We start from the raw sequence: 57,671 nt of genomic DNA on the forward strand, positions 1-57,671 counted from the left end.
CTGTCGGGAGCTGGTTGAGCGATCACTGTAGGCAAAGGCAAACTTAACCCTGGACCGAATCTGTGCAACCAGCTCTGTCACCTCCAGAAAACGCTCTGCTGTGACACAGGCTTCTACCCAGGACAAACCAAAATACCTGCAAAAAGCATCTACATTACGCCCACGTCCACGCTTTCCATCAAGAATCCGAGCAATCGTATCAGTGCTAATATCAATGTTTTGCTCGTTGAGAATTTCCTTACGAAGACCAGAGAGATAGCCGTTACTATGATTCTCAAAGTCAAAACGCGCAAGCTCTTTAAATTGTTTACGATACTCGGGAAGTAATGTGAGGAAAGATGGAGGACTTAGAGGAGATATAAAGGCTGTTTCAAGACAAGCTTCTTCTACTTTTACTCCAAAGAAGTTGCAAATTGCGGTTATGTTACGAGCCCTGGCACGTGAACCATTCAGGATTCTGGCAATTGTTTCCTTACTTGAATCATAAGCTTGCTCTTCTTTGAGGACTTTCCATAAGTCACTAACATATGAGTCTGGTTGGAAATGCGAAATAGCGCGTTGATGAAATTCTGTGCAATATTGGCGTTTAAGGGTTAGGTAAGCAGGTAAAACATACTCATTTTCATCATTGATGAAATCATCATCTGTAGAGTTTTCAGTTTCCTCAAACAGACCTTCTGGAAGCTCTGCTTCCTGAGCGATGTCCTGCCAAGATAGCCCTAAGGCTTCACAGATAAGAATAAATGTCTCTCTGCGAATAGACTCTCCTCTCCAAAAGCGTTTGAGAGTTGCTGGAGAAGTTTGGGCTGCATCACACCAGCTTTGAGCAGTTTTAGTCCAACCCCGCACTTTCCTGGCAGAATCTATGATATGAATTCCTTCTAGTGATGCTTGAAGACTAACGGCCATACGATGAGTAATGCAGAAAAAGCTTTCGGTTCACTTTTAGCTCACTTTAGCAAACGTAGTAAGTAATAATGAACTACAAGCTGATAATTTACATGTCATTATTCAAAATGAGAGTTTCCGCAAAAAACTTGATGCATGCTTGGGGCTAGCTCTGATAAGGGTTTGCCTCATTTATGTTGTTTTTAGCTCATTGACGCTTCAGATGAGTGCAGTTATCCTTAGCGTGAAACGGAAATTTACCAACTGAATAACTTTAGGAACTCATCAAGTTTTTTGCGGAGCTCGGGTGACTCCTATAGCTACTTCGGCCAATCTTCGTTTCAATGTGCCGTCTATGCTCTAAGGAGGAGCCATGGAAAATGGCAAGCTCACCCATGTGGTTGTGCTTGCAAATCACTCTAAGTCTAATCCATTACCCCCTGATTTGGACCCCTGGTTGATTCCAGGTGGAATTGCGGTTTCAGCCATTCTGGCTGTCGCATATCTAATTAGGTGGCTCGTGCGATTGGTAGAGGTCTGCAAGTCCGACGACTAGGTACTGCCAAGCCAAGCTAATATTTCCATGCTTGGCTTGGTGGGCTGCCATTTTACTCCTTCAATTTTCTATTCAGGCAATGATAACCAGCCAAAAATCTCTCGGGCTGATAAAGCTAACTCAAGGCCAGATATCGAGGGTAAAAGTTTTTGGTCTCGGTAGAGTTTAATGCGTGACTCTGACGAAATAGTCAAAACACTATCTGCTTCTGGATCCAAGAGCCACCCTAGCTCAGTCCCATGCTCAATACAATGAAGTAGTTTTTCCAAAGGCTTGGTCTGAGCTTGCTCTGGCGATAAGATTTCAATCGCCCAATCTGGATAAGTGTCAAATCGATTCGCAATACGGCCAGATGCCTTACGCGGAATTCGCTGCCAGCGAAATACAGAAACATCCGGCACAATCGCGGCCCCACCAAATACACAACGCAGTTCTGAAAATGCCTTAGCAATGCGCTGAGGTTCTCCTGCCCGATCAATTGCTTTGCACAATGCAACTTGCAGTAGACTATGTTCTCCCTGTGGCATTGGCTTTTGCAGTAGCTGATTGTTGAGAAATTCGCTGGCAGGTTGTGTTTCTGGGAGTGCCAGGAAAGAATCTAGTGTGAGAGTTGGGACGGGGCTTTGTACCATGATGGATTGTCCGATGCTTCTTCTATCCTAAGCGTTGGATTTTTGCTGTGTGCTTATAGTCTGTTAACCCACTAATAAATCTTCCTCGGGATAGTGAATGGTGCTAGGTCTAGGATCCCCTAACAGGGCAGACATGAGCAACAAGATCCCAACTCTGCCAATGTACATGGTGATAATAATGATGAGCTGGCCTAGGGTGGATAGTTCTGATGTGATACCTGTGGAAAGGCCAACTGTGGCAAAGGCTGAGACGGTTTCAAACAGAAGCGCGATAAACTCAATGCCTGGGTCCGTCAGGGAGAGCAGAATGGTTACCATCACCACCGTCATCCCTGAGGCAACGACGACACCAACTGCTTTAAGCACTCGTTTATCTGGAATTTCACGCTGGTAAGCCAATACTTCGTCTTCGCCTTTGAGGACCGTGCGGGTGCAGTTGAGCAAAATCCTGACTGTGGTGGTTTTGATGCCCCCACCGGTACTACCTGGGCTAGCACCGATAAACATGAGCGCGATCGCAATAAACAATGAACTGGTCTCCATCGCCCCAATATCAATGGAGTTAAACCCGGCAGTTCGCATAATCACCGACTGGAAGCTTGCCTCCAGGAGTTTCATATTTAATGGCTCAGTACCCAAGGTAGCGGGGTTGAAAAACTCCACAGCAAAAAAGGCTAAGGTTCCCAGGACGAGTAGAACAAAGGATGTGCTGGTGACCACCTTGAAGTGTAGAGAAAATACCTGGTGTTTGCGTTGGCGGCGGATGCGATCGCGAACCCAAATAAACATCTCCATAATCACCTGGTAACCAATGCCGCCCAGAATCACCAGAGCAGCAATCACCCCACTAATCCAAGGAGACCGAGCATATTGCACCAGACTATCGGCGAAGAGGCTAAACCCAGCATTGTTAAACGCACTGATGCTGTGAAAGAGCGATAGCCATAAACTGTGTCCCGTATCGTAATCATTAGCAAAGCGTGGCATCAGCAAAAACGCCCCACTCAGCTCAAAAATCATTGTCATCGCAATGATGGATTTAATCAGCGACGCAGCGGACGATAATTCAGCCGTGTCCAAGGATTGCTGAATGGCAAGACGGTCTTTTAGCCCCAAACGTTTGCCTAAGAGAAGGAGGAGCAATGTGGTCGCAGTCATATAACCCAGGCCCCCCAGCTGTATCAGCAGCAAAATTATTCCCTGGCCTAGGGGTGAAAAATATGACCCCGTATCCACCACAATTAAACCCGTGACACACACTGCTGATGTGGCTGTAAATAAGGCCACAATTGGGTTATTCCATTCGCCTGTTGCCGTGGACAAGGGCAGCATGAGCAATAACGTACCCACGGTAATGACCGTTAAAAACCCAACGCACACAGTCCTTGAAACGGTCATCGGTGTTCTACTCGCATAAGTCTGATCCCAGCATCGCTTCTACGGCTGTTAGAGGGATTCAGTGAATTGGCTCAATCTGCCATCATGACAGCCGGTATCGGTCAATTTTATGATGCTGCCTTCAATCACTGCGCATGAGTTATACCAAATCCGAAGTCCTCAATCCCGATTCAAAAATGGACAATCCTGTAGGGGCACTCCCTTGTGGATGCCCTGCGATATCAGGCGCTATCAGTCAGGATTTCGGATTACGTGCCATTAGACATCAAAAATCAGGGGACCATTCCCAAAGAACGACCCCCTGATTGCCTGTTTTCATGGTTTATCGAGATATTGCAGCCTCGATCGCAACCTTAGTTGGGACAATCAACCAGCCGTACAACAGCTGTTGCAGCATAGTTACGTAGAGCATCACTATTAGGGACAAAAGCACTGCCAGACTCATTTACAGGTGTAGCAATACCACAGTAGGCCGAGAGGCTAGAAATTACATCAGCGGCCCAGTGTCCTTCGGTATCTGAGAATGCAAATGCACCCTGCGTAGGTGTTAGAGCTGTCCCTTGGCCGAGAACCCGCTTGCGGTACTCAGCCGCTCGTCGAACCACAGCCATCATCTCAGCACGGGTGACTTCTTGCGCTGGGCGAAAATCACCTTCAGGATAGCCGCTGACAATACCGCTCTGGTTAGCAAACTGAATCTTAGCAGCACTCCAACGATTGCTCGCAACATCATTAAACGGAGCTGTGGTGACCTGGCTAGGTAGGGCAATAGAAATATTGTCCTGGGCATCAAGGGCTTCAATGACCATCGATACCAACTGCTCACGCGTTAGCGCTGTACGAGGCCGGAAGGTCCCATCCTGGAAACCAGCAATAAAGCCGATTTCTACAGCCCGGCTAATTTGGGTAGCGTAGACATCATTAGTGACATCTCGGAAAGTAATCGTAGGTGTACTAGGTGGAGGGGTCGGGTCGGTAACTACCGGTGGATTCTCAATAGTAGGCCCGCCATTTTGTTCTACTAAGGCGGCTAAGGTAGCGTCGTGGGTCAGGTATAGGTGCCCAAGGGTGCGGCCATCCAATGTACGACGGGTTAAACGCCAACCGGGGTTAAGGAAAACTTTGGTAAATCCATTTTCGGCTTGACCAAATGTACGACCCAGTCTCATCGGTGGGGAGTCGCGATATATGTTAGTTGGAAAACGGCTGGGGGTACCAACCAAGATATATTCGCCTTCTTCTTCTTGAATTTCTAGATTAAATCGACTGCCAGCATCACCGTCACCAGCGCGAATGGAGTAGCCATTACTATCCGTGCTACGTCCACAAATGCCCGAGAAGTCAAAGTTTAGTAATAGAGGTTCTATTTGTACTGGGTTTGAGCCTGACTCGCTCCAGCACTGTTGAGCATCACTCTTTTGTTCGATGATCATAAACTGGGGACGACCGAGCAGACCACCACCAGGAGCAGCTAACAGGACAAAGTCTTCTTGGGTAACTTCAACATTGCTAAAAGCTTGGGCATCTACGCGGGTAGTCGCGCCAAAAAACGTAAGGGTGGCTGCGGTAGCGGCAGCCATAGCTAAGCGTAGTCGTTTCATTATTTGTGCGTTGGTTTGAACTATGAAGCAGGACCTGATTTGAATATTGCCCGATGGGAACAGGCATGTGACGTTACAGTCATTTTTCTTGATGGAAGCTTGCAGCTAAGAAATCGGGAATCCGGATCTTTTTAACCCTACGGACTAACTCACGATTCAAGGCAGTTATTTTGGCTTTTTTTAGGGTTACTGCCAGAGGACTTGCCGCAATCATGGTGAATTTGACACGATAGGAATGCAATGATCCCAAATCACCCCTTGAGAGGATGTAACCGATGGTTCAAGGAATAACTCAGTGGTTATGGCAGTGCGTTACTAGTCCGGTCGCTTTACCAGTCGTCACAGCCTTTAGCCTATTAATGGTCCCAGTGCCTGCTGCTCAGGCCTTGGATGAAGGTGACCTCCAACGCTTGATTGAGACCAATGAATGTCCTGGTTGTGATCTGCAAGCAGCTGATTTGCGGCGTTTGGATCTTTCAGGTGCCAATCTAGAAGGTGCCAACTTGAAAAAGGCAAACTTTTTTTATGCGGTGTTGGATGGTGCGAACCTTTCGGGAGCAGACCTAAGCTCGACGAATTTATCCTATGTGAGTGCGCTGACTCTGATTAGTGACCTGACTAATAGCAGCGGTCAACCTATCGAGATCCCGGCTAAGTTTATCGGTGCGGATTTAACTGGGGCACTGCTTAACTACGGTGACTTTTCTGGCGCTGATATGACAGAGGCCAATTTTTTTGAGGCTTTTATTGATAAGACGCAGTTTGTTGGTTCCCAATTGCAGCGTACAAATTTTGCATCCACCTTTGTGCATGATATCGATCTAAGGGGAGCTAATCTCTGTGGCTCTACTTACTGGGGGGGAAATGATTACCGACGGTCTTGTGATGTGCCGGTGACGGATTTAAATGAATAGCAGGTCAGATATACTCGGCCTGCTACTCGTTAGTATTTAAACCTTGTCCACGTCCAGAATTGGAGTTTTACCGTGGGAGAAACGGCAGGTTTCAACTTGGACGTGGTTTATGATTTAACTTGCTTGAGCATCTCTACCAACACATGGTGAGCATCTTTAGCATCGACTAAGGGGCGTTCAAAGCTGATTCGTACGAGGGTACTTTGTCCGTTCACGGTGGCATCTAAATCCATACCAGTGGTATCAATGGCTTTCATGGTTGCACCTGTAGCCTCTGTCGTATTGCCAAATTTTTGGGCGTAGATCAAGACTGCGTCGGCGTGATCGTCATTCATATGTTTGCAGATGCGATCGCTAACGGTCGCTGTGATTGCGTCAGCCATAGAATTTTCCTACAAAATTTCGTACACTACTGTTCTACAACATCTGTCAGGTTGGTTAGCAAAATAGCTATCCCTAAAAGTTTGAGTTTGCAATGCTAATCTTGCTAATAACCGCCAAATGTATCTATCGGTTGCAAGAGATCATAGACTGCAGTGTGCACAATTTATCCATGTGCCATGGGTCTAAATCTGTTTCTTTTTGCTCAGTCAGTTGATATTATCTTCCACTCCTCCAACCGGTGAGCATCCCTGGCCAACGGGGCATATTTTTCAGAGTCCTGGGGCCCATCTGACCTATCGTGTCATCGGCCCCTGTTGTCGATTATTTGATCGCGAGCAACTACCTTGGCCCTGCTGTCGTCTACAGTGGCGGGGCAAAGAGCCGAGCTGGCGGCGTATTGGTCGGCGGTTTATTGTAGATCTGTCCACCAAACGCCATCCATCCTACTGTGTTGAAATTGTCGGCCAAGGTTACCGGGCTCAGCCAATTGTGATTACACTGTATTCGTTGGATTTCTCTCGTGAAATGCAGGCATGGTGGCATACGAAGCGCTGCTATTTGGATAATACCGCTCCTGCAGATGAGGCTGATGTACTCAGAGGATACTCTGAGTACTGCTGACGCAATTGGGCGGCTCCAGAAATCTTGCGATAGGATTGTGAATGTTCCTTAGAAATTCATATCCACGGACACCCTATGAGTGTTGAGGTTTGTTTTTTGCCTGATAATGTTCTGGTTTCAGCGACTCCAGGAGAGCCAATTTTGCAAGTTGCTGAGCGAGCGGGCGTCAGTATCCCCACTGGGTGCTTAATGGGTTCATGCCATGCGTGCGAGGTCGATGTTGAGGGACAAGAAGAGCCTATTTGTGCTTGTATTTCTGCAGTTCCAGTTACACAGTCACCCTATGTAGTGAACCTCCATGTTGATCCGACCTGGTAGTGCTTAGATGATAGGGGTTGCAAGACGCCATCGATAATTAGGAAAAGGGCATCTTTCTGTCAGAAAGATGCCCTTTTCCTAAAAGTTTGTATAGAGAAGATGGGCGCTAATTGAGAGTTTCACTAGTTGGGAGAGCTTCTGGCGATTGTTCCAAAATAACGGCCTCGTATGGAATAACTCCAACTTTCTCACTTCCTAGGCATTGAGCTGCCGCTTGAGATAAATCCAGGGAACGCTTGCCAATATAAGGCCCCCGGTCGTTAATACGCACGACAACGGAGCGATTATTGTTCAAATTACGGACCTGCAGCACCGTATCAAACGGTAGCGATTTGTGAGCTGCCGTTAGGGTATTTTGATTAAACGTTTCTCCATTAGCGGTGAGACGACCATGAAAATAAGGGCCGTACCAAGAAGCGATGCCATTTAACTGTTGCTCAGAAGGTTGCAAACCTTTGAGCATCACTTGCACATCCCCAGCATCGAGTGGGCTTGCTCCCAAATCCTGACGCAGTTGATCACTCCAGGTAATAGCTGCCCACTCACTACTGAGAGCTGATGAAGCTTCAGCGGCATTATTAACTCCGCTGGAAACGTGTACCAGTACATCACTATTCAAACGAATAGCGGGCTGTTCTCCTCCTAATACTGGTGTAATGGCATTAGGATCTAGCTGATTGGGAGCGATCATCTTTTGCAGGGTGAGCATGACATGCTCAGTGCCTTTGATACTGCTCAATTCGCCAATGACATTACCCTGGCGCAAGACTTGAAAATTTGTGACTCTTGGCAGGCTACCTTGGGTAGTATCGAGACATTGACTTAGTTCATTACGCAGAACTGCTGGAGGTGCTTTTTCTGGCTCTGCTGCGACCGGCTTAGACTGAATGCTGGCGACCGTCTCCCGACTCTTAATACGGTCTGCCTTAGTGATGTCTATGCTAGCTAAGGGAACAGTTACAGAAGATTTAGGGACTGCTGCTGAACGATCAATATTTTTTGATTGTGATGAAGTTTGAGGATTTGGGATTGTAGCTTCTAATGAAAGGTTGAAGACTTGATCCAAAAACTCTGCTGCATCAGCTAGATTAAGGGGCTCTAACTGGTTAAATGAATCTTTTAGCGGTAGGTCTATGGTCTCATCACCAATAGCCTGTGGATTTTTGCCTAAGGTCTTCGTCGACTGAGGTATTACTGCTGCTGCATTTAATAAGGCTGAAGAAATCTGTGGTGTAGCTAGAGCAGCTATTTTATTAAATTGGCTCACACTATGAATAATTGTGGGAGCTGAAGATACGGTTACTTCTAGAACCGGTACATCAAACATAAATGAGTTTACAGATGAACACTTTGATTAAAAAAAAACAGCTTCAACTCAAACATGAAATTTTGATTTCAAGATTTGTTATTGATTGCTGCTGCCAGAAAAAAATAACGCTGGTGTCTGGCTCAAATGGTGTATCTAAAATCACAGTTTTCTAAGTATACAGTCTGTTCTAAGCATTAATACGTTCTGTCATCAGCTCCGTAACGATGTGTCGATTTAGACTAATTGGAGCCAGGGCGTCAAAAAATATGTCCCACAAGCCATTGCTTTCCAATTGGAGGCAAGGATTTTACTTTATCTAATAAGAAAAAGTAATAATTAAATTAGCGTAAATAGTGGATTGCTATACCTCATATGTATGCAGTTTTGCTGCTTGTTTCTAAAGCTTTATGGTTCAGGATGAGCTGAAAGAACGGTTGATCGGACATCTTCAAGAGTTGATACGTGAGCGAGATCCTTACATCGCGACTCAGGGGTATTACTATGTGCAGCATTACATACGTACCCAACTGGAACGTTGGGGGCCTGTGACGACGATGGCTTTCCATGAGCGAGGACGTGAGCACTGCAATCTTTGTCTAAATTTACCGGGTCAACAGTCCCTGGCACCTTGGGTAATTGGTGCCCACTATGACGCGGTGCCTGGCTCGCCTGGTGCAGATGATAATGCGACAGGTTTGGCTGTTTTGCTAGAGTTGGCTCGCCTGTTTTCTGAGCAGTTGCCAAGGCGGCCTGTACATTTAGTTGCCTTTGACTTAGAAGAGTATGGTTTAGTGGGCAGTCGTACCTATGTAAAGTTACTCCAGGGTCAACCTGTGCATCTGATGTTGTCGCTGGAGATGCTGGGATACTGTGCCAGGGAGTCATCTCAGCTGCCTAGCCAAAGCTATCCCTTGGCTGGTATGGATTACATTTATCCTAGGATGGGAGATTTTATTGCTCTGATCGGTAATTGGCGAACAACTCCAACTATGTGGCGATTTTCTCGTTGTTTGCGTAAGGTCGGTGTTGACTGTGCCTGGTTACCCATAGTCAATCGAGGACTACCCTTGCCGACTACTCGTCGGAGCGACCATGCTCCGTTTTGGGATGCAGGCTATAACGCAATTATGGTGACGGATACGGCTGACTTGCGAAACCCCCACTACCATGGTCCAACAGATACCCTCGATACCCTGGATTTAGATTTTTTGACTAAGGTTTGTATTGGGTTATGGGAAGCAATTGACCAACTGTAGGTTTTGGAGACTTATAAAAGTCTTAGTTGCTGGTTCTGCTTTTCATCGATCGCTGTGGTGTCTGGATTGATTTCCTGGTCAGGGTTGATATCATCACCGCTGAGTAAAGCTTGTGCAGCTAGGAGCATGTCGGCGCTAAGTTCCGCTAATTCATCACGATTGGCTAAGTAGGTTTTTAGCGCATTGATGGGGTCTCGGGCATTGTCGGATGTGAGTGTAGGTAGGCGAGGGCGTATCAACTGACTGACAAGCTCAGGATGGATGCTGTAACTATGGGCTTTAGCGAGAGCCTGATGTATAGCAGCATGGTCAATCTGTTCAATTTGGTCTGGCCTGAGTTTATAGATTAAGCGCACTACAGCATCAGTCATGTTGGCTTTGGCCAGGTCTTGTTCTAGCTGTGTTTGAGGTGCATCGGATCTAGAGATATCCACCTCAATGGTTTTGAAGGCACGAACGGGTAAGGGGCAAAAAACTACCGATGTATGGCCAGATTGTACGTCTGCTAGAACAAACCCTTTCTCTTCCTTTTCTTCGCTAAAATCCACCCGTTCGATGCTGCCGGGATAGACTACTGGCGGTTCCTGGCAGAGGACCTGATGCTTATGAACGTGACCCAAGGCAACATAATCAAAACAGGGACGGGCCAGCAATGCCATTGGTACGGTAAAGCCTTTGCCAACGGCCAAGAATTTCTCAGCGCCGTAGCGAGCTGTATCTGTCATGAGATGGGCCAGCAAAATACTCGGAATATCAGGCTGTAGCTGGCGAATTTCTCCTTCGAGAGCGACGCGCAGACGATCTAGCATTAGTTCATTGACTGCACTTAGGGATAATCCTTCGGTTTCAGGACGGGTGAGTAATGTGGAGTGATTGAGCCAGGGTAAGGTGATGATTTGTACCGGCCCTGCCTGGGTTTCAATGTGGTGGGTGGTTAAATGGTCGCCAACGATGATGTCAGGAACTCCTAAGGTGCGATAGATGCATAGACTCGCTCCGCCCATACCTTGGGAGTGCTGGTCATGATTTCCCACGAGCAGCACTGTGGGGATGTGAGCCTCGACTAATCGCTGAAATTGTTGCGCAAAGGCCTGCTGCACCATTGGTGGCGGAGTAGCATCAGGAAATGCATCCCCGCCAAACAGCACGAGATCGACCGGTTCGCTGAGGGCGCGATCGATACAGTGAGTCAGGGTGGTGACAAAGTCTTCTAGTCGGGTATTTAAACCTGTTGATGGGTTGATATGACCATGGCTAAAGCCACTACCCATGTGGATATCTGAGAGATGGAGCAGCTTTACCATGATAATTGGGGGATGTGCTGGATGTATGGACGGACAAGTCAGCGCGATCGCTATCCAGTATGTTTGTCCTAGCTCAGTGCGTCAAGGTTTATCCCTGATGGGAAGTGTAGTAGCTATCGATATGTTCAAACACCCTGTGAATATGGTCGGTAGTCGTAAATGGATTAAGTAAGACAGCTTTGAGCCATCGTTGTCCTCGGTATATCGGTAGCGATAAGAAGGTATTGCCCTTTTCCAAGAGCCATGTCTGCAATCCATGATTCCAGCTATCCCATTGATCTAAGGGAAGTGCCGTAGGCTGTGCTCGAAAACACACCAGGTTCATTTGTGGTTCACTGGCTAAGGCGAGAAAAGATCGGGCTTTTACAGCATTGGTAAAAGTTGTGGTCAGGGCATAGTTGTGATCGATGATGGCGCTATAGCCGTCTCGACCAATATGTTGCAGTGAGAGCCATAGCTTTAGAATGTCGGGATGACGAGTGCCTTGCACTGTGAACTCGCCAAGATTAGGCCAGCCGTCATGATCGTGCATGTAGGGTGCTAGGACCCTGAAGTGATGCTGCAGTAAATCGAAGTTCCGGAACATCACTATGGCACAGGTTTTGGCTACATACAGCCATTTTTGTGGGTTAAAGGTGACTGAGTCGGCCAGTTCAATGCCTGAGAGTTGATGACGATAGCGTTCTGAAAGTATGATGGCCCCGCCATAGGCAGCATCCACATGAAACCAAAGCTGGTGAGTTTTGGCGATGTTGTACATGGCAACAATGGGGTCAATGCTTCCAGTAACGGTGGTTCCAGCAGTGGCAACAATGGCAAAGGGGTGCTGTCCAGCCGCTTTTGCTTGGGCTAGCTTGACTTGTAGATCGTCAATATCAATTTGGGAATTTGAGTTGGTTTTTACTGGGATAGCTGCTTTGGTGCCTAATCCCATTACCATGGCTGCTTTTTGAAAGGATGTATGGGCTACTTCTGAGACCAAGAAAACGGGTTTCTGCCCATGCATGATGCCATTCTCTAAGGAGTCAAACGCGATATTGCGGGCCACAATTAGGGCTTGCAGATTTGCCAAACTGCCGCCACTGACTAGGACACCATTGGCCTGTGCTCCCAGACCAAAGAGCTGGGCAATTTGCTGTAAAACGAGAGTTTCTAAGCGTGAAAAGACTGGCGACATTTCCACGCTCAACATGTTGTTGTTGAGGGCGGCTACTAACAAATCGCTTAGCACCGATAGGGTGGTTGGTATAGAGTCCATGTGCCCGATGTAGCCTGGATGGGCGGCATTCATGGAATGGATGATCTGAGCATGCGTTTCTTCTAAGAGCTGCTCTAGATCAATGGACTTTTGAGGTAGGTTACGAATCCGGTCTTTTAAGACCAAAGGCTCAGGCAGGGGAGAACGGTTCGTTGCCTGAGTCATGGTTTCGACTAGTAAGTCTATGACTTGGTGTAGGAGAGTTGCGATCGCATCCCGATTTTTACCATCAGGATGAATAAATGCCGTTGTCGGCAACGCCGAAAAATCCACCGTATCACCGTTTATTGAGAGTGCTTTACCAGGTTACTGGTCGGGACCTCCCTTGTGGTCACTCTGGCATAGAAGTTTTGAGACCTATCAATACACCCACCGTACCCGAGGTTTTCCCGGTCGCATGCCTAAATGGACAAACCCTCTTTTGGCTCCATAGCCGATGCTGTAAGGATAGGTCTGGTCGCACCAATACTCCACCTCATAGACGCTAATGTTTTTGATGTAAAAATCCACTGCACCTGTATCAGGGGCATCATATAGATGCTCGGAGCGACGAGCTCCACCGACTTTGGCATTGACTTCAGGCGGTCGATAGCCAGAGGTGATCACCAGTGGATTTCCACCAAAGTAATCACGGCATCTTTCTAGGAAGAGGCAGATTTCATAAGCTGTTTTGCACTGATAATCATTGCGAAAACGGCGCTCCTCATCGTATAGCGCGAATTCACCGTAGGTGATGTGGGGGGTAATCAGCGTGTCAAAGTGCATATCTGGAGTAAGCTTGTCTCCCACCGGGTTACTGCCAGCAACGTCTCGCACAATGCGATCGAGACGTTCTTCCGGTTTGCGATCGCCCGCTTCCCCAGCCTCATCATGATCATCATCCCAATTAGGAGAGGAGGATGTCGCTCGTTTACAGAAAAGAGCTGCTTCGGCCAGGCGACGACGGCGTAAGCCTTCCTCTACGGATGTGCCAGGATTGCGGTACTTGACAAACTGGGCCGCTATCCAGCGGTGATCATTCCACAGGTCAGGCGAGTCACATACTCGGGTAATGGACTCAAAATTATAGCTTCGATAAAAGCCCGATCCCAGATTATAGGCAAAGCTGTAGAGAGCCCCGCGCTGGTTACTATTCATACGCTGCCAGGTGGGAATTTTCTCTAGGGCTCCACGGCAAGACTCATCCACGTGATCAATCAAATACTCTTCTGCCTGTCTTTGATTAATGATGTCCCCTTGTTTAACTTGGACACCGTTGGGATAGCGTGTTGTGCCATAGCCGATCGTGGGTACGTCCCAGCCCCTTAAAGGATCAGCATAGGCTTTGGCTCGGCCATCGGGGAGGGCTTGAGCGTAGCCTTCAAACTCTTTAATCAGATCAATGCCTGCACGGGGGATTGAGCCCAATAGTAGATCATTGGGGCGCTCAGGCTTTGGTGTTTGAGGCTTTTCAGGTTGAGGCCGGAAGTTACTCTGAACAGCAATCACACCAAGCTGATCAATCCAGCGCCCACTTTGGCCATAGAAACCGATGACTTGATAGTTAGGGGGGACTTGCAGATCAATAATCTCGCTTGCCTGCTTGCCAAAGAGAATGCTGCGACCTTGACTAGTGATCAGTTCTATGGAGCCAACATAACGCTTACCAGTGAGACGGACATTGGCAATATATTCATTGGTATTGAGAACAAATGACTCTAACGTTGAGCCTTCGCCACCGTGGGTAGGCAGTTCACGATTGGCCCATTTCATTTGCACTTGGTCGACGTAACGGCCTACCCGCACCAGCACTTCAACTGGTTTAGCTTGTTGTGCCAGGATCTGGTCACTTGCTTGAGGGGGCCAATTAATATCTGAAAATGGTTTGCCACTGCCGCCACCTGCGGATGAGCTGCGCCAGAGCTTTCCTACCGAGTTAGTTGAGGATTCCATAAGCATGCGCCTGTGCTAAGTAGATGTTAGTCCTGGTTTGGCAAGGTGCTTGTGGACTAAATCATCTATGGGCTTGTTTGCTTTGACATCAATCCTGGAGTTGTCAATTTCGGAATACCTATAGATTTGTTCATAGGTAGGGGCGTGATCATATAAAGACTCTACCTATGGATGCCACATTCCGTTTTGACACTACCGCGCCAGCGACCAGCACGCTCATCTTCTCCGACTTGGACCTGGGTCGTTAGGGGTTGGTCGCCAATGCTGGTATAGCCTTGGTCATGTAGTGGATTGTAAAAAACACCATGGGTAAAGGTGTAACGCCAAATATCCTTATGGGTCCAATTGGCGAGGGGATTGATTTTAATGCGTCCATCAGTGGCACGTTCCAAAATTGGCATATGCTGCCGGTTGGTGGACTGATCGCGTCGCCGTCCGGTAATCCATGCTTGGATATTGAGCTCATTCAAGGCTCGCTCCATTGGTTGAACTTTAGTCAACTCATGAAAGCGGACAACATCCTTTTCCCAGAGTCGGTCTCCGTAATTGCCAATAAAGTGCTCACGGTTAGGAGCGGCTTGATATACGTGTAAATCGAGGTTGTAAAGGCCCTTAGCTTTTTGAGCTGTTTCCAAGGTCTCTGGAAATAAATGTAGGGTATCTAGAAAGATTACCGGTACTCTGGCCTGGAGCTCGTGGTAGAGCATGTGAGTCAAAGCTCCCATACTAAAAGAAGTCATTTGAGCCAGGTTCGGAATGGTGGCAACAGCCCATGCCAAAATTTCTTGAGGTGTGGCGGATTCAAAGCGACGGTTCATCTCCGAAAGGTCTAGCTGATCGGGGTCAAATTTAACTTGGTTGACCAGCGGACGTGTAGTGTACGATTGCGCTTCTAGGCAAGAAACCATATCTGTGAATAAGGGGTTACCCCGTAAGGAATCACTGCAAATATCCTATCGCAATAATCCCGCATAACCCACCGGAGAAGTGTAGATTGATCCGAACCAATGGTCAGTGTTAACCGTAATCATCGAATTTACCCAATTAGCGTAGGACAATGACAATCATGAAAAAGCTCATATTTTACACAAAGCCTGGGTGTCATCTGTGTGAGGGGTTAGCAGAGAAACTGGCTCAATTGGAGTATCTACCCATTGACGTGGAATCTCGCGATATTACCGAAAATCCAGCCTGGTTTGCAGAATATCAGTATGAAATTCCGGTCCTTTGCCGTGTGGTTAACTATCCTGAAACTCCTGAATTGGAGAAGGAACAGCCGTTGCCTCGGCTATCTCCTCGGGTCCCGCTGCGTCAATTAGAGCAAATGTTACAGACATATCTGGGCCCTTTTGAGACAGATTAGCGGTCATTAGTTTTAGATCTATACGGGGCCCTTTGAGGCAGAATAGCGGCAGATTAAGGTTTTGAGAGGACTATATGAGGCTGCATGATTTACTGGCACAGTTACCACCTGATTTAATCGTGCCTGCTATTAAGCATCCGGCTCTGGATGAAACGGTTACTGGGTTATGTACTAATTCCAAACGTTGTCAGCCAGGAAACCTGTTTATTGGTATGCCTGGTACTCGGGTTGATGGCGGGGAATTTTGGCCGAATGCGATGGAGCGTGGTGCGATCGCAGCAATCATTTCCCCGAATGCCTTAAAAAATAAGCGAGCCCCGGATGATGACCCATTACTCATCTCTATTCAAGATATTGCCACTGCTTGTGGTGAAATTGCCGCTGCGTTTTACTCCTATCCTGGCAAGACACTAAATCTGGTGGGTGTAACCGGTACAAATGGTAAAACTACCACTACCCATATTATTGAGCACTTGCTAAACGCAGCCGATTTGCCCACCGGGTTGCTCGGCACTCTTTATACCCGCTGGCCTGGACATCAAGAAACTGCGGTGCATACCACTCCCTTTCCCGTAGATTTGCAACGAGAGTTGGCTAAGGTTGTCGGGGCAGGTTGCCAGCACGCCATCATGGAGGTTAGCTCCCATGCCCTGGCCCAAAAGCGGGTGTGGGGATGTCCCTTTGATGTGGCGGTGTTTACCAACCTAACCCAGGACCATCTGGACTATCACAAAGACCTGGATGAATACTTTGAAGCCAAGGCTCTGCTATTTGGCCCGGAGTATCTCAAAGGCCGCGCCATTATTAATAGTAAAGATCCCTATGGGCAAAAGCTGATCGAACGGTTAAGTCCTGCTCAGGTTTGGACTTATCACATTACGGATACTGCCGCTGATTTGCATACGACTGATGTTAGTTATAGTGCAACCGGGATGCGCGGTACTTTGAACACGCCTGTGGGGTCAGCGCCCTTTGTCTCTCCCTTGGTAGGTAAGTTTAACCTGGAGAATTTATTGGCAGCGTCTGGGACTGCTCTACATCAGGGTGTCTCTCTGGAGACTGTTATTTCTGCCCTGGCCGAATTTAGCGGTGTACCTGGTCGGATGGAGCGGGTGCAGGCAAGTCCCAGTCAGGATATCAGTGTGATTGTGGATTATGCCCATACACCAGATAGTTTGGAGAATGCACTGCGGGCGGCAAGGCCTTTTATTTCAGGGCAGATGATTTGCGTGTTTGGTTGTGGTGGCGATCGAGATCGCACCAAACGCCCTCAGATGGGACGGATTGCCTATGCACTGGCGGATCGAGTGGTGGTCACGTCGGATAATCCTCGCACGGAGGACCCTCAGAGGATTTTGGCCGACGTGGTCGCCGGGATTGAGGCTGATTTAGGTGAGGAGCAGGTGATTTGCGATCGCGCCGCTGCTATTCAACAAGCGATCCTCTCAGCTCAGCCAGGCGATGGTGTTCTCATTGCTGGTAAAGGTCATGAGGACTATCAAATTATAGGTACAGAAAAAATCCATTTTGATGACCGGGAACAGTCTCAGTTGGCTCTCCACGTCCGTCAATCAGCCTCATGAGCAGCTAATCATTGACGGCATATAACTCTGTTTGAGTAACTGGTTTTGGCTAGCTAGCCGTTGGCAAAATCCGTACTAGTACGGAAAGTTAAGTAAAAATACCCAGTTATCCCGTATGCGCCTTCACTAACCTAGAGACATCCTTATCGAATACGCCCTAGGCGCATTTTAGACTCACCATGGATGCTTCTACGGCTAGATCATCGATGTTGTCCCATCGGTTTGCCACATCGACAACGTGTGCATCTGAGCAAGATATCAATCCGCAGTTTCTCAAAACTGCGGCCCAAGAGCTCAATAATCCTATAACAACTATTAAGACAGCCCTCACGCTACTCAACGCATCGACGCTTAAACCAAAACAGCGTGAACGTTATCTGCGGATGATTGGTCAAGCGTGCGATCGCCAGAGCCATCTGATTAAGGATGTGTTTGAATTGCTAGAACTGCAGTTGACGCCTCAGCCTACAGTGCTGGAAAAGGTGCAGCTATTGGATTTAGTTCCTGGTGTAGTGAGTACCTACCAACCTATTGCTCAGGAGAACAACATGACCCTGGCTTATACGGTCTCTGCTCATCTGCCACCTGTTTTAGCAATCGAGGCGTATCTGAAGCAGGCGTTAGTTAGCTTGTTGAGCAATAGTATTCGGTGTGCTAATACCAATGGACGTATCGTTGTGACGGCCCATCATCGTGGTGATGGCAAAGTGGCCTTACTGATTCAGGACAGTGGCCGTCTTGGTTCGTCTTGCCTGCCTCAGGGCTTTCAATCGTTTGATCGCAGTGCTTCTGAGGGTAGTGGTCTAGGGCTAACCCTGGTGCAGCAGTTATTAAGCCACTGCGGTGGGTCCATTTCTGTTAGCCGCAGTCCTGGTGAAGGCACGACATTGACGATTTTGTTAGCGATCGCTCTTGAATAAGCAACTTTGATGCTGAATCAGGGCGCTATGATAAACCCCATAGGGCAGGCACTATCCTTTCAAAGCCTTGCCCATGAGTGGTTGTGTTAGAAAGCGTTCGTATTCAAAACTTTCGATGTCTTCGAGATGTCACGCTGGAGCTGGGACCGTTTACGGTGTTTGTTGGTCCTAATGCTTCTGGGAAAAGTGCGATCGCAGATGCGCTAACGTTAGCTCAAGTATCTGCTACCGATAGATGGCGCGGAACCCCGAACAACCCACCCACTTGGGCAGTTAATGGCAAGGGGAGTTTTCAGGATCCGAAACAGGCTTTTGCTATAAGTGCAGACAGACGAAAATACACCTTTATTTTGTCCAATTTGCGTCAATCTCAGCAAGCTAACGAAGTGTGGACTCTTGATTCCATTGGCAGCCATCTTCCTAATTTGTTCGATACCTTATCAAGAGCTGATCAAGAGTCGTTTGTATCTGATTTCATACGCTTGGTCCCAATGTACTCAGATATCAAAGCACGGGCTTCGGGTGGTGCTAAACGTCTGCAGTTTGAAGATCGCTGGCAGTCAAATCTTTGGTACAACCCCGAGCAAGTTTCAGATGGCACGATGCTGATCGCTGCATTCGTTGCTCTAGGATTTCAGCGTAATGTTCCTACACTGGCGGTTATTGAAGATCCTGATCATGGGCTTCATCCCTATCTTCAAAGGCATATTGCAGAAATGTTGCGGAAACTGAGTAAGGGTGAGCTTGGTAGTAAGCCAATTCAAATTGTCTGCACTACACACTCCCAGTCTTTCCTGAATTGTCTAGAACCTGAGGAAGTTCGCTTCATTCGACGTAGCCGTGAAACTGGTGAGACCGAGGTCCAGAAAGCCCCTACAGATAACCCCAACTGGCAAAAAGTCTATGACCAATTTCAAACTTCCTTGGGCAGCATGTGGCTAACTGGTTCGCTTGGTGGAGTACCTGGAATTTAACCATGACAGCAGTTTGTATGGTGGTCCATGCTGAAGGACCAGGAGAGTTGGGAACAACAACTTGGGACTTATCGCCCACGGACTCATTACAACCGGATGACCTGGGTCCAGCTCACATTATTGTGCAACGCATTTTGACTGAAGGTGCTCAAATCCCTGCACTAGCAATCGATTTTGTCGAACCTCTGCGCACTAAAACCGGTGCACGGGCACATGGTAGTCAACTATTAAAGCCCAGTGCTCTCGATGAAATTCTCGCAGGATGGCTTCTGGCACTGCCATTAATTGTTTTGCTGGTGGATAGTGATGACAAACCACCGGTAGAACGAGAGTCAATATTGAAAGCAGCGCTTGAGAGAAATGCGTTGGCAGGAGCCGTTGGTGTTGCCGTTAAGGAGTTTGAATCTTGGCTGATAGCCGATGCTAAAGCTATTAACCAGATAATTGGAAATGTTCGCCATGATTTCCAAACACCTGAAAAGTTAGCTTGTGGCGAGGCTAAGCAAACTCTACAGAAATGGATTCAAGACATTGCCCATCCATCTCGACAACTGATGGATATTCGTCGAGAGTTGGCAACTGCCATGGACTTAGATGTGGTGACCAATCTTTGTCCTTCCTTCAAATCCTTCCGGCAGGCATTGTTAGGGCTGGATGCTCAGAATTTCAAAGCCAAATAATGCTTAGTCTATTCAGATTCATCTGGCACCAAGGTTTCGATCAATAGCTGGGCTTGCTGTTGTTTTGCTTGTAAAAAGGCGTCGCATTTTTTGAGTTCGGTGACAGCCTTTTCAAACTGCTCAAAAATATCAGCCAGGGGTAGCTCACCCGTTTCTAGATTGGTAATGATGGCCTCAACCTCGGTAACGCAGGTTTCATAGTTCCAGTTATCGGCAGACTTTTTAGCTCTAGGCATAGCGATTGAGACGTGCTGGACTAGGGATAGTTTTGCTGACCCTGGAGACTTCCGCAACTGGAAATTTGAGGGCGAGTTACAAAATCAGGTGTGGTTTTCAAAAAGTTAGGTCTGATTTTCAGAATAAGTTGCTATTGACCAGCAGAATACAGTTGTAGCGCGACGATTTTCGAGCCCCTCTTCGAAAACGCTAGTGGTTTCTTCACAACAGTTGGTTTCCCTGGTTATGCAACGATTCAACGATTGGTCTAATTCCTGTTTGAAATTCTGGGTATCTGCTGGATTAAGCATCGCAGCACTCGTGCCGACTGTGGGCCTGCCCGCCCTAGCTCAATCGGCATCTACACCTGTCCAAGTCGCTCAGGCGTATAGTTCTCTGACCCTATTGCGTAACATTCAGCACGGACGCAACGCTACTAGGATCGCCTTTAGCCCGAATGGTCAAATGCTTGCCAGCACAGGGGGCGATGCGATGCTGCGGGTATGGGATGTAAATGCAGCCTTACAGGGGGATGACAAACGGTGGATACGCCGTCTGATTGCTATCCCTGGTGCTGATCGCCACGTAACATCCTTGGCCTTTAGTCCAGACAATCGCTACCTGGTCACCGGTACCTTTAATGGTGGAGTGCGTGTATGGGATCTCCATGCCTGTGAACGAGATCGTCCTGTATGCAATTCTCAGCTGATCTTGGATCGAGATTATACAGGTGTTGCACCCGTGGTCAAATTTAGCCCCAGTGGTCGTTTATTAGCTGCTAGTAACTATGACGGTACGGTAACTCTATGGCACTGGAACAGGCGCGAAGTGATTGCCATTATGGAACCAGAAACCGGCTCCCATAATGGTGAGCGCCTGGATGGACGGTTTTCTTCGTTAACCTTTAGTCCAGATGAAGCTTATCTAGCCGCAGGCAGTCACGATGATTTCATTACGCTATGGAGTTTAGAGCCGGACGATGAGTATGAGCGTCTGGCCACAATTGATACAGGTAATGGTGTAGATAGTGTTGCCTTTAGTCCTGATGGGGAGCTTTTAGCAAGTGGCAATTTCCGGGGGGTGGAGATTCGTTCAATTCGTTCCAGGCGGGGGCGATTACAGATCAGCGAATACGCAGAACTCGAGGTTGGCAAGCGGATTAACACCCTGGCCTTTTTACCAGATGGGCAGTCTCTGTTTGCTGGCGACAATCAAGAACATGTGGGGCTATGGGATATTGAGGAGGAAGCAGCCCTCACGGTTATTCCGGTCGATCAGCAGCATAGGCGTCCAGTGCTGGAAGTCGCCATCTCACCTTTTGGAGATCTCCTAGCCAGTGCCAGTACTGACGGTGTGATCAAATTTTGGCGTCCCTGATGGGATCAGTCTTTTTCTGAAAAGCCACCAGATCAGGATGGCTCCTCCGAGATGCTGAGAACTTCAGCTTCTATCTGGCCCTGTCCGAGACGGATGGAGATGTGGTCACCAGGGGATAACGTTTTTGCTTGGATGACGACATCTCCCGATGTCTCTCTAACGAGGGCATAGCCTCGACGCAAAACAGAGTCAGGGTCTAAGGTTGCAAGTTTTTCTGTGAGTAGTTGATGTTGATGCTGTCTAGTTTGTAACTGCTGAGATATTGCTTGAATCAAACGTTGGGTGAGCCATTGCTGTGCTTGTTGTGCTTGTTTTAAATGGCTTTGGGGTTGGAGCTGTTGTAACCGCTGGTAAAGTTGCTGCAGCTTGCTTTGATGTTGCGAAAGCTGCATGCCAGTGACCTGGGTGAGTGCCTGTAGTAACTGTGCCTGGGCATAACGTAGATCGCTCAAGGCTGGGACGACCTTTTCTGCAGCAGCGGTAGGGGTATGGGCACAAAAGTCGGCGACGAGGTCTGCTAAAGATTCATCGCGTTCATGGCCGATGCCCGTGATAACAGGGATGGGGCAGGTTGCGATCGCGCGCACTACCCGCTCATCATCAAAACACACCAAATCCTCCACGGCTCCACCACCACGACCCAGCAGCAATACATCCGCCCGACCATCATCACCCACCCGCTTAATTGCTTTAACAATCGATCTAGGTGCTTGCTCCCCTTGCACAATGGCTGGAGAGAAGAGTACCTGTAAGCCAGGATGTCGTTGGGTCAAGGTCTGTTGAATGTCCCCCCAGGCAGCGGCTTGAGGCGAAGTAACCACTGCAACACAGGTTGGCAACGATGGCAATGGACGTTTGCGTTCTACATCAAACAAACCTTCGCTGGCCAAACGATTGCGCAACTGACGGTAGCGCATTGCCTGCAGACCTGCTCCAGCAGGCAAAACTTGCCATGTAGTTAGCTGGTAGCTGCCCCGTTTCGGATAAACTTTGAGCTGCCCCAGCACGACCACCTGTTCACCCACTTTTGGCATTACGCTGAGCTTTGGTAGTTGGCTACGCCAGACGACAGCATTTAAGGTAGCTGATCCGTCAGGCTCTTGGATCGAGAAAAAACACCCACTCCCATGCTGTCGAGCACTAGACACTTCGCCGATGATCCAGATGTTGCGCAGATTTTCATCACCCTCTAACAGTAGTTGAATGTATTCGGTGACACCGGCTACACTGACTGCCTTAAAGTCCGTTATATTCGTTGCTGTCATAGGTATTGCCAGATAATTTGCACAATTAAAGAGAATTTTAATAGTACATTTGTATGTTTTCTGGGTACAATCACAAACGTGGGCATGATGTGCTTATTCAGCGCGATTAAGTGACCCATACCGGCACGATTCGCCTGCACACTGTGGGCTGATTGTGAGCTTATAATTGCTGAACTCGGCCCAACTTATCTAAAAACTTAGGCAGCATGGCAAAAACATCCACCGAAAGTAACGAGCGCAAGAAAGCCTTGGATATGGTGCTCAATCAGATTGAGCGCAACTTTGGTAAAGGTACCATTATGCGCTTAGGGGATGCACAGCGCATGAAAGTTGAGACCATCCCCACGGGAGCTATGACGTTGGATTTGGCTTTGGGGGGTGGGTTGCCCAAGGGACGCATTATCGAAATCTATGGTCCCGAAAGTTCGGGTAAAACGACGCTGGCTTTGCACGCCATCGCTGAGGCTCAAAAGCAGGGTGGTGTAGCTGCCTTCGTAGATGCTGAACATGCGCTAGACCCAGTTTATGCAGGTGCTTTGGGAGTCAATATCGATGATTTACTTGTCTCTCAGCCTGATACGGGAGAAGCCGCTTTAGAAATCGTTGATCAGCTGGTCAGATCCTCTGCGATTGATATCGTCGTGATTGACTCTGTGGCTGCGCTAGTGCCACGAGCAGAAATTGAAGGGGAAATGGGTGATACCCATGTCGGTCTGCAAGCTAGGCTGATGAGTCAGGCCCTACGAAAAATTACGGGCAATATCGGTAAGTCTGGCTGTACCGTTATTTTTCTCAACCAGTTGCGTCTCAAGATTGGTGTGACCTACGGTAATCCTGAAACAACCACTGGAGGCAATGCTCTCAAGTTTTATGCATCGGTCCGTCTAGATATTCGTCGGATTCAAACGCTGAAAAAAGGTAATGATCAGTTTGGTATTCGAGCCAAAGTCAAAGTCGCCAAGAATAAAATTGCTCCCCCCTTCAAAATTGCCGAATTTGATATTATCTTTGGCGAAGGTATTTCCACACTGGGTTGTATCGTTGACCTTGCAGAAGAGCAGAGTATTCTGAGTCGTAAAGGTGCTTGGTATAGCTATAAGGGCGATAATATTAGCCAAGGGCGGGACAATGCGATTCGTTACCTGGTGGATAATCCAGATGTAACTGTTGAAATTGAACAGCAACTACGTCAGGCCTTACAGATTGGTGATGTAGTTGCTCCCGAAGCTGTCGATGATGCTTCTGATGAAAAACCCAAAGTCGATAAGAAAACTAAAGCAAAGTCCTAGGTCTGACCTTATAGTAGAACGCCTAGAAGGCTTAATCTTCTAGGCGTTCTACTATAAAATCTAGTTCGTTCTAGGGAATGAGATGTGGTTTGTCATTACCAAAGCAGTTCAACCTAAGCTACTTTAACTCTGTTTAAACCGTCTGAATACAAGCTTTTGTTATACTGCCGACGCATAAAGACTGAACTAATAATAGCTGTCGTCATTCCGGTAAAATCATAGGTGTTTGTGACGCTACGGGTGTGTCATCATGATACGTCTTGACTTTACTCAATCTGAGATCGATGCGCTGGATTATGAGCGTTATCATCATCCCCATCCTCAGGTACAACGGAAGATGGAAGTGGTCTATCTCAAAAGCCAGGGGTTGTCGCATCAGGAGATTCGTCGTCTGTGTCGACTTAAGAGTAAAACGACCTTGGTGAAGTACCTGCGTGATTACCAAGAGGGTGGCATTGAGGGCCTCAAAGCGCTTGGCTACAAAGGTCAACCGAGCAAACTCAATGAGCACATCCCGAGTCTGAAGGCACATTTTGAAGCGCATCCCCCGCGCACCGCAGCCGAAGCTCAAGCGGACATTGAACGCTTGACGACGATCAAACGAAGTCCGACTCAGATCAAGCTATTTCTCAAACGGATTGGGATGACCCCTCGCAAAGTTGGATATCTCCCTGGCAAAGCAGCGACTCCCGAGAAAATAGAGGAGCAGGAAGCGTTCCGGACAACCGAATTAGAACCTCGTTTAGCGGAGGCAGAAGCCGGCACCCGTGCCCTTTTTTTATGGATGCTGCCCATTTTGTCCATCGGGCTTATTTGGGGGTCATCTGGTGCTTTACTCGGATATTTATCGCCTCACCGTCAGGACGTAAGCGATTCAACGTTTTAGGGGCCGTGAATGCGATTACCAAGGAGGTCATCACCGTCACCAACCAGACCTATATCAATAGTGAGAGTATTTGTCAGATGTTGCTCAAGCTGTCGGCTCTCAACTTAGATGTACCCATCACCGTTGTCTTAGATAATGCGCGCTATCAGAAGTGTCGGGTGGTGACGGTATTAGCGGAGGCACTCAATATTGAATTGCTGTATTTGCCGTCCTATTCACCGCACCTAAACTTGATTGAGCGCTTATGGAGATTTGTGCGAAAGCAATGTCTGTACTCGAAGTATTACGATAATTTTGATGATTTCAAGGTCGCCATTGAAACCTGCATTGACCAGGCTAACACGACCCACAAAGATGCTCTTAAAACGTTGTTATCCTTGAATTTTCAGTCCTTCAAGAAAGTCCAGATATCAACCGTCTAGAGTATAGCAACTACTGTCTCTATGCGAATCCTTTAGTGGAGAGTGCGACCACCTTCTGTACTACTGTTGGAATCATCAGGAGTTTCTGTTGTGCTTCTTTCAATTCCACAGTGGAAGAAATGAAAGAGGGAGCTGCCAATACGAATACGATCTCCATCCCTTAGGGCATATACCCTTTGTAGTTTTTCACCATTAACGTACGTGCCATTAGTACTCTCTAGATCAGAAAGTATAAATCCCTGTTCTGGACTGTACTGTAAGGCTGCATGACAGCGCGATAATCGCTTATCTGGCATGGCAATATTAGACTGACGTGGATCACGTCCAATGGTCCATAGACCATCTTTAGAATAAAAGCTTTTAGATTTACCAGTGGCTAGGTTGCTGATGATATAGATTTGCTGCTCGCAAATCATGCTTTGAATATAGTTGACTATTGGTAATTGGTGATTGCTTTCAATGGCAAGCATGTCATCTAACAGCTTGCGATCATTTTCATATAATTTGGAAAAAGCTTGAAATAGACCCAGCTTCGATTCGATTTCTGCTTCGTCTTCAGCAGAGAACATCCTGCGATATTCAGCTAGGTTGTTTGGATAAGCCATAAAGTGTTCAAATAGAACGTTTGCTTTGAGCCCTGATGTTTGGGTGACGATGTAGATGCAAAAAACGGATCTCCAACTCTAGTATTCGTCAGGATTTTGGGAATATGGGGTACGCCATAGTATTTCTATGAAACCTTGAACTTGATCGGAGATATTGTGAAAAAACGGTTAATCTTCCGGACATTAAAGACCGCAATAGGTAGTACTTTTTGTTTTTAGGAAATAGTTTTTGATAAAACTTTGCGCGATTTGAAATTGCTATCTCATGCTAGGACCTATAGCTTTTCCTGAACGCTGAGCTAGCTTAAAAACTCTATTAGCTCACGATTGACGCTATTGGGAGCTTCCTGCTGAATCCAATGACCACAGTCAGGAATAGAACGTTTGATAATTATTTCATTAGATAGGCTTTGGGAGAATATGCCCGTTTTGGATACCAAATTATCATCTTCTCCCCACATTACTAAAGTGGGTGCTGCTAATGGTGAATTAGACAGCCGTGACGGACTGATCCAATTGACTATCCAATCATTCAAATTGAAGCAATGACGAGCATGTTGTAATAAGGCCGGTATCACACCTGGCTTTTGTAGTGCAGCCTGATATAAATCGGCATTTGCCTGGGTAAAAGAGCTTTTTCTAACAACTTGTTGCTGAAAGAGATATGTTAACAAGGAGGATAAATTCTCCTTGATCAGCCACTGGGGCAAGCCTGGGGTTTGCAATGCTAATAGGTGCCAGTTTCGCTGTACATGTTCCCAGCTTTGGGAAATGCCTTGTGTCAGGGCAGTATGCCAGCGCTGGGGAGTACTGAGTACGGCTAGCTTGTCTACTTTAGTTGGGAAACGACGCGCTAGGTTCCAAGCAATGGCACCGCCCCAATCATGACCAACAATATGGGCTTTGTCATAGCCCAATTGGTGAATCAGAGCAGAAATATCAGTACTGAGGGTATCCAAGTCGTAGCCATTATGCGGCTTATCAGAATCGTTGTAGCCTCGTAGGTCAGGTACCACTACCTTGAATTGTCGAGATAGATAAGGTAGCTGGTGACGCCAAGAGTACCAAAACTCGAATAGTCCATGGAGTAGGATTAATAGCTTGCCACTACCCTGGGTCACATAGTGTAGCTGTACCGAATTTGCTTGTATATACCTATGTTCCCAACTCAAAAATGCGTCTCCAAACAAAAGACAGTCTGACAAAAGAGCAAATGCGGCAAACTCCAGTCAGCACAAATCATCTGCTATTTTCATGGCATCACACAGTTACCTAAGTTGCCTGCGATAGTTGAGCTTCTTGCAACCTATGCTGAGCGATACGCAACCTGGTACTCAACAGGTTGAATCCGATACTTGACTAGATTGGCTAATTCCTGAAGCTGATTAATAGCTTCAGCCCCCTCTAGTTTCATCAGCTCTCGATCATCGCGCATTTCTGTCCATGTAATGCCGTAATCGGAAACCAAAAACCGAATCAAATGGTCATCGCCAAGGCTGACCATAAATGAAGCACTATTGAGCTGATCACCGCAAGTGTAACAGGACGCTAGATAACCTTGATTTTCAAGGACAATGGCTAGCGCTTTAAGGTTTAGGACCAAATCTTTTACGAATTGGCGGTGCTGCTCTGCAAGTCGAACAAACATTTGCGTTCTCCTTCCCACCGGTCACATTGTAAGGTTGAATCTTAAATCTTGCTTAATGTTTTTTATAAAGTATGTAATTAGTTCTTCTTAACCTTCAATCTCGATGGGGGTAATTCAGGTGGAAAATTATTGATCTTATCGATACGAACGTTTGCTAATTGAGATATGGGCGATGCGTTGGTTGGTAGTGAGAGGCGGTTCCCACATTAGAGGCGAGCTAACTTAGTAAATTAAGACCGTCTTAAATGAAAGATGCCTTATTTAAGTTACCCATCTAACTAATGAAGATGGCACTCCTATGGGAAATGGTCCCATTAGTCAATAAATTTGTAAAGAATTATTTTTGCCAACTCAGATTTCTTTATTATCTAAACTGATTTGTTTTAGCAATAGTCATTAAGCTATGACATTAGCCATACCATAGCTACCTTAAGCTTATCTGTCCAGACAAAAGGTCTTCTTTATAACGGTTTTACTAAAAAGTATGAATTGTCTTGGAGATAAATTTGAGTTTAGTGGCTCACTCAGCTAACGTCCACCATCCTAAAGCAGGACCGATAAATCTGACGGTGAACCATAAGGCAATCATCAAAACAATGCCAGCCCATGCTCCACGGGTACTCCACGTGACAAAGGCTGCGGATTGTTGTTTGGTGATGGGGAGCCAAGGCAAAATACGTTCGGGTTGACCGTAGTCTTTTCCGAGCTTTGACTGTCGTCGCTTAGCTTCTCCCATGGTGTTGTACTCAATGTCTTGCTGGTCTAGATTATAACGCTTGGTTTACTGGTGTTAGCCAACTGGGTTCTAGGTATGTGCTTTGGGCTATGGGGCTCAAGGTTTTGAGAATGGTACGGCCATAGCTGCGGTGGTTCACCCGATTGTCGAGGAGGGCTACTTTTCCCTGCTGTGCGCTGATGGGTGCGATCGCAAGCTGTAGCGTCTGCAACGCTGTAGGTAGTAAAAACAGTCGAAACCAGTCCTGATGCCTTCGTTTGTAATAGGACACTTGCCCGGCTACTAGAGGATTTTCCAGGGATGGGATCGGTAATGTAGTAATGATCAATAATCCTGGAGAGGGGCAACGGAGTCGATAATCTTGCCAAAATTCCCAGCCGGTGACTAAAATCCCATTTTCAGACAGCTCGTCGCGTTCAACTTGCACCCGTGAGCCATATTCAGCCGCTAAAATCGATCCGATTTGAGCTTTCAGCGGATTATCTCCAACTAAGATCACTGTTGGCTGGGTGCGAGTTTCTGGCAGTTGCAACAAGCTACGAATCTCTTGCAGAATTGCATTGGGAAACCGGCTGCTATTGGGCATAGGCAGTTGATCTGGGGTATAAAGCTCGATGCCATCTTGGTGGCGATCAGGGGTGAACTTCAGACAGGTAATATCGTCTAACCCCAAACGCTGGCGATAGCTCTCAGCCCGTTGTTCTTCATCTACAGCAGCCCCAATCAAAACCACTGGTTGTCGTTGCCAAATGGGGGGCATCATCTCCGCTAAGTTGACTGGAGCACATTGCAATGAAAGTTGGCCTAATTCACGGTTGAGCTGGAGCCATGTCATGCCATTGTCATGCTCTAACTGTTGTCGAAACTGTTTCCAGGCCAGTGGTAAGGCTTCTAAACCTAATGGTGTTTCCGATAGCTGCTCGTACAATTCGATGATGAGGGCCTGTTCTTCGTCATCAGCTAAGTAGCCACTATAGGGGTTCGCAGGGTGTTGAAAAGCGAGATGCGTCAGCTTGACTCGTAGATTGCGAATAATTGTTTGCTGATTCGGGTATGCCAACCCCAGTTGATGCCAATCCGCGTCGTCAAGTCTGTAGGTAAGCTGATTACGTACCCAGTCCACTAGAGGATCGATGCCATCGATCAACGTCACGATATTGTCAGGAAAGGCATGTGCCGACGGCTGGGATGGCTGTGTTGAGCTGAACTGAGCTGATAACCAAGCTCTGGGGGTTGTGATCAAGATTCCTTGAAAGGTTTCACTAGGCCAGCGTTCACCTACATGAATAGACTTGATGGTCGGTAGGGTTTGCAGAAGGGTCGGAATCTCGTCTTGTACCAATTGCTGATGAATGGCATGGGGCACCACCAAAACAATGGGGCCTGGCCATACTAAAGCAGGCATCAAATAGCTAAGTCGGTAATAGCCTCGATAGGCTGCAGTGCTGCCTATTTGGAGCAGAGCACTACGTCCCAACCGCAGGGCCCTGGCCACCAGCCGCGCCATGGTTAAGTGATGGGGCCATTGATTATGACCCTGCTGGCGTAGAAACTCTCGAAGTAGCTGGTGGACCTCTGCCTCAATCACGTTTGCGGTGACTCTCTATAAAACTAATGCTGCTGTAATGATTAACTTGGCTAGATGCTGTTATTGATTGAGAGGGATGGCTCTGACATGGAGACTATCGGTCAGAGCGTTTGAGATTAGAATCTCTCGGGGATCGGCAAGGCCGACTCAACAACTAGACATCACTAAGCTGTGTCTCATTGTGACATACTCCCTTGGGGTGTTTGGTTGATCGCTAACAGACTTGTTGCAGGTTGTCGGTCGCTATATCCGAATATTTCATGCCTATTCCATTGAGTCTCTCAACTATGTCAGTGCCGCCTATTTCTGCTTCCACTTCAAAGCCAGCATGTACCATTGGAATCGTTGGTTTAGGACTGATTGGAGGCTGTTTAGCGATAGATCTCAAGCAGCTAGGCTATCCTGTCTACGGTGTGGCACGACGGACGGCAACTGTGAGTGCGGCGATTGAGCAAGGAGTGGTGACTAGGGCTGGCTGCGATCTGACCCTAATGGCTGAGGCAGATGTAGTCTTTGTCTGCACACCGATGGCAACCATTGTGCCAACCGTGCAGAAATTAGCAAAGTGCTTACCAGAGTCGACTATTGTGACGGATGTCGGGTCTGTCAAAGGTGAGATTGTAGCAGCGGCAACGGCACTTTGGCCGAACTTTGTTGGGGGACATCCTATGGCAGGTAAAGCCGAGGCTGGTCTGGTTGCTGCCGAAGCGGGTCTATTTCAACAGCGTCCCTATGTGATCACCCCGCTGGAAACAACGCGGTCAGCGGCGGTGGATCGGGTGTTTGAGATCGCCACTCAACTTGGAGCCAAGGTTTATAAAGCGACACCTACGGCTCATGATCAGGCGGTAGCTGCTATTTCTCATTTACCCGTGATGGTGAGCTCTAGTCTGCTCCACACCTGTTTAGGTGAGTCTGACAGCCGTGTCAAAATCCTCGCTCAGCAGTTAGCCAGTAGTGGTTTCTGCGATACCAGTCGCGTAGGCGGTGGAAATCCTGAATTGGGTACCATGATGGCCCAGTACAACCGATTAGCCTTACTCCAGGCGCTACAGCAGTATCGGTACCAGTTGGATACCATGATTGACCTGATTGAGACAGAGCAATGGGACGCATTGTCACAAAGATTGAGCTTTGCTCAACAAGAGCGCCCAAAGTACCTTTGAGTGTTCAGCCTATGCAGATTGTTTGCCTTCTGTCTCAGCCATAATGACTGGCTCCTGATACAAAATTGCTGTGAAGGTGACTGTAGAACCGAGGCCTTCGCCCATACTAATAAACTGAACTTTGCCGCCCATGGCCTCGATTAGGCGCTGGGAGATAGCTAGTCCCAGACCGGTACCACCATATTGCCGAGTACGTTCACCATCTACTTGGCTAAAGGTTTGGAAGAGGCGATTTTGCTTTTCGAGGGAGACACCAATGCCTGTGTCTTCAACGCTAATTTTGATATGTCCAGGCCATACTCGTCCCCGGAAGCGTAAGCTTTGAGGCTTGACTTCAGCTCTGATGGTGACACCACCTTCAGGAGTGAATTTAATGGCGTTACCAATCAGGTTGAGTAGAACTTGTAAAATCCGTTGATAATTGCCATACAGCTTGATTTCATCAAGGGTTGCAGGCATCTTCATGTCAAAGTATAGCCCTCTCTGCTCGGCCTGGGGACGCGTGAAATTCTCGACATCACAAAATAGCTCCTGCAAGCTAATGGCAGTCAGATCAATCTCCATCTTGCCTGCTTCAATCTTGGCGATATCCAGCACATCGTTGATCAAATTAAGCAGGTGAAGGGCAGATTTATGGGCTTCTTCGATAAATTCTTCCTGCTCTTCTGGGTCATCGGCCATCCCATCCAACACTAATCGCAGGAACCCAATCATGCCATTGAGAGGGGTGCGCAGTTCATGGGACGTATTGGCTAGAAATTCACTCTTGAGCCGTGAAGCTTCCTCTGCGTAGCGTCTCGCTTCTTCTAGTTCGTCGTTTTTATCGATGAGCTTCTCATTCACCTTTTGGAGATCATCCGCTAGGGTGCGACTTGCCTCAAATAATTTAGCGTGGGCAATGGCAGTCCCTACTTGATCGGTCAGTTCATTAACCAGCTCGATTTCTAGGGGGTGCCATGGTCGCTCAGGTGGCATTTGTAAAAGCAGCACGCTATTAGGCTCGTCCCGATAACAGGTGGCTACTGTCAAAACAGTGTAAGGTCCAGAATCATTATCTTTTCGCTCAAAATCTGACAAGACGGGTTTGAGCGTGTTGATGGTGCAACGAAAATCTGCTTTCCTTTCTAATTCAAAGGTTTGGCCTAAGCATGGCTCTAGTTTAGGTTGGTGGAATTCCGCAACCACATTCAAGGTTTGCATGGCCACTGAGTAATCGCAGACCAAACACCGGTGCAGGTCTAAAAGGTTCCCTAAACCGTCGACAGTTTGTTGCCAGATTGTTTTTAGTTCTAGGGTTTTCCGGATATTAGAGGCGATGTTGGTGAGGACACCGTGATAGTTAGAGAGGTTTGCCCGTAGGCCGGCTTGAGCATCACAGGGTAGATCAGCCACGATACCCATGGTGCTCAAATGTTGTGGCATCTTGACCCCTCCAGCGATCGTGAGGATTGAGCCTTGTCCCTTGAGATGCTTTTGGCCAGGGGCATCGGGCCACTCAGTGGCACTGAGGCTAAAGTCTAGACCGACTGGATGAGGGCCACAGCGGACTACGCATTGAAATTGCTGAGGTTCACCATCGGTCAAGACTTGTTTTACCCGTTTGAGGTAGGGGACAGTGGCTACTGGGCCAAAGAGTTTATTAATGGATTCATGCAAATAGCGATCGCAATCTTCCTGAAGCGTATGAGGCCAATGAATAGCAACAATTCGACCACTGGCATCATGAATGACTTCGAGGGACGAATTATCAACTGTGGCTGGGACGACCATAGGTTCTGAGTCAGCTGTCACTTGCGATCGCATAATCCGGCAGAAATTATGAGCCCTATCTTTAACTGCTTACGAGTTTTCTCGGTATAGATCCGCAACATCTATACCAATATTGTTCCTTCGCAGTATGCAAAGACCTCTAGATTCTCTAAAACCATGCTGAATCATGAGGTTATCAAGGCTGTTGATTGTAGCTGTGTCGAACATGCCAACCTTGACCGTTGGTAGGACGCTACGGCTATCTTTCATCTTGTCACGGGATTAAGCCAATGGTCATCCCTTTCAATCAACCTTCTTCAGAATGGCATATCGAAAAAATGGTTGGTGCTTAAAATATAGACGCTTAAAGCTCCTATGCAGAGCCCGTAGCCTTACCCTGATAGTCTCAAGGATAAGCAAAGTATCGAATTGAAGCATTAAGATAAGCTAAGCGCTTTGATAATTTACCTTCCGTATATTTTCTTTCCATGACCGACGTACCCGTTTCCCGTATTCGCAATTTTTCGATTATTGCTCATATCGATCATGGCAAGTCTACGCTGGCAGACCGTTTGCTGCAGGAAACCAAAACCATCAGCGAGCGGGATATGAAGGCTCAGGTGCTCGATACGATGGACCTGGAGCGGGAGCGGGGTATCACTATTAAGCTACAGGCAGCTCGGATGAATTACCTGGCTGAGGATGGAGAGCAGTATGTGCTCAATCTGATTGATACTCCTGGACATGTCGATTTTTCCTATGAGGTATCCCGTGCCTTAGCTGCCTGTGAAGGGGCTTTATTAGTGGTGGATGCTTCCCAGGGGGTGGAGGCACAGACTCTGGCTAATGTGTATCTGGCGTTGGACAATGATCTAGAAATTATCCCGGTTCTGAATAAAGTGGATTTGCCTGGTGCCGAACCGGATCGGGTGAAGAAGGAAATTGAGGACATTGTTGGTCTGGACTGTAGTAATGCCATTCTGGCTTCTGCCAAAGAAGGTCTGGGCATTACTGAAATTCTGGAGTCTATTGTAGAGACTGTCCCTGAGCCTGAGGACAATACGGAGAAGCCGCTACGGGCGCTCATTTTTGATAGCTACTATGACAGCTACCGTGGGGTGATTGTTTATTTTCGGGTGTTGGATGGCACATTGAGCCGTCGCGATCGCATCCGTCTGATGGCCTCCGGTAAAGAATATGAAATCGACGAGTTGGGTGTACTCGCTCCCCATCAGATCGAAGTTGATGAACTCCATGCTGGTGAAGTGGGGTATATATCTGCTTCCATTAAAGCCGTGGCCGATGCCCGCGTTGGCGACACCATTACCCTGGTTAAAAAGAAAGCTGAAGAGCCCTTACCGGGTTACGTAGAAGCTAACCCCATGGTGTTCTGCGGACTCTTTCCCACCGACTCTGATCGCTACGAAGATCTGCGCGATGCTCTAGAGAAGTTAACTCTCAGTGATGCTGCCCTGCAGTACGAGCCTGAAACCTCCAGTGCCATGGGCTTTGGTTTCCGCTGTGGTTTCTTGGGACTATTGCACATGGAAATTGTGCAGGAGCGGCTGGAACGGGAATATAACCTGGATTTGATTACCACAGCGCCATCTGTGGTTTATCGAGTTACCACGATTGACGGCACGGTGCTGAATATTGACAACCCTTGCGAACTACCAGAGCCCCAAGAGCGGGAAAAAATTGAAGAACCCTACGTCAAGGTAGAGATTTTCACCCCTGAAGAGTTTGTTGGCACTCTGATGGACTTGTGTCAGACCCGTCGCGGCGACTTTAAGGATATGAAGTACCTGACGGAAGGCCGCACCACCCTGGTGTACGAAATTCCTCTGGCAGAGGTCGTAACCGATTTCTTTGACCAGATGAAATCCCGGTCTCGTGGCTATGCCAGTATGGAATATCAGCTGATCGATTATCGGGTGAACTATCTGGTGAAACTAGATGTGATGATCAATGGAGACAAGGTGGATCCGCTGGCGGCTATCGTCCATCGCGATCAGGCTTATTACGTGGGTAAGGCCTTGGCAGAAAAGCTGAAAGAGCTGATTCCCAGACACCAATTTAGAATTCCGATTCAGGCCGCCATCGGTAGTCGGATTATTGCTAGTGCAAGTATTCCAGCTTTGCGCAAGGATGTATTGTCCAAGTGCTACGGTGGTGATATTTCCCGTAAGAAGAAACTGTTGAAAAAGCAGGCTAAAGGTAAGAAGCGCTTGAAGGCAATCGGTACGGTGGATGTGCCCCAAGAGGCATTCATGGCGGTATTAAAACTGAATTAGCAGTTATGTCAATTGACCGTAAATCATCATCGCGTGAAGATTGGTATTCCTATCACGCGGTTGATCTTAAAACAGGCTACAAACCGTTGTACGGATTCACGGTCTGACTTAATGCGTTTTTTCATCACTTTGTAACGCTTGAGAAGTGCGCGATCGCTACCTTCATCAAACACAGCAAACATGCCCGAAAACGCATTGAACTGTTTGTACGGTAGCAATCGACTGAAGACGACATATCCCGGTTTGGCAGTTTTACTCAGATTGATATTGATTACGGATAAAGGTTGGTGATCAGAAGTATTGAGAAGATCATTAACCGTCAAACAATTCTGCTTAGGATGGACACTGCTTATTTTAAAGAGGGATGTATAAGAAGCCTTGGCTGCATCCAAATAGGAAATTTCTTCAGATTTTAAGTGAGTGTGATCACTCCGATATCGTTCCAACATAGTCTGACCGTTGGACAATATTTCGTGCAAATAAAAATCTATTAGAAAGTTGACTTCTTCCTCGTTTTCTAGAACAAGTCGTTTGCCTTGGCCGACACCCATGACTCGAATCATTCTGGGCAACTCTGTTTCTAAGCCATATTGCTCTGGTATTTTTTCACTGAGGCGTTTTCCGACACGCCGCATTTGTTTGTATTCTTTCAAAGACATTAGATTGAATGGTGCAAATGAACTAGCTATAAGGCTTCAACTCGGTTTAGTGTTTTGGTTAAACTTAAGATCATTTGGCGTCCATCCAATTTTTGCCCGCGTTGATTTCGACCTTTAAGGGCACCGATAGCTTCACGACGGATTCCATCGTTTGGGTGATTTTTTTCTCTAATTCTGGCCATTCATCGGGGGGAATTTCAAAAATTAGTTCGTCGTGGACCTGTAGCAATAGTCTGGCCTGATAGTCCTTGAGAACTTCATGGAGCTGAATCATCGCAATTTTGATAATGTCAGCACTGGAACCTTGAATGGGTGCATTGGCGGCTGCTCGTAACAGGCCTGCATCATAGCCACCTGGTTTGAGCTTCCCGAGTTCAATTTCATCTGGAGATCGACCCTTCAGTGGCCTCAAACTATTGCTAGAAAAGTTGAAATATCTGCGACGTCCGAGAATCGTCTCCACATATCCATGGGCGATGGCTTCACGCTGCATCTGTTGCAAGTACTCAAATACCCGCGAGTAGCGCTGGTTAAATTTATCGATAAATGACTTGGCTTCGGTGCGACTGACACCCATTTCTCGGGCAAAGCGCACGGCACCCATACCGTAGATAACGCCGAAGTTGATGATTTTACCCATGCGGCGTTCGTCTGAAGTGATTTCCTCTTTATCCAGTAGCAATTGGGCCGTAAGGCTATGGACATCTTGCCCGGTGCGATAGGCATCTACCAAGACCGACTCACCGCTGAGGTGAGTAAGAATCCTCAGCTCGATTTGGGAGTAGTCGGCAGCGGCTAGTAGCCAATCTTCCTGGGGTAAGAAGGCCTGACGAATTTGACGACTAAAGGCGGTGCGAACGGGGATATTTTGCAGATTTGGATTGGATGAGGATAGACGACCGGTGGCGGTGACAGCTTGGTTAAAGTCGGTGTGGACTCGGCCCGTATCGGCTCGCACCAGCTTGGGCAGGGCATCTACATAGGTGGATTTCAGCTTAGACAATGTGCGATGGCTGACGATACAGTCCACTACTGGATGATCGCCCTGAAGTTTTTCCAGCGTAGAGGCGTCGGTGGAGTAGCCGGTTTTGGTTTTGCGAGTTTTTTTCTTATTTAGGCCCAGTGTTTCAAACAGCAGAACGCTGAGCTGCTTAGGGGAGCTGAGGTTAAATTCTTCGCCTGCGTAGTCGTAGGCTTTGATTTGTAATTCGTACAGGTCGGTTTCGAGCTGTTCTGAGAATTGTTTAAGGTAGGGTTCGTCGATGCGGATGCCGGTGGCTTCCATGTCGGCCAGAACAACTTCGAGGGGGACTTCGATGTCGCGGAAGAGAGTTGCGATCGCATCCACCTGTTTTAATTCAGCCTGTAAAATCGGCACTAACCGATAGGTACTGTGTACATCCCCACCGCAGTAGACTGCCACCTGTTCGATAGCAATATCCGCAATAGTTTTGCCCTTTGGTACCAGGTCGCTGTAACTTTGGGCTGCCAGATTCAGGTGACGCAATGATAAATCTGTCAGATTGTGGCTATTTTCTGGATTCAGCACGTAGCTGGCCAGCATGGTGTCAAATACTACCCCTGTCAGCTCAATTCCCTGGCGCTTAAGCACTGCCCGGTCATACTTGGCATTTTGTAATGACTTTGGATAGTCAGCACTTTCCAAAATCGGTTTAAGTGCAGACAATACATCTGTCAGTGGTAACTGATCTCCTGCCAGGTGTCCCACCGGTATATAGGCCAGATCGGCTGGCCCTTCTCCCCAGCAACAACCAATACCAACCAATTCAGCATCCAGCGGATCAATCGCGGTCGTTTCCGTATCCCACGCCACAATGCCATCAGTTTGAGCTTCTAACTGCGTGACTAATGCTTGAAGCTGGGCCTCAGTCATAATGATCTGTGGCTGAATATCTACTTCTTTTACGTCACTGGCGGCATCCGTTTCTTCTGCCGTGAAAAAGTCGGTTTCCTCATCTTCAACCGATGTTGATACTTGCTTGGGTCTGGCGGTAACTTCACCACCAAATGCTGTCTGTAATTTGTTCAGACGATTAATAAAATGCTGAAATTCTAGATTTTTTAGCAGGGGGACAACTTTGCCTTCGTCAAACCCATCCAGTTTGCAATCAGCTAGTTCAACATCCAAATCAATATCAGTGACGATGGTGGCTAAATATTTAGATTTATCTGCGTCTTCTTTGCCGGTTTCCAGCTTCTTTTTCACCGCGCCCTTCATCTCAGGCACCGCGTCATAGACTCGTTCCAGGTTCTCGTGTTCCGTTAGGAGCTTAACGGCAGTTTTCTTACCAATGCCCCGCACCCCCGGAATATTATCTGAGGTATCCCCACAGAGGGCTTTATAGTCGATCACCTGATTAGGCTTAATGCCTAGTTTTTCTTCGACTTCCTTAATGCCATATTCCTTGGCCAGACCATTGGTGCGGCCAAAGGTACTGCCCAAATGGAGCACCTTAATGTGTTCGTTATCGTCAATTAGCTGAAATAGGTCCTGGTCACCGCTGAGGATTTTGACGGCATAACCTTCCTGTTCAGCTTTGGTAGCGAGGGTACCAATGACGTCATCTGCTTCAAATCCGGGGGCTGTGAGGATGGGTAGCTTAAAGCCTGCCAAAAGCTGCTTAAGATTTTCGACATCCTCAATGAAATCTTCGGGTGTTTCTGGGCGACCTTCTTTGTAGCTTTCTGCGGCTTCGTGGCGAAAGGTAGGCTGAGCGAGGTCAAAGGCAACAGCTGCGTAGTCGGGTTTTTCGACCACCATCATGTCGCTCATGGACTTGAGAAAGCCAAAACATACGCTGGTGGGAATACCTTTGGAAGTACGCAGTCCTCCATCACGACTTTTGGCGTGGGCGTAGTAGGAGCGAAACGCCAGGGAGTGACCGTCGATGATTAGCAGGGTGGGTCTGTCAGAACTCAAAACACATGTCGCCAATGCAGCTTTTTAATTAAAGCGTGTCCACGTCCAGAACTGCAGTTTTTTCGATGAAGAGCTTTAGGTTTCAAATTGAATGTGGTTTATGGGGTAGTTTGGTGGAATAAATTCGCAGGCCTCAAATAGTCATTAGATTCGTTACTGTGCCGACTCGTTAGATAGGCAAACGGAATTTGTGCTTCTGAGGGTGTTAATCCACCATGGGTTCCTCGTTGTTGGCCTTTATAGTGACCGTCAGGTCCGGCAAAGAAGACGGTGTTAGAGTCCTCAGGTAGGATGACGATTTGACCGACGACATTTAAGAATTCCTGGGAAGGGGACTCACCAAATAAGGTATCGGCCACATCTTGTATGAGCAGGACTTGGGCAACACCAGCTAATCGTTGTTTTAGCAATGTTAGAGCCTGATCAACATACTCTGGTTTTACCTGTAAAAACACGTCTCGGCTGGATCCACAGGGAAATAGGGGAGCACCGTCCTGGCTGTGGGCCAGCATCGGCATTAGCTCTGGAATTTCTTCGTCCAAATAGACAGTTGCTGCTGCATCGATGACGACCTGACCGTGGTCGGCGGTCAGTAAGATGGCAATATTCTGATGATCGTTGAGGTTAGAAAATAAGAGGTTTTCCAGGGTTGCAAAGACTTCTTTGACGCGATTCCAGACGATGTCTGAGGTGTAACCATGGTCATGACTAAGGCTATCAATGTCTGGGAGATAGAATTTTACGTATTGTTGGCGAGTTGCGGCGTTGAGGATGGCTTGTAAATCGTGTAGTCCTTTCTCTAACGAGCTGTAGCCACGGCGTTGAATCATGGGATTTACGGCCAGGGAGTAACAGCCATCGACGTACGCTTTGGGGAGATATTCGATTACATCAATGCCTTGATCTATCAGCCGTTGATGAAAGGTACTGGGAGGAAAAACATCCTCTGGCTGGATGTCGGCTTCGAGGAGCGTATGGGACTTTTTGGGGTGACGACCGCCTGCGTCTTCGCCTTTGGAAAAAATCAGGGGTGAAATGACTCGATTTAGAGAAGGCCATGCTTGCCGCCATTCGAAGACTTGGGATTGCTGGGGTAATAAGCCGGTATTCAGGCAGTGGACATGGGCGGCGGTGGTGGAGGGGAATAGGGTGCTGAGTTTGGAAACGACACCCTGATCGATAAAGCGGGAAATGCCTGGCAGGTTTTCCTGGGCTGCGCGGTTAAAGAGGTTCCAGCCGAAGGCGTCGATTAGAAAAAGAACAACGTGTTTGGGTTGAGGGTAACCGGTAGGTCCAAAGACGTCGTCTGGCAGCCCTGACTGTTGGGGGGTGTCGAGTAACTTACTGATGGTGCCAGGAATTTCGCTAAAGCAGTAGTGACCGTATAAGGGGCGCTGGAGGGTTCCTAGAAACGTGGCAGAGTTGACTGCTGCAATTGATTTTGTATTCAGCATTTACCCTATGCCTTGGCTGGCAAGTATGTATGATTTCTAGTGTAGAAATTATCTATATGAGTGGCGTGGCCTTATTCTATCCACCGTGGGGCAGCTTCAACTCTGCCATCGCTCTCTAGTCACAGTTGTTGGGTATATTAGGTTGAATACTATTCAGTTCTAAGATTAGACTCCGTAATTTGTCTGGTTACTGCTCCGTACTTCCGGGCTCCTCTGTACACATAGAGAATTGGGTAAGCATATAGCTCCATCGCTGCATAACTATGCCGTTGTCATTAGATTCACTTTGGGTGGTTGTGAGTGCCAGCTTGGTGTTTTTGATGCAGGCAGGGTTTCTCTGTATAGAGGCTGGCTCTACTCGCCGCAAAAATAGCATCAACGTAGCGATCAAGAATATTGCTGATGTCGGGTTATCGATCATCATGTTCTGGGCCTTTGGCTATGGCTTGATGTTTGGTGCTTCTGTTAATAATTGGTGGGGCTTCAGTCAGTTTTTTCCAGAGTTTGGTCAAGATACCTGGCCCATTATCTTCTTTCTATTTCAGGCAATGTTTTGCAGCACCGCTGTCACCATAGTCTCTGGTGCCGTGGCTGAGCGCATGACAATTAGGGGATATCTGCTGAGTACCTTGCTGATATCTGGCTTGATATATCCCTTATTTGGGCATTGGGCCTGGAATGGCTCAGCACAGTCGATAGCTACAGGGTGGTTAGAGCAAAGGGGCTTTGTTGATTTTGCGGGTTCTACAGTGGTGCATAGTTTAGGGGGATGGGTATCCCTGGCTGCTGTGGTTGTCATTGGCCCTCGTCTTGGGCGATTTTCCCGACCAAATTTTATTCAACAGGCTCCCAGCGCCGATTTGCCGTTAGCGTTTTTAGGAGCGTTGCTGCTGTGGTTTGGATGGTTTGGGTTCAATGGTGGCAGCACGTTTGCATTCAATGATCAGGTGCCAAGAATTTTGGTCAATACCTTATTGGCTGGAGCCGCAGGACTCACTGCTCCCCTGATATGGTCCCTGGGCATACAAAAACGCCAACTTCCCTTCAAGGCGGTGATGAATGGTTCTCTGGCTGGTTTAGTGTCGATTACTGCGAATTGCCATGCCGTGTCCATGAGGCATGCCGTGATCATTGGCGCTGTGGGTGGCATGGTGATGATGGTCATGGACTATGTGCTGGACCAATGCAGAATTGACGATGCTATTGGTGCGATGCCAGTACATCTAGGTCCAGGTATTTGGGGCACCCTGGCTGTTGCACTGTTTGCTGATTTAGAACGCTTAGGTACTGGGCTGAGTCGTTGGGGGCAATTAAGAGTACAGGTAGCAGGCATCTTATCCTGTGGATTGTGGGCATTTACTGTAGCGCTGTTGGTATTGTTGATGCTCAATCGCTATTTAGGATTACGAGTCTCGCGCAAGCATGAGTACTTGGGCTTGAATATGTCTGAGCACGGAGCCCGGAATGAGTTTCACGATCTTTTTGCCACTATGCAGCTTCATGCCAGAACAGGCAATTTGGAACGCCGAGTACAGGCTGGTGCATTGACAGAAGTTGGACAAATTAGTCGTTGGTATAACCAAGTTGTCGAGGCTTTGGAGCGTGCTACTGCGAAAACCCAAGCCATTATTACCACGGCGGTAGATGGCATTCTTACGGTTGATTCGAGCACCTTGGTTATTCAAAGTACGAATCCAGCTGTTGAGAAGATTTTTGGCTGTGGATGGTTGACGGTAGTGGGTCGTCCACTATCTAGCTTGATCAGGACAGATTTTTCCCTGTCTCACGAGCAGGCGTTTCAGTCGCTTCAAACTTTTGTGAGCCAGGGAGCTCAAACCGGTCAAGTGTACGATGCTATTGGCTTACATAAGGCAGGTCGTCACTTTCCAGTGGAGATTACGGTCACGGTATCTCGTATTCGATCCGAAGAATTTTTGACCATTATGGTGAGGGATATTAGCGATCGCAAACAATCGGAATCAGCCCTGATTGCATCTGAACTGGAGGCTCGTCAAACCGCAGAGCAGCTGAAACGAGCCATGGAGGAGCTGCAGCGAGCTCAGGCGCAACTGTTGCAAAGTGAAAAAATGGCTGGGTTAGGACAGTTAGTGGCTGGCATTGCCCATGAAATTAATAACCCGGTCGGTTTTATCTATGGCAACCTCGAACATGCAATGCAATATGTCGAGGATCTGTTGTTAGTGCTTGGCCATTATCAAGCAGAGGCAATACAACTTTCCTCCAAGGCACAGGCAGACATTGCCAATGCGGATTTAGAGTATGTCAGAGAAGATTTTCCAAAACTAATCAGTTCGATGCAGACAGGCACGGACCGTATTCGAGATATTGTGCAGTCCTTACGAAACTTTGCTCGCTATGACGAATCGGATTTTAAGTCCGTTGATTTGCACGAAGGCTTAGATAATACCTTGCTGTTATTGAGCCACCGTCTTAAGGCTCAGGCCAAACGACCAGCGATTCAAGTGAAGAAGGAATACGGTACGTTACCCAAAATTCAATGCTATGCGGGTGCATTAAACCAAGTATTCTTCAATATCTTGACTAATGCGATTGATATTTTACGTGTTCATTCAGCCGGAGAAATTCTGCTAAAAACCGAGACTCAGACGAATTGGATTGTGGTGACGATTGCTGACAATGGCGCAGGGATTCCCAAGGCGTTGCAACAGCAAATTTTTGATCCGTTTTTTACGACTAAGGCAGTGGGTAAAGGTACGGGTATGGGGTTAGCGATTAGCCATCAGATTGTTGTGGATAAGCATGCAGGCAAGCTTGAATGTCACTCTGTGCTAAATCAAGGAACGATATTTAAGGTGATGTTGCCACGCACATTGGAGTTCCTCATGTCAGAGCCTAAGGGCATGGAATTATCCATACCGGAGTCCACAATTCCAGAACCCTAATCAGAATGGTTATCACGTAACGCTTTTAATGTCTGCGATGGCATGAATATTGTATTCATCAGTAGGCGTATGTAGGCGTAATCAGGGGCATAACCCTAACGCTGAAAAGTTGAGTCACAATACTCCGGGGCTATAGACATGTCGGTCGTCAGCAAATTTTGAGCTGTCAGCAATTTTTAAGCTGTGCATCTCCACATCACCATTTAATTATGAGACAATTATGAAAAATGAAACAATTATGAAATGGCTGCACTAGCAATACTCAATCAAGTCAAACAAGGTTTTTTGCTAGCAGGTATAGCTTTGCTAGTTGGTCTTGTTGGTTGCGGGCCAGACGTTTCCACATCTGAAGACTCCGCTGCAAGTGACAAGAAGGTTGTACTGACAACGTTTACGATTCTGGCAGACATGGCTCAGAATGTTGCCGGTGATGAACTGCGGGTTGAGTCTATTACCCGCATCGGTGCAGAAATTCATGGCTATGAGCCAATACCTAGCGATTTGGTTAAGGCTCAGAAGGCTGATTTGATTCTTTATAACGGCATGAATTTGGAGCGCTGGTTTGAACAGTTTTTGGGTAATGTGCAAGCTGTTCCATCAGTGATTTTGACGGAGGGAATTGAGCCAATTGCGATCGCAGAAGGTCCCTACACTGACAAGCCCAATCCCCACGCCTGGATGTCCCCGCAAAACGCACTTATATATGTGGAGAATATCCGCCAGGCGTTTATCGAACTCGATCCTGAAAACGAAGCCACCTATAACGCCAATGCCGAGGCCTACAGCGAACAGCTAACAGCGATTGACGAAGAGCTGCAGGCTAATCTTGCCAAGGTGCCAGATGGTCAACGGTATCTGGTGAGTTGTGAAGGTGCATTCTCCTATCTGGCTAATGATTATGACTTGGAAGAAATTTATCTTTGGCCCATTAATGCTGAGCAGCAATCTACCCCTAAACAAATTCAAGGGGTGATCGAAGAGGTTAAAGCTAACGATATTGCCACGGTCTTTTGCGAAAGCACTGTCAGTGATGAGGGACAGCAAGAAGTCGCTCGGGCCACGGGCGCTAAGTTTGGAGGCAATTTATATGTCGACTCCCTGTCTACAGAAGATGGTCCAGTACCTACCTTTATAGACTTGCTTGAATACGATACTCAGGTGATTAGTGAGGGGCTGGTATCACCATGATGCTTGACATTTTTCGATATCTTTCCCCTCCTGGGAGGGGCTCCGGGGTGGGTGTCCGCTGGCGCTAACGATCGAAACCCACCCCGCCTCTGGCACCCCTCCCAGGAGGGGATAACTCTAGATTTTTTCGCTTTAACGAACTCTGAGATTTCATCCTTTGTCCTCTAGCCCTTAACCCACGATGCGATCAGACACCTTTGGTATCACCGTCGAGAACATCAGTGTTACTTACAGTAACGCTCATCTTGCCCTCTATAATGCCAGTTGCTATGTCCAGTCCGGTACTATAACTGGCCTTGTCGGTCCCAACGGTGGCGGTAAATCCACCTTGTTCAAAACCATCATGGGGTTTGTCAATCCTAACCAAGGTCGAGTTCACATTGATGGCCTCTCTGTAACAATGGCGCAAAAGCGGCAGCTGATGTCCTATGTGCCTCAGGCGGATGACGTGGACTGGAACTTTCCAGTGAGTGTCGCCGATGTCGTCATGATGGGTCGCTATGGCTATATGAATATGCTGCGGATTCCCGGTCGTGAGGATCGGCGTCAGGTGGCAGAAAGTTTAGAGCGTGTGGGGATGACGGACTTTTGTCATCGGCAGATTGGGGAACTGTCCGGCGGTCAGAAAAAGCGGGCGTTTTTGGCACGGGCGATGGCACAAAATAGTCGGGTGATCTTGCTGGATGAGCCGTTTACTGGGGTGGATGTGAAAACTGAAAAGCGGATTGTGAATCTACTCATGCAACTGCGGGATGAGGGCCATACGATTTTGGTTTCGACCCATGATTTGGCGTCGATTTCTACGTTTTGCGATCGCACTATCCTGCTCAATCGCACTATCCTTGCCGAAGGGACCACCGCCGATACCTTCACTGAAGAAAACCTATCGATGACCTTTGGTGGTCTGCCCCTTAGCAGTTTGACTCAGAAGCACTCCATCTCCCAACAGCATTATGAGTAATCTCTGCGCTTTACCGCTACCTGTGTTGGGACTGCTATTGGAACCTATGTGGCAATGGTTACTAGAGCCTCTCCAGGCTGGCTTTATGGTCAAAGCCATTTGGGTGAGTGCGTTTGTCGGTGTTGTTTGTGCGGTACTTTCTTGCTACATCACCCTCAAGGGCTGGTCTCTGATGGGTGATGCGGTATCCCATGCCGTAGTGCCTGGAGTGGTGGTGGCCTATGCGCTTGGGCTACCTTTTGCGTTGGGGGCCTTTATCTTTGGCTTTGGCGCGACAGTCATCATTGGCTATGTAAAATCCCAAACGCGACTCAAAGAAGATGCCGTGATTGGTGTGATCTTTACTGGCTTCTTTGCGTTTGGTTTGGTCCTGGCTACAAAAATTCCCAGTAACGTAGACCTGTTTCATATTTTATTTGGCAATGTGCTGGGCATTTCCCAGTCAGATATTATTCAAACTCTGATTGCGGGCTTGGTCACGCTGGTAATTATTTTGCTGCGACGTAAGGATCTGTTGCTATTTTGCTTTGACCCCAACCATGCCAAGGCTATTGGCCTCAATACTCAGCTGATGTATTACACGCTGCTGTCAGTTTTGGCCCTTACCATCGTCACAGCGTTACAAACCGCAGGTATTGTCCTCGTGGTTGCTATGTTGGTCACACCAGGGGCCACTGCTTATCTACTGACCGATCGCTTTGACCATATGCTAGCCATTTCTGTTGCTACCAGCGTTATTTCCTGTGTCTTAGGCACTTATCTGAGCTATCACCTAGATGTTTCTACTGGTGGCAGCATTGTTGTACTAATGACCATCCTGTTTGCTCTGGCGATGGTCTTTGCTCCCAAATACGGCATTCTGGGTCAAAAACTGAGACGTCAAATGCCTAGTGTATAGATGATGTCATTGTTTACTGAGCTGAGTTGAAGCATGGCGTCTTCCCATTAAGAAAGCTCCTTAGCGGCTAGTGCTCCTTTGGGATAGGCAATCCGCTTGTGGTTAAACTGTTGCCATACTTGGACAAACACGTTGGCAATGACATCCATATCTTTGCGAGTTAGGCAAGAATCAACCAGTTGCTTGTCTTTCCAGCGTGCGCGCAGGATTTTGTTAACCATGGCGTAGGCATCTTCAGCACAGGCTTCTTTGTTGAGCGATCGCAACGCCGCCTCACAAGAATCAGCCAGCATGACAATACCGGTTTCCGGTGATTGGGGGATAGGACCGTTATAGCGAAAATCCTCATCTCGGACTTCCATCTCAGGATTTTGGCTAGCGATTTCCTGAGCTTGATAGTAGAAATAGCTGATTAGCATCGCTCCCTGATGTTCAGGTATAAAGGCCTGGATGGCTTTCGGCAAGCGATGCTTCTTGGCCATAACCAATCCTTCAGTAACGTGCTTTTTGATAATATCTGCACTGACCCAAGGGTCGTCGATTAAGTCATGTTTATTGGGGCCGCCCATTTGGTTTTCAATAAATCCAAGTGGATCATGCATCTTACCAATGTCATGGTACAAAGTCCCTGCCCGCACTAATTCTATGTTGTGACCGAGAGCACGGGCGGCAGCTTCTGCCAAGTTGGCTACAAACATCGTGTGTTGAAATGTGCCGGGGGCATCTGCGGCCAGTCTTTTGAGCAGAGGACGGTTGGGGTTAGATAGTTCTGCTAGACGAATGGGGGTCACCACATCGAAGAATGACTCCAAGTAAGGACTGACGCCTAGTGCAACAATGCTCCAGGCAATACCATAAGCGCCAAACAAGGCCGAGTCGCGTAGTACGGTGTACCACACAGAGGCAGCGACACTATTAAACATGAGGGTGAGTATCAGGTGGATGAGGCCCTGGGTTAGACCGACGACGCCACCGAGAAGGGCAAATTCTTCTCGTGATCTCAACCGAGGTGCAATCCAAGCACCGACTAAAGCTGCACAGGCAGCCGCAAATAAGGGCAATACAGCCACAGACCCCCCTACTGGTAATAAAATCACCAGTAGGCCAATCGTTACGGTGGCCAAAATATAGCCGTAAAAGCTGCCCAGCAAGAGGCCTACAGCGGGTAGTCCCAGACCGGGTATTTTCAGGGCCATCAGCGCCGCTACGCTCACAATTACAGATAACACCAGTAGATGATCACGCTGACGAAGCCCCCCTTTTTGCCAATGATCAACCCATAGCAATGTGCCCACACATGCGCTTACTAAAGCCCCAAAGCTAGAAAAACCTAGCCAGTTGAATCGCCGTTGAGTCAGGTTAAAGTGATCGAGTAATACAAAATCACCTTGGGTGATGGTTTCGCCCTTGTTGACTATGGAATCGCCCTGCTCAATAGATACAGTGACTGTTTGAACTTCATTTTCGACCTGCTCCGCTCGCAGACGGGTTTGTTCCTGGTCTGCGATCAGATTAGGTTGTAAAACAGAGCTAACTATTTTGGCTGCTATTTCTTTCGCTATGGTTTCTTGGCCAATCAGTTCATCGCGATTTAGACCGACTAAAGGATCTAGTTGGAGCGTGCCTTGCAGCTGTGTATCAATAGCTTGGTTCCATAGTGCAGTAGGCATCCCTTCGTGAATACCTTGCGTTAACATTCGATTTACTACTAAACGACTAGCTGTCTGGACAGACTGCCAATCAGCATCACTCAGCTCAAATAGTCTGTGATCTAATGGCTGAAGGCTACCACGCGTTGTCAGGTTCTCTAGCTTGAGTTTCGTGGTTGTATATTGTCGCCGATGAGTATCCACTTGATTGCGGATTGCCTTGATAGATTGTAGTGATGTCCGTTCTCGTAACCGCACTAACTCGCCAAGTGCAATCCGTTGGTTGGTTTCCAGGGCATTAATCCGTATTTGTAGTGAACCATTGGTACCTTGCTGTAGAACAATATTGGTTAGTTCTGGTACCTGAGCTAAATCCCAAATCTCTTGCCAATCTTGGGGTGGTGCTTGGCGTAGGTAACGCTGTGTTCGACTGGATAGTTGAGCTGTGGATAGATAAGGAATGTTACCAGCCTCCTGCCGCAAACCAGTTCCTTGACCTAAAATACCGTTTGCTTCTTCCAGGATTGCTTTTGTTTTTTCTTGATCAATTTTTAGAATGATGGTTGAACCACTGCGAGCCGCTTGGCGGTTTTCCTCAGTGGTGATCATGTCTGGCAGGGTGGCATTGTAGGGAGCGATAAACGTATCGGTAGCGTGTGTCCCCACTGTTAATGCAGGCTGGTTATAAAAGCGTTGTCCTAAAATTGCAGTCAGTAGTAATACTGTCAGCAATATAGCTACCTGGGTTTGATTGAGGGGGGTATGACGTGAAATGACATACAGCCCCGTGGAGTGATTGCCTGACCGGGTAGACTGACGTATAGATGTGTTGGACTTTTGACGTATAGATGTAGAAAGCTCTGGCAACTGAGTTTTGCACCAGCCGACCGAAGTACGCAAACGTTGCCAAATTGCTTTGACCATGAATGTCACCGACTGCATGAAAGGCCCCAACAACCAAGGCTGGTAATAATCAATCGATAGGAATATCGTTGATTGAGCAGCCTGCTAGCGTTAGACACCAGTGAAGAGGTTAAAGGGGACATTGTGTAGTCCCTAAGCACACCCGAGATGTCTTGAACAACTGAAATTCAACGCTTTGGGGGAATAGGGCTAACTTACTAGGACGTTGGTCATACCCTTCTAGATTAGGTGTAGATGATTATCTATACATGTTCTAGAAGCGTCAACCTGAATCTCAGGATTCAGGACTAAAAAGTGACTGTTAACAACGCTGCACTCAGTCAGATTTGATAGTTGTCTGAGAAGAGGCTAAAGCAGTCGCTTTAGGTTAACATTCTCCTCATTCAAAACTTTTAACTCGTGATCAGCAAACAGCGTTTGAAGATGCTTAGCGTACCCATCTAATTATTATACCTAGCTCTATTTGAGAGGATGACCGGAGCTTACAAATCCAATGGTAATGTCTCAAAAGTATCTGAAATGCTTCTGATGCCAGCCCAGTCACGATAAATTTGCTCGGCTAGGTGGGTAATGGCCTGTCTAGAATCGGAGGATAACAATAGTAGCCAAGGAGTTGGGATGACTGATATTCCTCCCCATGCTCCTAGTAAACAGCCGATAATTGTGAGGGTCGGCTGGGACATTTTTTGACTGCCTAAAGCTAATGCCAGATTTTCGCGATAGTTCAGGCATTGCCACATACTGAGAGTGATAAGGCCCCATGGGCCATCAAGGGGGGGCATCTCACTGATGGCTGTCAATGATGGTGAGGATAACCCTTTCATCCACTGATTGACTTTGGTGCTGACCACTGCCGGATAGTGAATTTTTTGATGATGTAAATGCTTGCATAATAATTGCCCTGGATGCCGAGTATCTAAGGGACACTGCATCATCCACTCTAGACTGTCCCCTAGGACATAGAGCACTTCCATCGTATCGACATTATTGTTGGAGGTGCCGATAGAGGCCGATATTAGATGTTGAGCTAACCACTGATGTCGGAATGTGCCGTTGTCATGGTGGTATAACAGCCATGGCAACGCTGCTACGAGATGACTATTCGATCGTTGTAGGTCTGAGACTTGAGCCTTTGGGGTGTTAGTCTTCCATGACTGATAAAGTGTACTGTCGTTAATATTAGTAGGCCATCCAAATTGGTTGTTGCCGCCATAGTAATGTCCTATGTAACTTCCAACCAGGCTTCCTAGGAATCGATCGATGGTTGAAATGGCTACCATGGTTTCCTTGATTCACGGGGGTAGACTTTTGGAACAGTGTCTTGAGACCTCTAAACTGTAATGCCTACAAATATCAAGTTCTCTGGACGCAATAGACATGCTATGCCATCTTAATGGTTGGTTTGAACTGGGTATTGAGTAAAAATGCTCGATGTTCGTGCTCAAAAATTATGGTGTTTTTATCACATGGAACGTTGGGGCTTACATGCGATCGCTAATCTTTGGCTACTCGTAACGGTGTTAGGGGTTATGAAGACGCCTGTAGTAGCGGAAACGATTGCTGCATCTTTAGAACAAGCAGATAGCCTAAGTAATCAATCAACATTGCTTGCTCAGGCAGACGGTGTTTTAGTGCTGGGTGATTCAGGGGCTGCGGTTAAAGATGTGCAGGCCATGTTATCTCTGATGGGGTATTACTCCGGCGTAGTGGATGGTAACTATGGAGACGCCACTGCGGTGGCAGTAAGTCAATTTCAAACCGATGTTGGGCTAACTGCAGATGGTCTGGTAGGTCCTGCGACCTGGCAAAGATTACTACCGACACCGACCACACTTAATCAGCCCCAGACACCTAATCCTGTCGGTACTGCTGAACAGGAAGATCTTGGGGAGACGTCGAATTCGACGACTAGACCCAGTCCCGCACCGCCAGCAACTATTACTGCCTCCGGTACGGCTGGAGATTTGCCAGTGCTCAGGCTAGATGACTATGGTCCTGATGTCAGTACTTTGCAGCAAAGACTGGCAGCGCTTAACCTATATACTGGCTTAGTTGATGGGGTATTTGGATTACAAACTGCAGAAGCTGTCGAACAATTCCAACGTCAGGCCGGATTGGGTGTTGACGGTGTTGTGGGACCAGCAACATGGGCAGAGCTTTTGAAATAAAATCAGTACTCTTCACTTGCTTCATGCTGCTTAGGCTAGACCGATATCAAGAACTTAATCGTTGGGAAGGTTAGCGATATCGAAAGCAGCTACATCAGTTTCTAGGAACTGTGACGGGGAGCTTTGCTCGTCTAAAACGAGAAATCCTGAAGGGTATTGCTCTTGGAATAACAATTCATTTTGGTGAATGTAAACCATATAGTCACTCATCAGGAAGTAAACACCCACCATAGCCGCTGCAGAAGAAGCCACCAGAAAACCTGCCAGCATTAGGGAAAACTCCTGACTGACCAAGGCCCTATCCATAAGACGAAGGGCCCAAATAACTAAACCACTAACGATGGCTATGATTAAAAGCGTCATCGATAAAAATGTAAGAGCAGGCCTTAAAAAATGAGATCATCTTTTTACATATTGTAACAGAGCTATCATAAATGTGCCTGGCTCAGCAGAATTATTTTATGAAGGCAAAATGATGCCGCCAATCAGTCAAAATGCGAATCGTGAGGCCAAGTTATGGCCTTAGGGCCTAACAACTACATCTTGCTGTGTTAAATAAGATTTAATTTCGGCAACGGTGAGTTGCCCATAATGCAATAGGGAGGCGAGTAGGGCTGCCTCTGATTGACCGGTAGTCAAGGCATCATAGATATGCTCACAGGTGCCAGCGCCCCCTGAGGCAATAACTGGAACATTCACGGATGAAGCAATAGTGCGAGTCAGTTCTAAGTCGTATCCGGCTTTAGTGCCGTCAGCATCCATGCTGGTAATCAAGAGTTCACCGGCACCACGGTTGACGACATCCTGTGCCCAGATAACGGCATCTAGACCTGTATTTTCTCGGCCACCGCGTACAAATACATCCCAGCCAGAGGCGTCGGGACGACGCTTGGCATCAATCGCGACAACAATGCACTGACTACCAAAACGCTGACTGGCTTCTTGGATAAAGTGAGGATTTCGTACGGCACCAGAGTTGATGCTGACTTTATCTGCGCCAGCGCGTAAAAGCTTTTTGATGGTGTCTACAGAATTAACACCACCGCCGACTGTGAGGGGAATAAACACCTGCTCAGCGGTTCGATGCACAACATCAAATATGATGCTGCGATCTTCATGGGTAGCTGTGATATCTAGGAAAACTAGCTCATCTGCTCCAGCTTGATTGTAGGCTTGTGCCAGCTCAACCGGGTCACCAGCATCTTGGAGCTCTACGAAATTAATTCCTTTTACAACGCGCCCTGCTTTGACATCCAGACAGGGCAAAATTCGCTTCGCCAGCATAGGTATTTCGTAGGGATAGGCTACAGACATCGGGAATATTGGCTGGTTTGGCTCCAGCAACAGTTTTTTAGGATAGCTTACAAAGCGCAAGACACTGATAAACTGAGGGTTGGTTTTAATTCTTAATATTCAGTAGTTTTATTTCAGAGAGGAGGGTCTTAGGGCATGGCTTTGGATATCGGGCAAAAGGTGAAAGTTGTACGGGTAAGAGATCGAGTGTCTGATAGCGTTGCCAAGCGTCTAGGACAGGAGGGTACGGTTACCCAGTTCAAGATGGTGGATGGCAGTGGTGTTGGTGTTGTTGTGGAGTTCTCAGATCAGTTTTCTAGCTGGTTCTTTGAGGATGAGCTGAAGCAAACTGCTTAGGCAGCATACTGCCTGAAGTTTTTATTGCTTATTTCTTGTTAGGGGTACCCCTGTTATGGGGTGCCCTTTGCTGAGATTAGTGGTCAATAGAGTACTGATTTTTTTGATAGTCACTGATGGCTTTAATTCTTACGTTTTTAGGTAAAGGGGGGAGCGGGCGTTCAACTTGCGCGATAGCAACCGCTAAAAAGCTATCGGCCCAGGGGCAGCGGGTATTATTGGTGACCGAAGATGCGGGTCCTGGTTTTTCTATGGTGCTAGGGCATGAGGTGTTATCTGCACCAACATCAATTTCCAGTAATTTATGGTGTTGTCAACTGCAGTTTGCTCAACTGTTGGAGCAAAATTGGGAGCAGTTAAAAAAATTAGAAGCTGAATACTTGCGCGATCCCTTTTTTAAGGCAGTGTACGGTCAAGAACTCAGTTTGCTACCAGGTATGGACCAGGCCCTGTCGCTGAACGCGCTGCGAGAATATGACATCAGTGGTGATTATGATGTCATCGTGCATGATGGCTCTGGCGATCAGGCGAGTTTACGGATGTGGGGGATGCCAGCTGGGATTGATTGGTATTTTCGACGTTTTAAGCAAGTATTTCAGGCATCCCAGTTTTCTAAGGCTGTTATGCCCTTTGTTCAGCCGATTGCTGGTGCAGTACTCAGTGGTGGCCGAGGGTTTTCTGGTGATCTCTTTGATCAGCCGGAAGTCCAGGAAAGCACTAGCTTTGTGGGTCAGGGTGTGGCTGCGGTCAAAGACCCGATGAGGGTAAGGGCTTATTTGGTATCTAGTGGGGATGAGGTTGCGATCGCAACTGCCCGATATCTTTGGGGAGCGGCCCAGCAAATTGAAATGACCGTAGCAGGTGTTTTTCTTAACCGAATCACGGACAATACTAAGCAGGACTTTGATCCACTGCCCGTGTACTCGCTACCTTCATACACCGGTGATTGGCAAGCTCAGATGAAAGTACTGCCAGATTATCTAACGATTCCAGCGGTTCCAGCCCCATTGGATATTGATTTGACAGCCAATACAGTACGGTTATTTTTACCCAGCTTTGATAAAAAACAGATTCAGCTGACTCAGTATGGACCAGAGGTCACGATTGAGGCTGGGGACCAACGTCGCAATTTAATCCTACCCAAGCCTTTAAAGGGACGTTCTGTAACCGGGGCTAAATTTCAAGCTGGTTATCTGATTCTGTCGTTTGGTTAGTTCTTGCCTGTTTATCTCTATTAACTGTGATGCCCATGGCTGAAAATCCCTCTTCCGCTAACTCCACTCCTGCTGATGTAACAACCGATGCTCAGGAAGCATCAGAGGGGTCTAAGGCACGTCAGCTCTTGGGTATGAAAGGAGCTGTTGATGGCGAAACCTCTGTCTGGAAAATTCGCCTGCAGTTGATGAAGCCCATTACCTGGATTCCGTTAATTTGGGGGGTGCTTTGCGGAGCAGCCTCCTCTGGTCATTTTGTCTGGAGTGTTGACCATGTCCTAGCGGCATTAGCCTGTATGTTAATGGCTGGTCCTTTGCTGACCGGCTATACCCAGACTATCAACGACTATTACGATCGCGAACTGGATGCTATTAATGAACCCTATCGACCAATTCCGTCGGGAGCCATCGGTTTGGGGCAGGTTCAGGTGCAAATCTGGGTGTTGTTGCTAGGTGGTATTACGGTTTCCTACGGTTTAGATCGCTGGGCCAATCACACATTCCCTATTCTGATGGCATTGGCTATTGGGGGTTCCATTGTGTCCTATATCTATTCTGCGCCTCCCCTCAAGCTAAAACAAAATGGCTGGTTGGGGAACTATGCTCTTGGAGCTAGCTATATTGCATTGCCCTGGTGGGCTGGGCATGCGCTCTTTGGTCAGCTTAATGTCACCGTCATAATTTTGACATTGCTCTACAGCATGGCTGGTTTAGGTATTGCAGTGGTGAATGATTTTAAGAGTGTGGAAGGGGATGAAGCTCTGGGTCTAAAATCATTACCTGTGATGTTTGGAGTCGGTACGGCAGCTTGGATCTGCGTTCTGATGATCGATATATTTCAGGCTGGAATGGCCGCCTATCTTATAGCGATCCACAAAAACCTGTATGCGGTTTTACTGATCTTGATGATTATTCCGCAAATAACCTTTCAGGACATGTATTTTTTACGTGATCCACTGGCTAACGATGTGAAATATCAGGCCAGTGCTCAGCCTTTTCTCGTTATTGGTATGTTGATTTTAGGGCTAGCGCTAGGTCATACCGATTATTTGGTGAGTTAGGTCAGATTCTGATAGCCTTTTTGGAGATATATCAAGATATATCAATTGAGCTTTGTAGAAATTTCAGGTGTAGGCACCTATCACACTTATCCAGCGAACTGGCTTTTGTCAGCGAGTTCACCATTTTTAGATCGATAGGTTCAGTAGGGTTTCTTTAACGTGGCTAATTGGATTGGTAAAGTCAAAAATAGTGAGGCTAAGGGGCAGCCATCTGAAGTAAACCCTAGACAGGGAGTTCAACAGAGGCAGCCTAAGCCAATTTATAAGAGCTTTTTGTTTTGGCTCGCTCTGCTGGTAGGGGCTGGTGTTGCTGGTCCTGTAACCCGTGGTTATCGTTTTTGGCGAGAGGCGGCTGCAAATCTGCCTAATGTATCCGATGCCTTGACGTTTGAGCGTACAGGAACGATCACGATCAAAGCTGACAATGATACTGTTCTGCAAAAGATTGGACCTGCAACCCAGGAATATCTTGAATATGATGATATTCCAGACACTCTAATTCAAGGCTTTATTGCGTCAGAGGATCGACGCTTTTATGAGCATAAGGGCATTGACTATAAGGGCATTGCCCGAGCGATGTATTCCAATCTGCGAAATCGTGAACTGGTGGAAGGAGCCAGTACGATTACACAGCAAGTGGCCAGGATTGTATTCTTGGATCAAGATCGTAGTTTTCAACGCAAGTTTCGTGAAGCTCTGCTGGCTAATAAACTAGAAGAAGAACTTGGCAAGGAGAAAATCTTAGAGCGTTATTTGAATTTGGTATACCTGGGTGCTGGAGCCTATGGTGTAGCGGATGCTGCCTGGATTTATTTTGGTAAGTCAGTTGAAGAGCTGACGGTTTCAGAAATTGCCTTAATTGCAGGTATGGCTCCGGCCCCTAGCCTGTATTCTCCTCTAGTTAATGAAGACGCGGCTCGAGAGCAGCGGGATAAGGTGATTAGCCGGATGTTGGAGAATGGCGTCATTTCTCAGGCTCAAGCGACTACGGCTTATCGGAGTGATGTGGCGACTACGCCTAATGAGCCAAAGTTTCTCTACAGTGAATTTCCCTACTTTACTATCTATGTGCAAAAGCAGTTGCCGCAGTTGATTTCTGCAGATGAAATTGAAGCTGGTGGTCTGATTGTGGAGACCAGCTTAAAGCCAAAATGGCAGCGGGCGGCGGAATCCACCCTTGAGAATGTGTTAGAGGATTACGGTAGTTGGCAACGGTTTGAGCAGGGCTCAATTGTGGCGCTCAATCCTAAGACAGGTCAGGTTCATGCCATGGTGGGGGGGACCGATTTTGAAGAGAGCCAATTTAATCGGGTTACCCAAGCCCAGCGACAGCCGGGGTCAACGTTTAAAGCGTTTGTATATAGCACTGCGATCGCAAGTGGTACCTCCCCCTACAGGGGCTATGTTGATGCTCGCTATGTTGTTGATGGATATGAGCCCAAAAACTATGGCAATGGCTACAGCGGTAACGTAGAACTTAGACGGGCCTTATCCTCGTCGATCAATATTGTGGCAGTGAAGGTGCTGGTCGAAGTAGGGTTTGAACCCGTTATCGCCATGGCCAAGCGTATGGGTATCAAGTCAGATTTACTGCCTGCCTATTCTCTGGCATTAGGATCGTCAGAGGTCAATCTTTTAGAGTTGACCAGTGCTTATGGTTCCTTTGCTGCTAAAGGTAAGCATGTGGAGGCCCATGGTATTAAACGCATTACTAATCGGTCCGGTGAAGTCCTGTATGAGTTTAAAGATGAGCCAGAACAGGCCATTGATGAAGACTCTGCTGCAATTATGGCTTGGATGATGCGTAGTGTTGTAGAGGGGGGGACCGGTAGCAATGCCTATCTGAATGATCGTCAAGTAGCTGGTAAAACCGGCACGTCTGAGAAAAATCGAGACATGTGGTTTATCGGCTTTACACCTCAGCTAGTCGTGGGTGTTTGGTTTGGTAACGATGATAGTAGTCCTACCCGAGGAGCCAGTAGTACTGCGGCCTATGCTTGGCGCAAATTTGTGTCACAGTTTATTGAGGAGCTGCCAGTAGAAAAATTTCCAGATCTACCTCGTCTGTCTGGTCGCAAGGGTTCAATTAAAGCAAAACCTGTCAAACCCGGTAAGGTTGTTGCTGATAAGGCGAGTGGCAGTAGCTCTTCTCAACCAGCACCTCAGCAAAGTTCACCACCTCCACAACGGCGTTCAGAACCTCAACCAGCGGCACCAGAAGCCTCACCTGCTCCTGCACCAGCCACTCCGAGACAATCACAGCCAAGTCCTTCAGCTCCGGCTCCAGTAGCTCCGGCCCCGACTCCTCCAGTAGCAGCTCCGGCTCCTTCAACTCCGGCCCCGGCTCCCGTGGACCCAGCTATTCCTGAGCCGGTAGCCCCCGCTCCGGTAGCAGCTCCTGAGCCAGTAGCTCCCGCTCCAGTAGCTCCTGAGCCAGTAGCTCCCGCTCCAGTAGCTCCGGCTCCGGCCCCCGCTCCGGCTCCGGCCCCCGCTCCGCTGGATACGGGTGCGTCTGCAGAGTAAGATGTAAAAGATTAAGATAAGTTACAGCTCATTCTCATAAATGGGAATCGAGTGAGTATTTTCGCAACAAGGACAAGTCCTCTATGGTATTGGCATTCGGGGAAGTTGGTGCATCGGGGATCCCCATGTACTATTTTCAGCTAGTTTATGTGGTTGGCTTTATTGCCGCTATTGGTATTGGCTCTCTTGCTTGGTACAACTCCAAGCGACCACCCGGTTGGGAAGATGCGGCCCGCCCTGATTTTATCCCCGATATAGAACCACAAGAGGCTGATAGCCAATCAGAGGACTAAGATTAGGTTGTCAGTTAGTCGATCACTCTTAG

General features: G+C 47.6%; 49 protein-coding genes and 1 pseudogene (1 of these 50 running past the window's edge). 24 read left to right on the forward strand and 26 right to left on the reverse strand.

Annotated features, from left to right (window positions below; all coding sequences use genetic code 11):
* From IXB50_RS09630 to IXB50_RS09645, 4 genes are all read right to left on the reverse strand, one after another.
* Positions 1-909, reverse strand: a 909-nt coding sequence (locus IXB50_RS09630; protein ID WP_246564337.1) for a helix-turn-helix domain-containing protein, incomplete at its 3' end; no start/stop codon positions are given.
* Positions 910-1,512: 603 nt separating this feature from the next.
* A complete protein-coding gene (locus tag IXB50_RS09635) occupies positions 1,513-2,076 on the reverse strand; it encodes a Uma2 family endonuclease (protein ID WP_215608750.1) in 564 nt (187 codons plus the stop codon).
* 63 nt (positions 2,077-2,139) lie between these two features.
* On the reverse strand, positions 2,140-3,474 hold the full coding sequence (locus IXB50_RS09640) for a TrkH family potassium uptake protein (RefSeq protein WP_215608751.1): 1,335 nt from the start codon (positions 3,472-3,474) through the stop codon (positions 2,140-2,142).
* A 353-nt stretch (positions 3,475-3,827) separates the two neighbouring features.
* Positions 3,828-5,075: a DUF3747 domain-containing protein gene (locus IXB50_RS09645; protein WP_215608752.1), complete on the reverse strand. Its 1,248-nt coding sequence runs from the start codon at positions 5,073-5,075 to the stop codon at positions 3,828-3,830.
* A 275-nt stretch (positions 5,076-5,350) separates the two neighbouring features.
* Between IXB50_RS09645 and IXB50_RS09650 the strand changes: the two genes are divergently transcribed.
* Positions 5,351-5,989, forward strand: a complete 639-nt coding sequence (locus tag IXB50_RS09650; protein ID WP_215608753.1) for a pentapeptide repeat-containing protein — start codon at positions 5,351-5,353, stop codon at positions 5,987-5,989.
* A 107-nt stretch (positions 5,990-6,096) separates the two neighbouring features.
* Here the strand turns inward: IXB50_RS09650 and IXB50_RS09655 are convergent, their stop codons facing one another.
* Positions 6,097-6,372: a DUF2470 domain-containing protein gene (locus IXB50_RS09655; RefSeq protein ID WP_215608754.1), complete on the reverse strand. Its 276-nt coding sequence runs from the start codon at positions 6,370-6,372 to the stop codon at positions 6,097-6,099.
* Between the two features lie 211 nt (positions 6,373-6,583).
* Between IXB50_RS09655 and IXB50_RS09660 the strand changes: the two genes are divergently transcribed.
* Both IXB50_RS09660 and IXB50_RS09665 read left to right on the forward strand, forming a co-directional pair.
* Positions 6,584-6,994, forward strand: coding sequence for a hypothetical protein (locus tag IXB50_RS09660; protein ID WP_215608755.1), 411 nt, complete (start codon positions 6,584-6,586; stop codon positions 6,992-6,994).
* 75 nt (positions 6,995-7,069) lie between these two features.
* Positions 7,070-7,312: a 2Fe-2S iron-sulfur cluster-binding protein gene (locus IXB50_RS09665; RefSeq protein ID WP_215608756.1), complete on the forward strand. Its 243-nt coding sequence runs from the start codon at positions 7,070-7,072 to the stop codon at positions 7,310-7,312.
* 106 nt (positions 7,313-7,418) lie between these two features.
* Here IXB50_RS09665 and IXB50_RS22055 read toward each other — a convergent pair whose 3' ends face one another.
* Positions 7,419-8,639, reverse strand: coding sequence for a septal ring lytic transglycosylase RlpA family protein (locus IXB50_RS22055; RefSeq protein WP_246564339.1), 1,221 nt, complete (start codon positions 8,637-8,639; stop codon positions 7,419-7,421).
* Between the two features lie 389 nt (positions 8,640-9,028).
* Here IXB50_RS22055 and IXB50_RS09675 point away from each other — a divergent pair, with 389 nt between their 5' ends.
* Positions 9,029-9,877: a M20/M25/M40 family metallo-hydrolase gene (locus IXB50_RS09675; protein ID WP_215608757.1), complete on the forward strand. Its 849-nt coding sequence runs from the start codon at positions 9,029-9,031 to the stop codon at positions 9,875-9,877.
* An 11-nt stretch (positions 9,878-9,888) separates the two neighbouring features.
* Here IXB50_RS09675 and sbcD read toward each other — a convergent pair whose 3' ends face one another.
* The 4 genes from sbcD to cysH form a co-directional block, all read right to left on the reverse strand.
* Positions 9,889-11,181, reverse strand: a complete 1,293-nt coding sequence (sbcD, locus tag IXB50_RS09680) for an exonuclease subunit SbcD (protein ID WP_215608758.1) — start codon at positions 11,179-11,181, stop codon at positions 9,889-9,891.
* A gap of 88 nt (positions 11,182-11,269) precedes the next feature.
* Positions 11,270-12,712: a pyridoxal phosphate-dependent decarboxylase family protein gene (locus IXB50_RS09685; protein ID WP_215608759.1), complete on the reverse strand. Its 1,443-nt coding sequence runs from the start codon at positions 12,710-12,712 to the stop codon at positions 11,270-11,272.
* A gap of 87 nt (positions 12,713-12,799) precedes the next feature.
* Positions 12,800-14,371 (reverse strand): D-Ala-D-Ala carboxypeptidase family metallohydrolase, encoded by a 1,572-nt coding sequence (locus IXB50_RS09690; RefSeq protein WP_215608760.1) that lies wholly within the window; start codon positions 14,369-14,371, stop codon positions 12,800-12,802.
* A 161-nt stretch (positions 14,372-14,532) separates the two neighbouring features.
* Positions 14,533-15,279 carry a phosphoadenosine phosphosulfate reductase gene (cysH, locus tag IXB50_RS09695; RefSeq protein ID WP_215608761.1) on the reverse strand — a complete coding sequence of 249 codons (747 nt, stop codon included), beginning with the start codon at positions 15,277-15,279 and terminating at the stop codon, positions 14,533-14,535.
* Between the two features lie 158 nt (positions 15,280-15,437).
* Here cysH and IXB50_RS09700 point away from each other — a divergent pair, with 158 nt between their 5' ends.
* From IXB50_RS09700 to IXB50_RS09720, 5 genes are all read left to right on the forward strand, one after another.
* The gene (locus IXB50_RS09700; protein ID WP_215608762.1) at positions 15,438-15,734 is read left to right on the forward strand and encodes a glutaredoxin family protein; all 297 of its coding nucleotides are present in this window, start codon (positions 15,438-15,440) and stop codon (positions 15,732-15,734) included.
* A 74-nt stretch (positions 15,735-15,808) separates the two neighbouring features.
* The gene (locus IXB50_RS09705) at positions 15,809-17,317 is read left to right on the forward strand and encodes a UDP-N-acetylmuramoyl-L-alanyl-D-glutamate--2,6-diaminopimelate ligase (protein ID WP_215608763.1); all 1,509 of its coding nucleotides are present in this window, start codon (positions 15,809-15,811) and stop codon (positions 17,315-17,317) included.
* A gap of 179 nt (positions 17,318-17,496) precedes the next feature.
* Entirely contained in the window at positions 17,497-18,237 is a 741-nt protein-coding gene (locus IXB50_RS09710; RefSeq protein WP_215608764.1) for a sensor histidine kinase, read from the forward strand.
* An 83-nt stretch (positions 18,238-18,320) separates the two neighbouring features.
* Positions 18,321-19,211, forward strand: coding sequence for an AAA family ATPase (locus IXB50_RS22620; protein WP_215608765.1), 891 nt, complete (start codon positions 18,321-18,323; stop codon positions 19,209-19,211).
* A 2-nt stretch (positions 19,212-19,213) separates the two neighbouring features.
* Positions 19,214-19,891, forward strand: a complete 678-nt coding sequence (locus IXB50_RS09720; RefSeq protein ID WP_215608766.1) for a DUF4276 family protein — start codon at positions 19,214-19,216, stop codon at positions 19,889-19,891.
* Positions 19,892-19,899: 8 nt separating this feature from the next.
* On the opposite strand, the gene xseB is transcribed toward IXB50_RS09720, so the two are convergent.
* Positions 19,900-20,127 carry an exodeoxyribonuclease VII small subunit gene (gene xseB / locus IXB50_RS09725; RefSeq protein ID WP_215608767.1) on the reverse strand — a complete coding sequence of 76 codons (228 nt, stop codon included), beginning with the start codon at positions 20,125-20,127 and terminating at the stop codon, positions 19,900-19,902.
* A gap of 226 nt (positions 20,128-20,353) precedes the next feature.
* Between xseB and IXB50_RS09730 the strand changes: the two genes are divergently transcribed.
* Complete coding sequence (locus IXB50_RS09730; RefSeq protein ID WP_215608768.1) at positions 20,354-21,484, forward strand: WD40 repeat domain-containing protein; 1,131 nt, start codon at positions 20,354-20,356, stop codon at positions 21,482-21,484.
* Between the two features lie 32 nt (positions 21,485-21,516).
* Here IXB50_RS09730 and xseA read toward each other — a convergent pair whose 3' ends face one another.
* Positions 21,517-22,749 carry an exodeoxyribonuclease VII large subunit gene (xseA, locus tag IXB50_RS09735; RefSeq protein ID WP_215608769.1) on the reverse strand — a complete coding sequence of 411 codons (1,233 nt, stop codon included), beginning with the start codon at positions 22,747-22,749 and terminating at the stop codon, positions 21,517-21,519.
* Between the two features lie 206 nt (positions 22,750-22,955).
* Between xseA and recA the strand changes: the two genes are divergently transcribed.
* Together recA and IXB50_RS09745 are read left to right on the forward strand one after the other, a co-directional pair.
* Entirely contained in the window at positions 22,956-24,038 is a 1,083-nt protein-coding gene (gene recA / locus IXB50_RS09740) for a recombinase RecA (RefSeq protein WP_215608770.1), read from the forward strand.
* A 250-nt stretch (positions 24,039-24,288) separates the two neighbouring features.
* Positions 24,289-25,346: pseudogene (locus IXB50_RS09745) on the forward strand (IS630 family transposase).
* A 32-nt stretch (positions 25,347-25,378) separates the two neighbouring features.
* Here the strand turns inward: IXB50_RS09745 and IXB50_RS09750 are convergent.
* The 5 genes from IXB50_RS09750 to IXB50_RS09770 all read right to left on the reverse strand — a co-directional run bounded on the left by IXB50_RS09750 (position 25,379) and on the right by IXB50_RS09770 (position 29,923).
* Positions 25,379-25,951, reverse strand: coding sequence for an FHA domain-containing protein (locus tag IXB50_RS09750; RefSeq protein ID WP_215608771.1), 573 nt, complete (start codon positions 25,949-25,951; stop codon positions 25,379-25,381).
* 299 nt (positions 25,952-26,250) lie between these two features.
* Complete coding sequence (locus tag IXB50_RS09755; RefSeq protein WP_215608772.1) at positions 26,251-27,123, reverse strand: alpha/beta fold hydrolase; 873 nt, start codon at positions 27,121-27,123, stop codon at positions 26,251-26,253.
* 134 nt (positions 27,124-27,257) lie between these two features.
* Positions 27,258-27,599 (reverse strand): DUF1815 family protein, encoded by a 342-nt coding sequence (locus tag IXB50_RS09760; RefSeq protein WP_215608773.1) that lies wholly within the window; start codon positions 27,597-27,599, stop codon positions 27,258-27,260.
* A 520-nt stretch (positions 27,600-28,119) separates the two neighbouring features.
* On the reverse strand, positions 28,120-28,335 hold the full coding sequence (locus IXB50_RS09765) for a DUF2839 domain-containing protein (RefSeq protein WP_215608774.1): 216 nt from the start codon (positions 28,333-28,335) through the stop codon (positions 28,120-28,122).
* A gap of 31 nt (positions 28,336-28,366) precedes the next feature.
* Positions 28,367-29,923: an ATP-dependent DNA helicase gene (locus IXB50_RS09770; protein ID WP_215608775.1), complete on the reverse strand. Its 1,557-nt coding sequence runs from the start codon at positions 29,921-29,923 to the stop codon at positions 28,367-28,369.
* A 287-nt stretch (positions 29,924-30,210) separates the two neighbouring features.
* Here IXB50_RS09770 and IXB50_RS09775 point away from each other — a divergent pair, with 287 nt between their 5' ends.
* Positions 30,211-31,089: a prephenate/arogenate dehydrogenase gene (locus tag IXB50_RS09775; RefSeq protein ID WP_215608830.1), complete on the forward strand. Its 879-nt coding sequence runs from the start codon at positions 30,211-30,213 to the stop codon at positions 31,087-31,089.
* 9 nt (positions 31,090-31,098) lie between these two features.
* Here IXB50_RS09775 and IXB50_RS09780 read toward each other — a convergent pair whose 3' ends face one another.
* Positions 31,099-32,859 carry an ATP-binding protein gene (locus IXB50_RS09780; protein WP_246564344.1) on the reverse strand — a complete coding sequence of 587 codons (1,761 nt, stop codon included), beginning with the start codon at positions 32,857-32,859 and terminating at the stop codon, positions 31,099-31,101.
* Between the two features lie 467 nt (positions 32,860-33,326).
* Here IXB50_RS09780 and lepA point away from each other — a divergent pair, with 467 nt between their 5' ends.
* The gene (gene lepA / locus IXB50_RS09785) at positions 33,327-35,132 is read left to right on the forward strand and encodes a translation elongation factor 4 (RefSeq protein ID WP_215608777.1); all 1,806 of its coding nucleotides are present in this window, start codon (positions 33,327-33,329) and stop codon (positions 35,130-35,132) included.
* 26 nt (positions 35,133-35,158) lie between these two features.
* Here the strand turns inward: lepA and IXB50_RS09790 are convergent, their stop codons facing one another.
* From IXB50_RS09790 to IXB50_RS09800, 3 genes are all read right to left on the reverse strand, one after another.
* Positions 35,159-35,791, reverse strand: a complete 633-nt coding sequence (locus tag IXB50_RS09790; RefSeq protein ID WP_215608778.1) for a hypothetical protein — start codon at positions 35,789-35,791, stop codon at positions 35,159-35,161.
* 70 nt (positions 35,792-35,861) lie between these two features.
* Complete coding sequence (polA, locus tag IXB50_RS09795; RefSeq protein WP_215608779.1) at positions 35,862-38,732, reverse strand: DNA polymerase I; 2,871 nt, start codon at positions 38,730-38,732, stop codon at positions 35,862-35,864.
* Positions 38,733-38,830: 98 nt separating this feature from the next.
* Positions 38,831-40,186, reverse strand: a complete 1,356-nt coding sequence (locus tag IXB50_RS09800) for an alkaline phosphatase family protein (protein ID WP_215608780.1) — start codon at positions 40,184-40,186, stop codon at positions 38,831-38,833.
* 263 nt (positions 40,187-40,449) lie between these two features.
* On the opposite strand from IXB50_RS09800, the gene amt reads away from it, so the two are divergent.
* The 4 genes from amt (at position 40,450) to IXB50_RS09820 (ending at position 46,157) form a co-directional block, all read left to right on the forward strand.
* Positions 40,450-43,110 (forward strand): ammonium transporter, encoded by a 2,661-nt coding sequence (amt, locus tag IXB50_RS09805; RefSeq protein ID WP_215608781.1) that lies wholly within the window; start codon positions 40,450-40,452, stop codon positions 43,108-43,110.
* Between the two features lie 243 nt (positions 43,111-43,353).
* Positions 43,354-44,298 (forward strand): metal ABC transporter substrate-binding protein, encoded by a 945-nt coding sequence (locus tag IXB50_RS09810; protein ID WP_215608782.1) that lies wholly within the window; start codon positions 43,354-43,356, stop codon positions 44,296-44,298.
* A gap of 181 nt (positions 44,299-44,479) precedes the next feature.
* Positions 44,480-45,259, forward strand: coding sequence for a metal ABC transporter ATP-binding protein (locus IXB50_RS09815; protein WP_215608783.1), 780 nt, complete (start codon positions 44,480-44,482; stop codon positions 45,257-45,259).
* Between the two features lie 46 nt (positions 45,260-45,305).
* Positions 45,306-46,157: a metal ABC transporter permease gene (locus IXB50_RS09820; RefSeq protein ID WP_215608831.1), complete on the forward strand. Its 852-nt coding sequence runs from the start codon at positions 45,306-45,308 to the stop codon at positions 46,155-46,157.
* 47 nt (positions 46,158-46,204) lie between these two features.
* Here IXB50_RS09820 and IXB50_RS09825 read toward each other — a convergent pair whose 3' ends face one another.
* Positions 46,205-48,730: an HD family phosphohydrolase gene (locus tag IXB50_RS09825; RefSeq protein ID WP_246564347.1), complete on the reverse strand. Its 2,526-nt coding sequence runs from the start codon at positions 48,728-48,730 to the stop codon at positions 46,205-46,207.
* Positions 48,731-49,212: 482 nt separating this feature from the next.
* Entirely contained in the window at positions 49,213-50,010 is a 798-nt protein-coding gene (locus tag IXB50_RS09830; protein ID WP_215608785.1) for a hypothetical protein, read from the reverse strand.
* 144 nt (positions 50,011-50,154) lie between these two features.
* Here IXB50_RS09830 and IXB50_RS22435 point away from each other — a divergent pair, with 144 nt between their 5' ends.
* Positions 50,155-50,898 (forward strand): peptidoglycan-binding domain-containing protein, encoded by a 744-nt coding sequence (locus IXB50_RS22435; RefSeq protein WP_216867634.1) that lies wholly within the window; start codon positions 50,155-50,157, stop codon positions 50,896-50,898.
* Positions 50,899-50,952: 54 nt separating this feature from the next.
* Here IXB50_RS22435 and IXB50_RS09840 read toward each other — a convergent pair whose 3' ends face one another.
* Complete coding sequence (locus IXB50_RS09840) at positions 50,953-51,261, reverse strand: hypothetical protein (RefSeq protein ID WP_215608836.1); 309 nt, start codon at positions 51,259-51,261, stop codon at positions 50,953-50,955.
* 159 nt (positions 51,262-51,420) lie between these two features.
* Positions 51,421-52,182 (reverse strand): imidazole glycerol phosphate synthase subunit HisF, encoded by a 762-nt coding sequence (gene hisF, locus IXB50_RS09845; RefSeq protein ID WP_215608833.1) that lies wholly within the window; start codon positions 52,180-52,182, stop codon positions 51,421-51,423.
* Between the two features lie 171 nt (positions 52,183-52,353).
* Between hisF and petP the strand changes: the two genes are divergently transcribed.
* From petP to psb35, 5 genes are all read left to right on the forward strand, one after another.
* On the forward strand, positions 52,354-52,548 hold the full coding sequence (petP, locus tag IXB50_RS09850; protein ID WP_407658804.1) for a cytochrome b6f subunit PetP: 195 nt from the start codon (positions 52,354-52,356) through the stop codon (positions 52,546-52,548).
* Between the two features lie 116 nt (positions 52,549-52,664).
* Complete coding sequence (locus IXB50_RS09855; protein WP_215608787.1) at positions 52,665-53,762, forward strand: Get3/ArsA fold putative tail anchor-mediating ATPase NosAFP; 1,098 nt, start codon at positions 52,665-52,667, stop codon at positions 53,760-53,762.
* Positions 53,763-53,797: 35 nt separating this feature from the next.
* The gene (chlG, locus tag IXB50_RS09860) at positions 53,798-54,823 is read left to right on the forward strand and encodes a chlorophyll synthase ChlG (protein ID WP_215608788.1); all 1,026 of its coding nucleotides are present in this window, start codon (positions 53,798-53,800) and stop codon (positions 54,821-54,823) included.
* Between the two features lie 159 nt (positions 54,824-54,982).
* On the forward strand, positions 54,983-57,346 hold the full coding sequence (locus IXB50_RS09865; protein WP_215608789.1) for a transglycosylase domain-containing protein: 2,364 nt from the start codon (positions 54,983-54,985) through the stop codon (positions 57,344-57,346).
* Positions 57,347-57,429: 83 nt separating this feature from the next.
* On the forward strand, positions 57,430-57,639 hold the full coding sequence (psb35, locus tag IXB50_RS09870) for a photosystem II assembly protein Psb35 (RefSeq protein ID WP_215608790.1): 210 nt from the start codon (positions 57,430-57,432) through the stop codon (positions 57,637-57,639).
* Between the two features lie 14 nt (positions 57,640-57,653).
* Here psb35 and IXB50_RS09875 read toward each other — a convergent pair whose 3' ends face one another.
* Positions 57,654-57,671, reverse strand: partial view of a hypothetical protein gene (locus tag IXB50_RS09875; protein ID WP_215608791.1) — the 3' end only. Its footprint extends 183 nt past the window's final position; only the last 18 of its 201 coding nucleotides appear in the window; its start codon lies off the right edge, out of view; the stop codon is at positions 57,654-57,656.

The organism is Leptothoe spongobia TAU-MAC 1115 (assembly GCF_018739885.1).
Taxonomy (GTDB): domain Bacteria; phylum Cyanobacteriota; class Cyanobacteriia; order Phormidesmidales; family Phormidesmidaceae; genus Leptothoe; species Leptothoe spongobia.

Coding starts and splice junctions, on each gene's coding strand:
- IXB50_RS09810 (WP_215608782.1), top strand. CDS start 43,354: ATGGCTGCACTAGCAATACTCAATCAAGTCAAACAAGGTTTTTTGCTA.
- IXB50_RS22435 (WP_216867634.1), top strand. CDS start 50,155: ATGCTCGATGTTCGTGCTCAAAAATTATGGTGTTTTTATCACATGGAA.
- cysH (WP_215608761.1), bottom strand. CDS start 15,279: ATGGTTTCTTGCCTAGAAGCGCAATCGTACACTACACGTCCGCTGGTC.
- IXB50_RS09675 (WP_215608757.1), top strand. CDS start 9,029: ATGGTTCAGGATGAGCTGAAAGAACGGTTGATCGGACATCTTCAAGAG.
- IXB50_RS09640 (WP_215608751.1), bottom strand. CDS start 3,474: ATGACCGTTTCAAGGACTGTGTGCGTTGGGTTTTTAACGGTCATTACC.
- IXB50_RS22055 (WP_246564339.1), bottom strand. CDS start 8,639: ATGTTTGATGTACCGGTTCTAGAAGTAACCGTATCTTCAGCTCCCACA.
- IXB50_RS09790 (WP_215608778.1), bottom strand. CDS start 35,791: ATGTCTTTGAAAGAATACAAACAAATGCGGCGTGTCGGAAAACGCCTC.
- IXB50_RS09700 (WP_215608762.1), top strand. CDS start 15,438: ATGAAAAAGCTCATATTTTACACAAAGCCTGGGTGTCATCTGTGTGAG.
- IXB50_RS09720 (WP_215608766.1), top strand. CDS start 19,214: ATGACAGCAGTTTGTATGGTGGTCCATGCTGAAGGACCAGGAGAGTTG.
- IXB50_RS09780 (WP_246564344.1), bottom strand. CDS start 32,859: ATGGTCGTCCCAGCCACAGTTGATAATTCGTCCCTCGAAGTCATTCAT.
- IXB50_RS09765 (WP_215608774.1), bottom strand. CDS start 28,335: ATGGGAGAAGCTAAGCGACGACAGTCAAAGCTCGGAAAAGACTACGGT.
- IXB50_RS09730 (WP_215608768.1), top strand. CDS start 20,354: ATGCAACGATTCAACGATTGGTCTAATTCCTGTTTGAAATTCTGGGTA.
- xseA (WP_215608769.1), bottom strand. CDS start 22,749: ATGACAGCAACGAATATAACGGACTTTAAGGCAGTCAGTGTAGCCGGT.
- IXB50_RS09655 (WP_215608754.1), bottom strand. CDS start 6,372: ATGGCTGACGCAATCACAGCGACCGTTAGCGATCGCATCTGCAAACAT.
- IXB50_RS09645 (WP_215608752.1), bottom strand. CDS start 5,075: ATGAAACGACTACGCTTAGCTATGGCTGCCGCTACCGCAGCCACCCTT.
- IXB50_RS09775 (WP_215608830.1), top strand. CDS start 30,211: ATGTCAGTGCCGCCTATTTCTGCTTCCACTTCAAAGCCAGCATGTACC.
- IXB50_RS09830 (WP_215608785.1), bottom strand. CDS start 50,010: ATGGTAGCCATTTCAACCATCGATCGATTCCTAGGAAGCCTGGTTGGA.
- xseB (WP_215608767.1), bottom strand. CDS start 20,127: ATGCCTAGAGCTAAAAAGTCTGCCGATAACTGGAACTATGAAACCTGC.
- psb35 (WP_215608790.1), top strand. CDS start 57,430: ATGGTATTGGCATTCGGGGAAGTTGGTGCATCGGGGATCCCCATGTAC.
- IXB50_RS09650 (WP_215608753.1), top strand. CDS start 5,351: ATGGTTCAAGGAATAACTCAGTGGTTATGGCAGTGCGTTACTAGTCCG.
- IXB50_RS09690 (WP_215608760.1), bottom strand. CDS start 14,371: ATGGAATCCTCAACTAACTCGGTAGGAAAGCTCTGGCGCAGCTCATCC.
- IXB50_RS09800 (WP_215608780.1), bottom strand. CDS start 40,186: ATGCTGAATACAAAATCAATTGCAGCAGTCAACTCTGCCACGTTTCTA.
- IXB50_RS09825 (WP_246564347.1), bottom strand. CDS start 48,730: ATGGTCAAAGCAATTTGGCAACGTTTGCGTACTTCGGTCGGCTGGTGC.
- IXB50_RS09705 (WP_215608763.1), top strand. CDS start 15,809: ATGAGGCTGCATGATTTACTGGCACAGTTACCACCTGATTTAATCGTG.
- IXB50_RS09840 (WP_215608836.1), bottom strand. CDS start 51,261: ATGACGCTTTTAATCATAGCCATCGTTAGTGGTTTAGTTATTTGGGCC.
- IXB50_RS09710 (WP_215608764.1), top strand. CDS start 17,497: ATGGATGCTTCTACGGCTAGATCATCGATGTTGTCCCATCGGTTTGCC.
- amt (WP_215608781.1), top strand. CDS start 40,450: ATGCCGTTGTCATTAGATTCACTTTGGGTGGTTGTGAGTGCCAGCTTG.
- IXB50_RS09760 (WP_215608773.1), bottom strand. CDS start 27,599: ATGTTTGTTCGACTTGCAGAGCAGCACCGCCAATTCGTAAAAGATTTG.
- chlG (WP_215608788.1), top strand. CDS start 53,798: ATGGCTGAAAATCCCTCTTCCGCTAACTCCACTCCTGCTGATGTAACA.
- hisF (WP_215608833.1), bottom strand. CDS start 52,182: ATGCTGGCGAAGCGAATTTTGCCCTGTCTGGATGTCAAAGCAGGGCGC.
- IXB50_RS09815 (WP_215608783.1), top strand. CDS start 44,480: ATGCGATCAGACACCTTTGGTATCACCGTCGAGAACATCAGTGTTACT.
- IXB50_RS09665 (WP_215608756.1), top strand. CDS start 7,070: ATGAGTGTTGAGGTTTGTTTTTTGCCTGATAATGTTCTGGTTTCAGCG.
- IXB50_RS09820 (WP_215608831.1), top strand. CDS start 45,306: ATGTGGCAATGGTTACTAGAGCCTCTCCAGGCTGGCTTTATGGTCAAA.
- IXB50_RS09750 (WP_215608771.1), bottom strand. CDS start 25,951: ATGGCTTATCCAAACAACCTAGCTGAATATCGCAGGATGTTCTCTGCT.
- IXB50_RS09635 (WP_215608750.1), bottom strand. CDS start 2,076: ATGGTACAAAGCCCCGTCCCAACTCTCACACTAGATTCTTTCCTGGCA.
- IXB50_RS09855 (WP_215608787.1), top strand. CDS start 52,665: ATGGCTTTAATTCTTACGTTTTTAGGTAAAGGGGGGAGCGGGCGTTCA.
- lepA (WP_215608777.1), top strand. CDS start 33,327: ATGACCGACGTACCCGTTTCCCGTATTCGCAATTTTTCGATTATTGCT.
- sbcD (WP_215608758.1), bottom strand. CDS start 11,181: ATGGTAAAGCTGCTCCATCTCTCAGATATCCACATGGGTAGTGGCTTT.
- recA (WP_215608770.1), top strand. CDS start 22,956: ATGGCAAAAACATCCACCGAAAGTAACGAGCGCAAGAAAGCCTTGGAT.